This window comes from Mycobacterium sp., assembly GCF_965230835.1.
GTDB lineage: Bacteria > Actinomycetota > Actinomycetes > Mycobacteriales > Mycobacteriaceae > Mycobacterium.
In genome coordinates, this window is sequence record NZ_CBDDLW010000002.1 from 4,670,006 (window position 1) to 4,727,676 (window position 57,671).

A 57,671-nucleotide genomic window follows, 5' to 3' on the forward strand; every position below is an offset into this window, starting at 1 on the left:
AGTCGGCTTCGGACGTCAATGCACCCATACTGGTCGTCAGCCAGTTCACCCTCTACGCCGACACGGCCAAGGGCCGGCGGCCGTCGTGGAATGCCGCCTCGCCCGGTGCGGTCGCCGAGCCTCTGGTCGGTGCCTTCGCGGACGCATTGCGCGTGTTGGGCGCACGGGTGGAAACCGGCATATTCGGTGCACAGATGCGCGTCGAGCTGATAAACGACGGTCCTGTCACGCTCATGTTGGAACTGTAGGCGGCTGTCTCTGGCTGCTCCGGTAGGCGGGTTGGGCACTTCAGCGGAGCCTTGGTGCGAGTAGCTACCAGGCCGTCCCACGACCGCTTCCCTAGCGATCCCGCGGACTCGCACAAGCTGCTCGCATATCGTCGTCACGAGTACCGTCGAATGAGTTAGTAGATCAACCAACGCCAGCGAGACAAGTGTGCTCCGAGGGGATGGACCTACGTCGGGACCAGCCACACCAGGGATGCCACGCTAGGTCGGTGGCGAGCGGAAGGCACCGATGACAGAACCCGAATCTGGATCCGAACCTGGATCGTTGCGTTCCGAGGACGATCAATGGGACATCGTCAGCAGTGTGGGCTACACCGCTCTCCTGGTTGCGGGGTGGCGGGCGCTGCACGCCGCGAGCCCCCAGCCAGTAGTCCAAGACGAATATGCGAAGCATTTCATCACCGCTTCCGCGGACCCGTATCTCACGGGTCTGCTGGCTAAGCCGGCAACTTCGCAGAACGAAACCGCATTCCCGCGTCTCTACGCGGTGCAAACCCGCTTCTTCGACGACTTCTTTTGCTCCGCCGGCGCCGCTGGCATCCGCCAGGCAGTCATTGTCGCCGCAGGAGTGGACTCGCGTGCGTATCGTCTTGACTGGCCTTCCGGAACAACAGTTTTCGAGGTCGACCTGCCCAAAGTCCTGGAATTCAAAGCGCACGTACTCGACGAATGCGGTGCGCAGGCCAAGGCGCGAAGACGAGCAGTTGCGATCGATCTACGCGCGGACTGGCCGACTCCGTTGAAGGCAGCTGGCTTTGATCCACAACAACCTAGCGCCTGGTCAGTGGAGGGACTGTTACCTTATTTGACCGGCCAAGCGCAGAACACTCTTCTGACCCGGATCGGCGAGCTGAGTGCGCCGCGCAGTCAACTCGCGGTAGGTGCTCTGGGATCACGCCTGGACAGTGAGCAGCTTGCGGCACTCGAAGAGACCCACCCGGGTATCAACATGTCAGGTGATGTGGACTTCTCCGGCCTCACCTATGACGACACCAGGCACGACCCAGCAACGTGGCTGGCTACCCATGGGTGGTCGGTCGAGCCGACTCGAAACGTGCTCGAGCTGCAGGCGCGTTACGGAATGGACCCGCCTGACATTGATATACAGCTTGACCGCTTGATGGGCTCGCACTACATCAAGGCAACCCGTTAGTGGGACAAGCGCTAGGGCGTCAGCAGGATCTTCACATCGTCACCCGACCGCGACCCGGCAGCGGCATATCCTTTGGCCGCGTCGTCCAACGACAATGTCGTGGTGAAGATTCCGTCGACGTCGAGCCGACCGGATTGCAGTAACGGGATCAACTCCGGCCATGTGCGCTGGACCGGCGCCGTAGTCATTCGCAGCGTGATGCTGCGCAGCAGACACGTCACCGCGGGCAGCGGAAAGGGCTGCAGATCGTGCACGCCGACAACGGAGACAGTGCCGCCGGGCCGCACAGCATTTAGTGCATCAGTCATAGACGCGTCGGTGCCTACAGCATCAATCACCGAGTCGGCGCCGCGGCCGCCGGTCGCGGCGCGAACGGACTCGGCTGCTGGCGAATTGATCGGTGTGACGCCCCATCCCGCGGCTCGGCGCAGGCGTCCTTGAACACGATCGGCACCGAAGACTGTTGCCGCACCTTGGGCCTGCGCGCTGCGCACCGCGCACAAGCCGACCGCGCCCAGGCCGATCACCGCTACTGTGCTGCCGAACGAGATATCGGCGCGTCGGGCTGCTGCCCAGCCGGTGGCGAGGTTGTCGGTGAGAAGCAGTGCCTGCTCGGTGGTGATTGCTTCCGGAATTTTCAGCACCTGAAAATCGGCGGCCGGTACGGCGAGTAAGTCGGCTTGTGCGCCGTCGAGTCCCCCTGTGCCGAAAATTTGCGGACCGGAGTGACACATGACGGGATCTCGGGTGGCGCAGCCCGGGCATGATCCGCAGCCGGCCACCGACGACACCATGACCGGATCGCCAACTTTCACGGTTGCCACCTTCGGCCCGGCCTCAAGTACGGTGCCCACCGCTTCATGGCCGAGGGCGACCGGCCCGCCGAATGGATATTCACCGTCATAGAAATGCAAGTCAGATCCGCAGATGCCGGCGGCGGTGACGGCAACGATCACCCCGTCTGGCCCCGGAAGAACCGGATCGGGGCGCGTGTCGACTCGAATGCTTGCCGGTCCATCAATGACTACCGCGCGCATGTCGGAGTGCTCACTTTCTTTGTCGCAAAACGAATTGAGACCAGTCGGGCATACGCGTTGCAGCCCAGTATTCTTTGAGACGCCAGGGGCTGACGGTGTGAATCTCTCCGTCGGCGTTCTTGAAGTAGGAATGCTTGACGGCCGGGTGCGACCACACCATTGTCTCTATTTCGGCCTGCGTACGGCGATGCCATTCCGTTGCGGCGTCGTCTGTCGGCTCTAGACAATTCGCGTTCATCTCTGCCAGGTGTTGCAGACACAGGTTGATGTAACGCATCTGGACCTCGGACTGGAAAATCAGGCTGCCCCCGTGGGCAAGATGAGTTCCTGGCCCATAAAGAAGGAAGAGGTTGGGGAATCCCGGAACTGTGATACCGAGGTAGGCGTATGGGCGAGTCCCCCACATGCGACGCAAATCGAGTCCGTCGCGGCCGGTGATTTTCAGCGGCCATAGCACATCGGTGTGCCGGAAGCCGGTTGCATACACGATGACATCAGCACTGTGAGTCCTACCGTCAGTGGTTGCTATGCCATCGGATTTGATCCGCTGAATCGGGTTGCGTATCAAATCAACGTTCTCCCGCTGCAGCGTTTTGAGCCAGCTGCCGTTATCCTGCAACGTCCTCTTACCGGTGGCGGGGTAGTCGGGCATTATCTTCCTCAGTAAGTCGCCGTCCCCGACTTGACTGGTGATCCAATGCGTGAACATCGTTCTGGCGGCTGCGTTTAGATCGCTTACCGCATATCCGTTGTCGTCATACTTCGGATCGGCGCGCGCAGCGTCGAGTCCCTTGTCAGCGCCTGGCCAGAGTACGAGAAATCGGTACCATCTTCCATAAAATGGCAGGTGGCGAAGCGCCCAGCGCACACCGGGGCCAACTTCATCGTGGTACATCGCATTCGGGAACATCCACTGAGCGGAGCGCTGAAATATGGTGAGGTGTTCGACCCGGTCGGCAATCGCAGGCGCAATCTGAAAGCCGCTGGCGCCAGCCCCGACCAGCGCAACTCGCTTGCCGGTCACGTCAAGGGAGTGATCCCAAGCCGCGGAATGGAACGAGTGTCCCTCGAAGGTATCTGCGCCTTCGAAATCGGGAATATGCGGTCGATTCAACTGGCCGACCGCCGCAATGACGGCCCGCGCCGGTAGTGTGCTCGTTTGCCCGTCAGCCGCGCGCAGGTTGACGCTCCACATGCCGTCGTCGTCATTCCACGTGGCACCGAGCACCTCGGTGCGCCAACGCACGTACGGATCCAAACCGTGCTTATTCATCACCCGAGCGAAGTAGTCTTGCAGCTCTGAGCGCTCCGCGAAGAAGTGAGTCCAGTCGTTGTTCGGCTCGAAACTGTAGCAATAGAAATGGTTTGCGACGTCGACGCGGGCGCCGGGATAGCTGTTCTCCCACCAGGTTCCGCCGGGGCCAGCATTCTTCTCCACGATGGTGAAGGGAATGTTGGCTTGCTTGAGCCGGATTCCGGCCAAAATTCCGGATTCGCCGCATCCGATCACAACGACGGGAAGCTGGGCTGCGTCGTCATCCGGCAGAGCTGCGGGGCGGCGCGGGTCTAAACCACCAAGGTCCATCTCCTCGGCTACGAGGGACAGGTAGTCGTCCGGAACGTGTTCGCAGGCAGCCCAGTCCATCATTTCTCGGACGAGCTCGTTGCTCAGCGGCTTGGGCTCGGGGCAGCCACTGTCGCGGTACTGGGCAAGCACCGGAACCGCCGCTGCCCGGGCCCGTGCTTTGTCCGCCTCCGACATGAACCCCTGGACCTCGTTGAGAAAGATGCCAAGCGGCTTGAAGTCACGGATAAAACGGGGATCTCCGGTGATGTGCACGAGCGACAACAGCAACGTCGGAATGCTTACGTCTTCGAGCGCAGCCGCGATCTCTGGTGTGGACGTAGTGAACGGCCGGCCGGCGTAACGGCTGCGCATCGAGCCGATCCTTTTCTGCGTTAGGGATCATCGCGAACTGTTCGCAATTTCGCTACCAACGGTTTCGTAATTGGCAGACTCACGCTACCCCCCGGTGACGCTGCGGATCAAGAGCCGCCGCTTGACGGGATGGACCGTTGGCTATCGCGCGTGTCTTATCGACTCATGTCAACTCTTATATGCGCGGATCGGCTGGTCATCAATGAATACCATTCCCACAAACGGAGAGGATTAGTTCTGTGCGTGACAAGCTCGACGTCAACATCGAGGCGTTAGCCACGGACGCCGGCACGGCCGAAGCTATGGCCGTTATCAAGCCCGGCGTGGTTGTGCCGCCGCCGGATGCCGCGAGTTCAGAACTTGACACCGCGGCGGTGTCGGTGGCCGCGGCCATCAAGGAGCTGCTTGCACAAGTCAATGGCAACGACCAGGCCGCAGCGCAGAAACAGGCGACGATGTTTACCACATCACCATCGGTGATCAAGCAACAAGACCAGCAGGCCGCCGGCACCTACACCACAACCCCCGCCCCTGTTCGCGAGCCGAGACCAGCCGCCTGGCGTCGAACGGCCCCACCGCTCAGCCAGCTGCGGGCAGTTTCAAAAGCGGTAGCTGCTATGCCTAGAGCGTCTCGTGTGTCTTGTGCGAAACGTCGGCTACCAGACCACCATCCATGATGAATTCAGCACCAGTCGAATAGGAGGACTCGTCGCTGGCTAGAAAGAGCACGAACATCGATACCTCTCGAGGTTCGCCGGGGCGCCCGAGCGGGATATTCAGGAAATCCTCCGGAATTTCCGCAGTCATCGGTGTTCGGATGAACCCCGGGTGAATCGAGTTGACTCGGATGTTGTGTGGGGCCAACTCCAGCGCCGCAGACTTAGTCAGACCACGAACCGCCCATTTTGAAGCCACGTAGCCGTGTACGAACGCGGCTCCCCGCAAGCCCTCGATGGATGAGACGTTAATAATCGAACCGCCGGCCGAAGCGATCATCGGATCGACAACAGCCTGGATACCCAGGAGCGTTCCCGTGACGTTGATATCAAGAATCTGTTTCCATTCGCCCATGTCGAAAGTCTTGACGGGGCCAAAGTTCACAATTCCAGCGTTATTGACCAAGACATTCAGCTTGCCGAATTCCGCCACTGCCCGGGCGGCCGCGGCGGCCCACTGCTCAGGCTGCGTTACATCTAGGTGCACGTAAAGCGCAGCGTCGCCAAGTTCGTCGGCCAGCGCCTTGCCGTCATCATCACGGATATCCCCGATTACCACCTGGGCGCCCTCGGAGACAAGGAGCCTGGCATGAGACGCTCCCATACCCCGGGCACCGCCGCTGATCAGGCCAACTTTTCCTTCTGCGCGTCCCATGGCGAGTCAGGCTACCCGATCAAATCACGCGATTAGCACGTGTTCTACCGCCCGAGCACGGTCCACGGCATGCCAGGTTTGCCGCCTGCGGCGCTGGCGGTCGTCGCCGTGCCGCCAACCGCAGGTCTGCTGCGTCGAACCTCAGAAGCAAACCCACCTCGTATGTTGCGACTTGCCCCCATCACGGGATCCGCGCCCGTGCGCGCCGGCTCGTCTGGTCACCTACGTCAGGTGCCGGCCAGTGATCTGGCCAGTCGGCACCTGCACAGATAATGGGTCGTAGTCGTGATGCACAGGACCTGGCTAGCGATGTCACAAGCAACCGTATTAAAGTAGAACACGTTTCAATTCGGCGAGCGCCCCAGGAGCAGGCATGCACACTGCCATTTGCGACGAGCTTGGCATCGAGTTTCCGATTTTCGCCTTTACCCACTGTCGCGACGTGGTGGTCGCCGTCAGCAAAGCCGGTGGTTTCGGCGTGCTGGGCGCGGTGGGCTTCACCCCGGAGCAGCTAGAGATCGAACTGAACTGGATTGATGAGAACATCGGTGATCACCACTACGGAGTCGACATAGTCGTCCCCAACAAGTACGAGGGCATGGGCTCCAACCAGTCTGCCGATGAACTTGCCGGCACCTTGCGGTCGATGGTGCCGCAGCAACACCTGGATTTCGCTCGAAAAATCCTCGCCGATCACGGTGTCCCGGTCGAAGACAGCACCCAGGACAGCTTGCAACTGCTCGGCTGGACGGAGACGACTGCCACGCCTCAGGTCGAGGTGGCCTTGCAACACCCGAAGATGACACTTATTGCCAATGCGCTCGGCACCCCGCCGGCAGACATGATCACGCACATTCACGAAACCGGACGCAAAGTTGCCGCATTGTGCGGCTCGCCCTCACAGGCCCGGAAGCACGCCGATGCCGGCGTCGACATCATCATCGCCCAGGGCGGCGAAGGCGGCGGGCACTGCGGCGAAGTGGGCTCAATCGTGTTGTGGCCGCAAGTCATCAAGGAGGTTGCTCCCGTACCGGTGCTGGCGGCCGGCGGTATCGGCAGTGGCCAGCAGATCGCAGCAGCCTTGGCGCTCGGCGCTCAAGGGGCGTGGACTGGCTCGCAGTGGCTGATGGTCGAGGAAGCCGAGAACACACCGGTTCAACAAGCGGCTTACGCGAAGGCCACCAGCCGTGACACTGTCCGTAGTCGCTCCGTCACCGGCAAACCGGCCCGGATGCTGCGCAACGACTGGACTGAGGCGTGGGAGCAACCAGACAGCCCAGATCCACTCGGTATGCCGCTGCAGTACATGGTGTCTGGAATGGTAGTGAAGGCTACCCGCAAGTACCCGAATGAGACCGCCGACATCGCGTTCAATCCCGTCGGGCAGGTGGTTGGGCAATTCGCCAAAGTAGAGAAGACCGCCACAGTCATCCAGCGATGGGTGCAAGAGTATCTGGAAGCGACCAACACGCTGAATGAACTCAACGCAGCCGCCGTTTGACGACAGTCGGATAGGCAGCTAGCCGCTGCCGCCACGTGACGAACGGAACGCAACCGCCGCGAGATCGGGGATTCACCGAGGTTTTAGCGAACTATTGGTCGCGTATCGGCAGAACAGTTCGACCGATTAGCCCGGCGGGAAGAATCCGGCACCGGTAAACCAGCCGGGCTGCCATCCTCGGGCCCCCAAACACAGCATCGGCAGTCCGTCCGAAGACTGCGCCGCCGCCTGGGGCTTCGGACACGGCGCACCCGCCTCCTGGACTCCGTACAACGGGTAGGAGATCACCCAGTAACCGGTGTCGGCCGGCGGGAATTGGTTGGGGGGCGGAAAATGGCAGGCTTCGGCCTGGCCGTCCGGACCGCGCCCGAAGATGAAGCGCTCCCAGCTAGAGCACGGCGCGCCCAGCGAAGCCTCATAGTTCATCCCCGGCACATCGCCCTCGTAGCGCTGGTCAGCGCCCGCCGCTGGCGCAATGCCGATCCCCGCACCCGCTATCACAGCGGCGATAAACAGTTCACGAATCATCTTCATACCCCTCCGTCGCGCCAGCGAACTACAGCAAAGCATAGCGAGTACGTCCTCGCCCACAAGGCTGTACGCAAGATCGAATACGCTGAAAGCGCATTTGCCAATGTTCCCCTGTTCCAGGGTCCCGCCTTTCGACGCCCGCAGATGCAGGAACTTCGCCCAGCGTCATCAGCAGGTACTATCGGTCGGCCAACATCAGGCGCCGCACTACGCGCGCCTACCAGCCGTTGAGCACACGACCTTTGCTGCACTGTCGCGGCGAGAGCCGATAAGACAACCGTTTCAGCTAGTTCCGCCGTGTTGTTACGCCAGCAACGAAAGACGTAGAACAGCTTGCGCTCCCTCCAGCGCGCCTGAACATGTTGCAATTCAGCTATAGCGAGCCTGCTTTAACACTTCCCAAGTGTGATGTAGAGGTGGACCATGGCACTAGACAACGTCGTATCGAGGAGTGCCCTCATGCCGGCCGCCACACCAACCCCCAATTTGCCACCCGGATTCGATTTCACCGACCCGGATGTCTACGCCGAGCGGCTGCCGGCCGCAGAACTGGCCGAGATGCGTCGAACAGCACCGATTTGGTGGAACGAGCAGCCGATGGGAACAGGCGGATTTGACGACGGCGGCTTTTGGGTGGTCACCAAGCACAAGGACGTCAAAGACGTCTCGCTGCGCAACGATGTGTTTTCGAGCCTGCAGAAAAGCGCCCTCCCGCGCTACAAGGAAGGCACCGTCAACGAGCAGATCGACCGAGGCAAGTTCGTCTTACTCAACATGGATGCTCCGCAGCACACTCGACTGCGCAAAATCGTCGCCCGAGGCTTCACGCCCCGGGCCATCGAGCGGCTTCGCGATGACCTCAATACGCGGGCCCGGCACATCGTCGAGGCTGCAGCGGCAGCAGGATCGGGCGACTTCGTCGAACAGGTGTCCTGTGAACTTCCCCTGCAAGCAATTGCCGGTCTGCTAGGAATTCCGCAAGGGGACCGCAGGAAGTTGTTCGACTGGTCGAACCAGATGGTCGGCGACCAAGACCCCGAGTTCGCCGACAATGACGCCATCACCGCATCCGTCGAATTGATCACCTACGCCATGCAAATGGCCACCGAGAAGGCCAAGAATCCGGGCCGCGACATCGTGACCACTCTGATAGAAGCCGACCTCGATGGCCACAAACTATCTGCCGACGAGTTCGGTTTCTTCGTCATTTTGCTGGCAGTCGCAGGCAACGAGACCACCCGCAATTCCATCACCCAAGGCATGATGGCCTTCACCGACTTCCCTGATCAGTGGAACCTCTACAAAAGCCAGCGCCCAGCCACCGCGGTCGACGAGATCGTACGGTGGGCCACCCCGGTCACGTCGTTCCAGCGCACCGCCCTCGCGGACTACGAGTTGTCCGGTGTACAGATCAGGAAGGGCCAGCGCGTGGTGATGGTTTATCGCTCCGCCAATTTCGACGAGGACGTGTTCGACGACCCATTCGCCTTCAACATCCTCCGTAGCCCCAACCCACACGTGGGTTTTGGTGGTACGGGTGCACATTTCTGCATCGGAGCCAATCTGGCCCGGATGACGATCGACCTGATGTTCAATGCGATCGCCGACACCATGCCCGATCTGGAGTCGATCGGTAGACCAGAACGATTAAGGTCAGGCTGGCTCAACGGCATCAAGCACTGGCAGGTGGACTACCACAGCAACGGGGCAGCACAATGCCCCGTCACACATTAACGACGAGTCCTTCCAGGATGGGCAACCTGGCGCATGCGGGTTTCCATTCAGCGCCAGAAACAGCTGAAACCGTATGGACGTCGAATACAGTCGTTCCGTGAGCGACACAAGCTGGATCCTGGATGCTTCCGACGGCGAATTGACAATTCGCACCGGAGTCACCGGCAGAGCCGCGCGACTGGGTCATCGTTTGACCATCGCCATGACACGATGGCAAGCCCGCGTGGATTGGGCGGAGACCGAACCCGCGACCGCAGAGTTAGTGGTTGAGGTGGATTCGTTCGACGTTCTACGTGGCACCGGTGGTGTCAAAGTCCTGTCCGGGCCGGAAAAAGCCCTCGTACGATCGAATGCACTGCGGTCATTGAACGCCAGCCGCTTTCCGACTATCAGTTTTACTACCGATGCCATACACCAGACCAAAAACGGGTACCGCATGAGCGGGCCGTTACAAATTCAAGGAAAATCACGGAAGCACGTCGTCGATTTGCGCACTGAAGATCTCGGAGGCGCGTGGAGGATGTCTGCTGAATCCGTGGTTTGCCAGGCTGATTACGGTATCAAGCCCTACTCGCTGATGATGGGTGCACTACGGGTCTCTGCGGACGTCGTTGTGTCCTTCAACGCTGTTCGGACCAAAGACGGCTGACCTAGCCGGCACATACTCGCCGCTTGGCTCGGACGGGCTCGCTCACGCCTGGAAACGGCAGGGGACTACCCGTGCTACTCGGGCGGGCCCGAGTCCGGGGCACCGTAGGTGCCGGGTATGTGGTCAAGCACTCTTGTCATAAGCGGCGGCCGACCATTCGGATCGGAGTCCGAACCTGACGCATCCGGCGGTGCATCTGCCGCGATGGGACCGGTGATCTGCTCACCGGAAGCAAGTTTGACGGGAGGGTCCTGGGCCGACGCAGCTTCAGGAGCCACGCCGGGTTCCGACTGCCCTGATTGCGTGGACGGCGCAATCGCCGGTGCCACGGCCTCGGCCACGCGCGGCAGTGGTTTGCGCACTGTCCGGCCCGCCGTTTCAGGGTCTTCCGCCGGGGCCATGTGCAGACCCACCGCCAGTGACAGCGAACCTACGAAGGTAACCGTAGCGGCGGCCAGCGTGGTTGCGGCCCTCGTGTAGTACCGAGATCTGGCGGGCACGGCGACGGGAGCAACGATATCTTCCGCCAGCAGCTGCTCATCGGTGAATTCCGTGCTCTGAGCCGCGGCTAATGCCGCGCCTCGGGCCACCGTCACCTGCGCCATGGTCTGGGCGAAAACTGGCACCGGCAAGACCTTTTCGAGCTGCCAAGACAATCGATCCATATCGCAGTCAGAGCCGACGACAACGACGCCCTCCGGGCACCATGCGCCGCGGTCAAACATTCCGGCCAGCCAAGAAGTCAACCCGCGGAAACCTCCACGCACATGCTTGACAACTGTTTGCGTCTCGCCCTCATAGGTGTCGACCAGGACAACGGTCGCCCACTCATGCTCAAGGATGCATACTGCAGTCTGCTCATAGCCGATGATGGGCACAACCGCCCGGGCTAGCATCTGGACTGCGTCCACTTTTTGGACGGGCACGACATTGTCAAAGTCTGCGCCGGCCAACGCCTCCAACAGCAGCGCCGACTGAGCCGATGCTTCGTCGTTCCAGGTCACGCCGATAATACGAAGCCGGTGATCACTCGCGGTCGCCACCGCCTTCGCCCGCAGCACTTCCGCGGCCACCTGTTCTGCGGTGTCCAGCACACGCAGGCCACTGCTGTCGCGCAGTGCTAACTCGTGGTGTTCCAGGATGACGCCATCCGCGCCGTGCCCTTCAGCAAGGACCCACCCAACGGTGGTCGGCGTCACTGATACCCCAAGTACCGCGTCCAAAGTTTCGCACCTCAATCGTTCCAGGACCGCCGGTGCCCCACGCCACGCGGCCACGCACCAGGGCGCCTTGGTGCGATTGTTCGTGAGCGCGGGAACGGACCGAGATGGCAAGGTCTACATCGGCTTGCTCCGGAGCAGCCTACGCGGTCGACGCAAGTTTGGCTCCCCCGATATAGAATGCGCAGGTGAAAGGCCTTTTTTGGCGACCGCCACCGGTCCAAGCCGGGCGTGTCGGACTCACCACCGCGCGATGCGCCGAGCCAGCACGCCTAACGCGGCGACTAGTGAACCTTTAACAGTTGACTGCCGCATTGCGCGCACGAAATCAGATGCCCAGAACCGTTGACTGACTCGACGCGCTTTCCAAGCCCCTCCAAGCCCCTCCAAGCCCCTCCAAGGCCCTCCAACGGACACTTTCCCAGCGCCGAGCGCATCCTGAGGGCGCTGACCAGCCGTCGTGAAACCCGAACATCCGATTAGCGCAATTGCTGTGTCGACAGCCCGGTAACCGATACAGAAATGAAATGACTTCGCGTCTAGATCGACATTTGGCCGATTCGCGCGGTATCTTCTGCCGAAAGCACGCGACAACGTACGAACAAGGGGCATGGTATGACAGACGTAAGCAGGAAGATGCGGGCATTGGGGCGCCGACTTGCCGTCGGTGCAGCTGCCGCAGCAACCCTTCCGGGCCTGGTCGGTCTCGCCGGAGGATCGGCGCCTGCGGAAGCGTTTTCGCGGCCGGGCCTGCCGGTCGAATACCTGCAGGTTCCGTCGGCATCAATGGGCCGCGATATCAAGGTGCAGTTTCAGAGCGGCGGCAACGGTTCCCCTGGCGTGTACCTACTTGACGGCTTGCGCGCCCAAGAGGATTACAACGGCTGGGACATCAACACCCCGGCGTTCGAGTGGTACTACCAGTCGGGGCTGTCGGTGATCATGCCTGTCGGCGGGCAATCCAGCTTCTACAGCGACTGGTACAACCCGGCCTGCGGCAATGCCGGCTGCACGACCTACAAGTGGGAAACCTTCCTGACCAGCGAGCTGCCTCAGTGGTTGTCTGCCAACAGGAGCGTCAAGTCCACTGGTGGCGCAGCAGTAGGCCTCTCCATGGCCGGCTCCTCTGCGATGATCCTTGCCGCCTACCACCCGAACCAATTCATCTACGCCGGTTCGCTCTCAGCCTTGCTGGACCCCTCCAACGGAATGGGCCCGCCCCTGATCGGCCTGGCGATGGGTGATGCCGGCGGCTACAAGTCCGCAGACATGTGGGGTCCGAGGGAGGATCCGGCATGGCAGCGCAACGATCCAACCGTCCAGATTCCAAGGCTGGTCTCGAACAACACCCGGCTATGGGTTTACTGCGGTAACGGCACACCCTCGGAGCTGGGTGGAGCCAACATTCCCGCTGAGTTCCTGGAGAACTTCGTTCGCGGCAGCAACATCAAATTTCAAGATGCTTACAACGCGGCCGGCGGCCATAACGCGGTATTCCATTTCGACAACAACGGAACGCACAGCTGGGAGTACTGGGGTGCTCAGCTAAACGCCATGAAAGGCGACCTGCAGAGCACGTTGGGTGCCGGCTGACAACGAGCAAGTAATTCGAGGCTAGCTAGCCTCGCCGCTGCTGCTGGGCTTGGTACCGGCACCACAGAAAGTGGGCCGCCAAGCCCAGTGGTGATTCACGGGATCTTTTTCCTCGCCCAAGGCCGTACCGAACAATTCGGCGCCCGAACGAAATTGACTTTCATGCATAATGCACGTGATCGCTCGCCCGCATAACTTGTCCGAATTCTGCGGCTCGGGTTTTCCCTGTCACGACTATTTCGTGTCAGGGCTTACAGCCGTCCACCCCGCCGCGTTGAGCCCTGCCCGGTCGAAGACCATCTGCGCGCGTTTCGATCTCCGTCCCAGATCTCTATCTTGACCTTTGTGCACCATTCAGCTGCCAACCGTCGCATCCGCACACCGTCATGGGTTAGTGGTACTGGCTGGCGTTGTGTTGCTCTAGGTGTGCCATGTCGTAGTTAGCCACGCCGAGATCACGCAAGGCCGCGCGCACGGTTTCTATGATGTGTTGGTTGATCCGTTCGAGCTGCAAGAGATTGTCATTCGAGGCATCTGCGGCCGCACCGGCGGCATCCTGCCCTAGCGACCTTCTCGCTTGGCGACAGGTTTCGAGGTTGGCTTGTGCGCGGTCGAGGATCTGTTGCAGCTCGGCAATCGCGGCCTCGATACCGGCGTGGTCATAGACGACCCGGCCAGCTCCACACCCTTGATAGGTCTGCGCTCGCTGCTGTGATTGGTCGTGTTGACCAACGGCGCTGGTCTGCTGGTTGAGCAACGTGCGCCCTTGGGAACGAGTCTGTTTGGCTTGCTCAGCTAGCCGTTGTGAACGTGCATCAAGCTCGTCGGCCTCAGAATGCAGCTTTTGCGCTTGGGCTCGGGCCGCAGGAACACCGACTTTGGCTGTTTGTGCTGCATCTAGGGTGGCGTCTTAGGACTGGTGTAAAAACGCTGGGCGCATGTTCCTGGTGGTCATGTTACGCGGCGGTGGTGTCGGTCGTGGTTGTTGTGGTGGGGGGATGCAGTGGGCGGGGTGGCTCGAGCAGTTGGTGGCGTAGTTCTTGGAGGTGGCGGCTGGTCGCTGATGTTTGGGTGACTCCGCGCCAGCCGCGGCTGGCGCGGTCGAGGACGGCCCATACCAGCGACAGACAGCTGGTTTCGCCGGGTAGGCGGCCGATGACCTTGACCCGGCGACGGGATTCTCCGAAGGTGCGTTCGATGAGGTTGGAATGGCGGATGCGTGTCCAGTGTTGGCGGGGGAAGCGCAAATGCACGCTCAGCGAGGCGAAGTCGTTGGCCAGGCAAGCGACCGCGGCTGGGTAGAGCCCGCGGTATGTGGTGGTGAACTCCTCGGCGCGGCGGGTGGCTTCATCCACGGCCTGCTGGCCGGGTGGCTGGTCAATGTCATCGAAGATCGACCAGAACGCGGCTTTGATCTCGTCCTGGACCGCGACAGGTGTCTTGGCGATGACGTTACGGCAGCGATGGATCAGACACCGCTGACGCAGGCTTGCCGGAAACGTGGTCTCCCATGCGGCGATCAGGCCCGGCGCCCCGTCGGAGATGCCCAGTAGCGGCGGGCGTAGTCCCCGGTTCCTCAGGTCAGCCAAGAAGTCGGCCCACGCATCAGCCGACTCCGCTGCGGCTGGGGCCAGCCCAATAAACAGGGGCTTGCCGTCGGTGCAGATGCCCCAGGCGGCCAGCACCGGCTCGGCCGGGGCGTTGGGATGCATCCGAAAGTTCGAGGCATCCAAGAACAGGTAGTCCAACACCAGCTCATCAAGGCGTCGAGACGACCACGCAGCGAACTCGTCTTTGATGGCCGCACAAATCCGGCTCACCGTCGAGCGCGACAACGCCGCCTGCGAGCCCAGCACCTCGGCCAACGCGGCCTCGATGTCGCGATCCGACAAACCGCGCACCCATCCCGAAATCACCAACGCCTCCAGAGCGTGGGTGCGCGTCACCCCGGCACCGAATAGCCGCGAACAGAACCGCTCGTCGGTGTCGCGTAGTTTCGGGCGGCATAATTCGACCGAGCCCATCGTGGTCTCACCGTCGCCGGCGGTTGATACCCATTGCGGTACCCGCCCGGGCCGTCCTGAACCCGACGCTGGTGACGGGCTCGGCCCAACACTGCTTCTACCTCGGCCTCCACGGCGACCTGAAACACCAGACGCACCGATAACCGCCCGACCTCCTCCAAAATCTCGGTCAACGGCCGCTCGGTCGCGGCGAACAACTGATCCATCTCAACACGCACACGCTCAATCGGCGATACTCGCTTGGTCACGGGCGTAGCCCCTCCTTCATAGCTTTCGTCGGTTGCGACGGAACCTACGCCCGTGACCATTTACACCAGCGATGAGACGCGACCGCATCTAGTTCTTGCTGTGCCAGCTCTCGGTCGAGCTTCATCTGTTTCCTGTACTCGTCGGCGTTGGTCCGGTGCTGCTGCGCCAGGTCTTGTTCTTCTTCGGACCACCCGGGGTTTTGCCGCACAAATTTCTCGTAGTGCTGAGCGCGGCCCTCTTCTCTTAACGCTGATTGCTCATGTTGCAGCATCTGCCTCAGGTGCATTTTTGCGTTCTCGCGGTGGCGCTGTGCGGTGATCCCTTCAACACGCTCGTTGGCTTCCCGTTCATATTCGTGCGCAGACTCGCGTAGTTTTGCGGCGTCTGCGGCCGCTTGCGCCGATGCGCGAGAGTAGGACACGGATCGATAACCGAAGTCGTTGACCTGCTGGCCGGCTATGTCGGCTTGCGCCTGGCTGGTTTGGGCAAGATCGGTGTGGAAGCGGGCCATTGTGTCGCGCAGGTGGGCGTCGTCGGCGCCGAGACCGTCAAAAAACGACGGGTCGCCTGACATGGGTTGGCCTGTGGAGGGGTCTATGTCCCGGGCATGCGTTGCCCCCGGGCACGCATCCTCGCCGCGTGGGTGAGTCACTAGCTGGTCCGGTTTCTACCCGACTTCGATGTTGCGGGTTTGGCGGGTCAGTTTGTGATTGAGGCTACGTACGGCATCAAGACCTCAACGAGGACGGTGCGCGCTGCCGTTACCTGCCTACAACCGTAGGAACACACGCAGCGACCATGCCCCGCGGCTCAACATCGCAGTGCCCACCTCGGCAATAAACTCGATACGTTCTACCCTCGCACCAAAGATGCTGGGCTTTCCTGCGCTACGAATTTCCGGTAACTTCCGTGCGGTGAATTTGTAGGTTCGCGCAAGGGATGGCCACGATGCCGCAAGCCGCGCTAAAACATGCCACGATTGACTACCGAGTATCAGGACCTGAGGATTCGCCCCACCCTCCCGTCTTGTTTGTCCACGGCATTCTTGTCGACGAGCGCCTGTGGGACCAGGTCGCAGAAGGACTCAGCCGCAGAGGGTTTCGGTGCATCCAACCCACGTGGCCGCTAGGCTCGCACACCACACCGGTCAGCGACAACGCCGACCTCTCCCCCGCCGGTGTTGCCACCATGATCAGTGAATTTATGGTCGCCCTTGGCCTCTCCAACGTGACCCTAGTTGGCAATGACACCGGTGGCGGCCTGTGTCAGCTCGTCATCGCCACCAACCCGAAGCCTGTCGGCCGCTTGGTGCTCACCAATTGCGATGCATTCGAGACGTTCCCACCGTTCCCATTCACCGTCGTCTTTGCGATGCTGAGAGGCCCAAAAACCATCCAGGCAATGCTCACTGCGATGCGGCTGCCGCCGCTGCGGCACTCGCCGCTGGGCTACGGCCTCTTGGTGACCGCGCCGAACTCCGAACTCACGGCGTCGTGGCTCGATCCGTGCCGCAAGGACCCTCGTATCCGCGGCAACCTCGCAACGCTGCTCCGACACGTAGCGGCGACAGATCTGACCGAGGCGTCGACGCACTTTACTCAGTTCGCCAATCCCGTCACGTTAGTCTGGGGCATGCGCGACCGGTGCTTCACGCCCAAGCTCGCCCATCGACTTGCCGCGCTTTTCCCGAACTGCACAATGATCAAGGTGCCCGAAGCGAAGACATTTGTTTCGATCGACGACCCAGCAGCAGTAATTGATGCAATCGCAACAGTTGACACGCACACCAGCTAAGCGGCCCGTCATCACCAGCAGCCGCGGTCAAACTCGTCAAAACCATGTCGCGGCTGCTGTGTCGGTCCTCGGAGGCGGGTTGGCCATGCTGGTCTCCACAGTGGTCGCCGCCTCGGTGGCGTCTTAGGACTGGTGTAAAAACGCTGGGCGCATGTTCCTGGTGGTCATGTTACGCGGCGGTGGTGTCGGTCGTGGTTGTTGTGGTGGGGGGATGCAGTGGGCGGGGTGGCTCGAGCAGTTGGTGGCGTAGTTCTTGGAGGTGGCGGCTGGTCGCTGATGTTTGGGTGACTCCGCGCCAGCCGCGGCTGGCGCGGTCGAGGACGGCCCATACCAGCGACAGACAGCTGGTTTCGCCGGGTAGGCGGCCGATGACCTTGACCCGGCGACGGGATTCTCCGAAGGTGCGTTCGATGAGGTTGGAATGGCGGATGCGTGTCCAGTGTTGGCGGGGGAAGCGCAAATGCACGCTCAGCGAGGCGAAGTCGTTGGCCAGGCAAGCGACCGCGGCTGGGTAGAGCCCGCGGTATGTGGTGGTGAACTCCTCGGCGCGGCGGGTGGCTTCATCCACGGCCTGCTGGCCGGGTGGCTGGTCAATGTCATCGAAGATCGACCAGAACGCGGCTTTGATCTCGTCCTGGACCGCGACAGGTGTCTTGGCGATGACGTTACGGCAGCGATGGATCAGACACCGCTGACGCAGGCTTGCCGGAAACGTGGTCTCCCATGCGGCGATCAGGCCCGGCGCCCCGTCGGAGATGCCCAGTAGCGGCGGGCGTAGTCCCCGGTTCCTCAGGTCAGCCAAGAAGTCGGCCCACGCATCAGCCGACTCCGCTGCGGCTGGGGCCAGCCCAATAAACAGGGGCTTGCCGTCGGTGCAGATGCCCCAGGCGGCCAGCACCGGCTCGGCCGGGGCGTTGGGATGCATCCGAAAGTTCGAGGCATCCAAGAACAGGTAGTCCAACACCAGCTCATCAAGGCGTCGAGACGACCACGCAGCGAACTCGTCTTTGATGGCCGCACAAATCCGGCTCACCGTCGAGCGCGACAACGCCGCCTGCGAGCCCAGCACCTCGGCCAACGCGGCCTCGATGTCGCGATCCGACAAACCGCGCACCCATCCCGAAATCACCAACGCCTCCAGAGCGTGGGTGCGCGTCACCCCGGCACCGAATAGCCGCGAACAGAACCGCTCGTCGGTGTCGCGTAGTTTCGGGCGGCATAATTCGACCGAGCCCATCGTGGTCTTCACCGTCGCCGGCGGTTGATACCCATTGCGGTACCCGCCCGGGCCGTCCTGAACCCGACGCTGGTGACGGGCTCGGCCCAACACTGCTTCTACCTCGGCCTCCACGGCGACCTGAAACACCAGACGCACCGATAACCGCCCGACCTCCTCCAAAATCTCGGTCAACGGCCGCTCGGTCGCGGCGAACAACTGATCCATCTCAACACGCACACGCTCAATCGGCGATACTCGCTTGGTCACGGGCGTAGCCCCTCCTTCATAGCTTTCGTCGGTTGCGACGGAACCTACGCCCGTGACCATTTACACCAGCGATGAGACGCGACCGCCGCCTCCGCTCCGGTACACGCCGACCCCAACCCTCTGATCGCATTGGTCGACGCTGCTGCACAGCGGTTGGCGATCGCCGAGCCGGTTGCAGCGTTCAAATGGCATGCACACCTAGCAGTTGAAGCTCCAGACCGCGTCCGGCAACAACTCGCGACATTGGGCGACCAGGCAGCCGCCGACCACATCGACCGCGGCTACGTCACACAAGTCTTCTCCGACCAGATCAGGGCAACTGAGGCACTCGAGTACAGCCGATTCGCCGACTGGAAGTTCGACCCAGCCACCGCGCCGGCCGCCGCGCAGGACTTATCTGCGTCGCGGTCGGTGATCGATGTCTTGAACAATAAGATTCTGTCTCAGATAAAGCTCAGCTGGAGTTTGCTGCACTCACCGGCGTGCGCTCGCCAACTAGCAGCAGCCAACAGCGAGGCCATACGCAATCACCAGTTCGACAACCTGTATCAACGGGCCCTATCAACCGCAACTGCGTCGTACTGCCAAGCCGATCCGCCGACCTGATCTACCCGCGTAGGCCGTGTTTGCGCCAAACTCGATGCGACCGTCATCCAATCTCACAACTTTCTCTCATCAGTAACGCTATGAGTACGTCCGTCGAAATCCCGGACATGACAACTTTCGCCCAGCGCCTGATCAAGCCCGCGGCAGGCGCCGGTCTCGTTGCTGGGTCACTCGCGCTCTCGACTGGCGTCTCGCACGCCCACTCCCTCAACTGGGATGCCGTGGCGCAGTGCGAGTCCGGCGGAGACTGGACCGCCAACACCGGCAACGGGTTCTACGGTGGACTGCAGTTCAAGCAAAGCACCTGGGAAGAGCACGGTGGCAGCGGCTCTCCGGCGGATGCCACCAGGCACGAACAGATCGCCGTTGCCAACCGGGTCCTGGCTGCGCAGGGACCAGGTGCGTGGCCAAAATGCAGCAAATCGGCGGGTCTGCCAACAATACCGATACAGTTGCCCAAACCAGTACGCCAATTGCAGCACACCGTGAACCAGATCATCGGTCTGTTCATGCCGCACGGATAAATACTGAGGTTCCGGTGGCTGAGCCGGCGCGACCATGTTTGGATCGGACCATGGAAGGTTCGGCTACGGTTCACATGGCGGCGCCCGCGGACAAGATCTGGGACCTGATCGCAGACATCCGCAACACTGGCCGGTTCTCCCCGGAAACGTTCGAGGCCGAGTGGCTCGGTGATGCCACCGGTCCAGCACTCGGCGCTCGATTCCGCGGGCACGTCCGGCGCAACGAGATCGGTCCGGTCTACTGGTCGGTATGCGAGGTAACGGCATGCGAACCGGGCCGAGAGTTCGGGTTTGCTGTGATGCTCGGCGACAGGCCGGTGAACAACTGGCATTACCGCTTAGCGCCTTCGGGCAGCGGCACCGATGTGACGGAGTCGTTTCGACTCACCCCATCACCTTTACTCAGTGTCTATTGGTTGTTCGGTGGTTTCCTGCGCAAGCGCCGCAACATCCGCGACATGACCAAGACGTTGCATCGCATCAAAGATGTTGTCGAAGCAGGGTGAGGACGGTTCGCCCCAGCCACCTGAAACCGACATTCCCACCTGCAGAGCAAGGCGCCACCAGTAAACGCGCCACGCGACTGATCCGACGAATGTCTGCCGACTCCGTCAAAGTTACGTTCCTCCCAACGCCGCCGCCTAAACAGCAGTAGAGTCTCGTGCACATTACTCAGGCTCCCGACGGAGGTGGTTGGTGCAGAACCGGTTGGCCGCGCTGGCAACAGTTGCCCTGATCATCACTGTTGTTGTCTCGGGTTGCGCAGAAGCTCAGTCCACGCCCCGGGCAGGTGCACGTCTAACGATTGGCGACAACACCTGGACGGCAAGTCCGGCCGAATGCAGTCAGGAGCAGGCCTACCGCACGATCAATATCGCCAACCACGCCGGCTGGGTACAGGCAGTGGTGTTACTCAGCGGCGAACGGGTCATACCCAAGTGGGTGAAGATCCGCAACGTCGATGGGTTCACCGGCAGCTTCTGGGAAGGTGGGGTTGGCGACGCGCAGGTCAAACTAGCTAGCGACAAATACACAATCCGAGGCAGCGCGTACGGCATCAAAAACAACAACGATCCCAACAAAGTCGTGACAACGGGTTTCACGATCATCGCGCAGTGCTGAACACTGCGACTAGTCGATCGTTTCGTGCCGGGCTGACCATCATCGGCCACTCCCGGCCTAGGCTTGACGCAAGACCATCTGTTACCCCGCCGATGGACGGAGGGACCAGTGAAGCAGAGATTGCACTGGCTGGCGATGAACGGGTTTATCCGTAGCCTCGCAGCAGTCGGGGTCCGACGAGGCGACTTGCAATCCCGGTTGATCGCCGACCCGAGCGTGGCCGCAGACCCGGTTCCTTTTTACGACGAATTGCGGACCGTAGGCCCGCTAATCCGAGGCCGTGTCAGCTACCTGGCCGTCGACCACGCACTGGCCCACGATCTACTGCGCTCCGACGACTTCCGGGTCGTGATGTTGGGATCGACATTGCCGGCGCCGATGCGATGGCTGGAGCGCCGCACTCGCGACGACCTTCTGCACCCGCTGCGCGCACCGTCACTATTGGCTGTCGAGCCCCCGGAGCACACTCGGTATCGCAAGACAGTTTCGGCGGTGTTTACCCCGAGGGCAGTCGCCGCACTGCGGGACCAAGTTGAGCACACCGCAACCGCTCTCCTGGACCAGCTCGCTGAACAGCCGGGCGTCGTTGACATCGTCGGGCAGTATTGCTCGCAACTCCCGGTCGCAATCATTAGCGAGATCCTGGGTGTGCCGGACCGCGATCGCCGCCGCATCCTCGAATTCGGCGAGCTGGCTGCGCCGAGTCTGGACATTGGCCTGCCGTGGCGTCAGTACCAAAGCGTGCAGGAGGGGATCGCTGGATTCAACCGCTGGCTCACCGAACACTTGCGGCAATTGCGCCGCAACCCACGCGACAATCTGATGAGTCAGCTGATTCAGCAAGCCGAGAGCGGACCTGCTGAAACACGCCTCGACGAAACTGAGCTCCAGGCAATTGCCGGGTTGGTTTTGGCCGCCGGGTTTGAAACCACGGTAAACCTTTTAGGCAACGGGATTCGCATGTTGCTAGACGCACCCAGGCATCTCGTTAGGCTTCGTCAACGCCCGGAGCTGTGGCCGAATGCTGTCGAAGAAGTTCTCCGCCTGGATTCCCCCGTTCAACTCACCGCGCGAGTAGCACTACGTGATGTCGAGGTGGCGGACACACAGATCAACCGCGGCGAGGTTGTCGTGATCTATCTGGGCGCCGCAAACCGCGACCCATCTGTGTTCCCCGCGCCACACCACTTCGATATCGAACGCCCCAATGCCGGAAGGCATCTGGCGTTCTCCGGGGGCCGCCACTTCTGCCTGGGCGCTGCCCTTGCCCGCTCCGAGGGCGAAGTCGGACTGCGGACATTCTTCGAACGATTCCCCGAAGTACAAGCCGCGGGCAGCGGACGTAGGCGCGATACCCGGGTGTTGCGGGGCTGGTCAACACTGCCGGTAACGCTGGGACCGGCACGATCTATGGCGAACCGATGAGGCAACGGTGGGCTCTGGGGCCAGAGTGCGCCAACGGGATACGGGGGGACCTGTGACAGAGGAATCGACAACAGCAGTCCGGGATATCGTTCTAGGCCTTTGGCAGGCACTTTCCCGACGAGACTGGGATTCGATCAAGACATTCTTGTCGATGGACTGCATCTTCGTCGACATGCCGGTTGGCCCGACCGCGGCGGCGCGGGGTCCAGACAACATCGTCAAGCGGCTCAAGGTGGGGCTCGAGCCCTTAGCCGGCTACCAAAACCACGACGGTCTGCTGGTGTGCAACGGCGTCGATGCGATATACGAACACTCCGAGACATGGCGGTTCCGAACAGGCGAGCAAGGTGTCCTGAGATTCGTCACAGTCCACCAGGTCATCGATCAGAAGATCACCCTCTGGAAAGACTATTGGGACATGGCCAGCCTGGTCAGCATTGCGCCGGCTAATTGGCTGGAGGATCTGTCCACCGCCGACATGTCATGGATTTTCGACGCGACCGGGCTGGTCTGAAGTCGTCTCTGGGCTGGGGCTGGTTGAGCTGCCGGCGCTCAGCACCAGATCGGCGGTGGCTGCCACCCGCCAAATACATGCTCGAGGTAGCCCGCGACGGCCAAGGCGACGACGTCCTGCCATGGCCTGGCGACTATCTGAACTCCGATAGGCAATCCGTCCTCGGACGTTCCGCAACGCACCACCGCGGCGGGCCATCCGGTTAGGTTGTGCACCATCAAATGTGAGAAGTCGTTGATCTCAGCCAGACCATGATGGTGCGGCTTGGCCACGGTAGGCATCGCAGGGCAGACGATGACATCGTAATCAGCCATGAACGTCAACATTTCGATTCGATAGGCGTCGATGTCCACCAGGCGATTTCGGACGTCGGTGACAGACAGGTCGAGCTGACGTGCCTGGCGGAGGAACTCAGCCAGCTCCTCTGATGGTGGCACGGCTTGATTTATCGCGCCCATCTCCCGCAGATCTTCTGAAAATCCTCGGCCACGGTCGCCGCCCAGAAAAATCGACTGCCACAGCAGCTCCACCGTGCGACCAAGGCAGGCGGGAGCTGCGTGCTCCACCCCGGAGACCACCTCGCGCAGCGCGTCGGCCGCTTCGGCGACGACAGCGGTGACCTCGTCCGAGGGGGAACTAACACCATCGTGGGTGTAGGTGGCGACCCGGAGCGCGGAGAGATCCACCTCCCCCGGATCGTCTAGCGGAGCAGGCACCGCATACGGATCTTGTAGATCAGGTCCGGCCATGATCGAGAGCCCCAGAAAGAGATCCTGCACCGACCGTGCCATCGGCCCGTAGCAGATGAACGAACCGAAAATGCCTAACGCATCGCCGAAGACACTTCCCGTGCGCGGAATGCGACCGTGTGTCGGCTTGAGTCCGGCAATGCCCGCGTTGTGGCACGGTTGGCGAATACTGCCACCGCCATCGGAACCGACGCTGAGTGCTGCGCCTCCGGCAGCGACCAATGCCGCTGAACCACCGCTGCTGCCGCCGGGTGTCTTGGACAGGTCGTAGGGATTGTTGGAGCGGCCGTACAGGCTGTTGTTGGATTCGCCTCCCCTGGCCAGTTCAGGGACGTTTGTCAGACCGAGCACGATGGCTCCTTCAGTCCGAAGTCGCGATACCGCGGTGGCGTCGGCGTTGGCTGGTCCGCGCAGAGCGCGACTCCCGCCGGAGCAGGCCAGCCCGGCCACCCGCATGACGTCCTTGACTGCCACCGGCAGTCCATGGGCCGCGCCCAGCGGAACTCCACGCGCGGCGCACCGATCCGCGTGCGCCGCCTGTTTGAGGCACTGCTCTGGATCAGCGGCCTCGACCAGCGCGTTGAGCATAGGATTGACCGTCTCGATGCGCCTTAGGTGCGCGTGCATAACTTCGGCGCACGATGCTGAACCGCTCTTCATTATGCGAACCAGTTCGTGAGCCGGCAGATCGCACAAATCGGTCATGCTGAGAACCTACAACGGAGTTTGCCCGCACACTGCGTACCCGCATGCTCGTGGCCACACGTTCTCATTTCACAACGGCACCGCGCCGGCTAGGAGCTGCGGCAGTTCATCGACCTTAGCCAGCCGAGCCGTGAGCGCCACGGTCGGCCAATTGGTAGACGCGGGCGGCATTTTCGTGGGCAATTAGCTCGACAACACGAATAGCATCGGCCTCGCTCCACTCGCCGCTGTCGACAAAATTCCGAAGTACGCGGTGAATACCATTGCGCCACAAAGCCGCGCCCAGAAAGTGCAGTTCCGACGGCCCATAACCGTCCGACGAGTACAAGATCTTCCGGAATGGCGCCAGCTCTAGCAGCCGAGCGATGAACGCCGACGCCTGAGCCCCCAAATAATTGATGCTCAGCCCACCGTCAAGGTAGACATTATTGAAGGCCTGAGCAAGATAACCGGCTTCACGTTCATAGGGATAGCAGTGCAGCAACACAATGGGGGTATCTCGGGTCTGCCGCAGAAAGTCGAGCAGAAACAGCGGATTCGCTTTGTTCAGGTCACATTCCCGGTCACCGAAGCCGACATGAAACTGCAGCGGCTTACCCAACCGCAGAGCCTGGTGCAGCCCGAAACGCAGCAGAACCCGATCATCGAGCCGCACGCCGCCGCGATCACGCCACCGGCTGGCGGCTTCAGCCACCTCAGACGGTGACGGTTCGGTTAGATCGCCGCCGAACCCGCCCCGGTAAGCCAAAATGGACTTGGTTGCTATCGCAGTTGCCGCGCGCCGATGCAGGATCTCCGCGAAGGCCGACGCGTAGTCGCCGGACGCCTGTGCGGCTTGCTCGGCCACTTGTTCGAGACGAACAATCTCGTGGGCACTGCCGCCGGACAGTTCACCTAGCTCTGCCACGTCGGCGACGTCACCCCCGACACCGGTGTCGACCAGCCAATAGGCCACACCAGCGGACCGAAGAAACAGGCGGGCCAACTCAGCTTCGCTGAATTGACTGCGGCGTGCCCAATACTGATGCGGTTCAGCGTGGCTAGGCAGTCCCAGGACGGGGCTACAGCGAGCGCGGATGGCGAATCCGAGCTGCGAGTCGAACCCGGAGTCGAAGTCCGCGAGCGGTTCAACGTTGGCCTCATTGAGCGCATTCTCGAACCGGCGCCGATCATGCGCTGTCAACCAACAACCGTGTACGTGATGATCGATCAACGCGACATCGCCGATGCACTCGGCCAGAGCCGATCCCGACGAGCCGGAATTCGTGATCGGCGCGTTCACAGGCTCCATGCCATTCGGAACTTGTCGGCCAGCTGTTCCGGGCTGAGGTCGGAATAACGCTCCTGCACGAGGCGGCGAACGGCAACCACCGCATCTACTGCGGGGTCGCCGAGGATACCCCGAAGCTTTTCTGAATTATCAAGTGCGGTAATCACGTCAACCGGAGAATCGGGCATACGCAGGATGCCGGAACGGTCACGCTCATGGTCGGTCAGGCGGGCCGGGTCCACCGTCGTTTCCGGGGGCAGCACCGCGTTGCCCTTAATGCCGTCGAGCGCCAACCCCAGAATTGCTGCCGAAGCAAAATAGGGATTCGCCGAGGGGTCGACAACCTTCACTTCGACATTCCCACCATATGACGTGCCCGGACCTCCCCTGACGAATCGAACTGCTGCCTCTCGGTTTTCGACACCCCAACACGCATATACGCCGGCCCAGTTACCGGGCCGCATACGCAAACCGGACACGATCGATCCGCACAAGATGCCCTGTGCTTGAGGCAGCCCGCGAACGACCCCGGCGACCGCTTTTGCACCCGTCGGCGTCATCCCGGCCGTGCCGGTTCCTTCGGTAAACAGCGAGCCTTGCGACGTGGTCAAGGAAAAGTGCTGGTGTGCGCCCGAACCAACCTTGCCGGCGAAGGGCATCGGCGACAAGCTCACCCGCAGCCCATGGCGGCGAGCTGCGCGGCCAATGATGATCCGAGTCAGTACCAGCTGGTCGGCGGCTGCGACCGGCGGCTTCGGCACCAACGAGAGTTCGAACTGATTGGCACCGAACTCGGGATGGAACTGTTCGATCCCGACACCGGCGGCAGCGGCCGACGTGGTGACATCGCGAATGAAATCCTCGTACTCCAGTACGCCCGCAATGCCATACTGCGCCCACAGTGTGGACGGCAGTTGGCTTCCATCCGGATGCACCAGGAGAAATTCGATTTCGTGACCGACCATCGCGTCGATTCCAGCCTCCGCGAGGGCATTTTCGATCCGGCCGAGTGTTCCGCGGCTGCATGCGGGAACCGGTGTGCCGTTTTGTTCGAAGAACCCTGCAGGCGCCCATGCCAACCCGTTGCCCAGGGCTCGTAACGCTGACACGTCGATGCGCAGCCTCTGATCGCCGACCACACCGACCTCTTCGGTAAATGCGATGCCGTTCTGGTCGGTGGCGAAGCCGTGCCAGGTAGGGCTAGCACCGAGCCCGGGATGGACGAATGCATTGGTCCGGCACACCGGCACGGTCTTGGCGTGAGTGAGCCCGGCGGGGTTCACCACGGTTCCGATGACAGTGTCGACGCCCTCGGCCTCCAGTTGTGCGATCGCTGCGGCGGCGAGGGGTGTGGCTGTCATGGCAGTCATTGTGCAGCGCCGGCCGGCCGGGTCGGGGTCCGCCCCGCGGCTATCTGCGGCTGGGCAGGGTCAGCTTGCAAGCCTGGCCAATGTCAAGGGTGCGTAGCACTCGCCCCATACCCACCCACAACGCGCACGACAATGCTAGGTCGGCGAGCAACTCCTCGGAGAAGTGATCGCGGCACCGGCTCCAGAAGTCTTCGTCGTCGCGCAGCACGGTGTGCTCGGTTGCGAACCGATGCGCAAACTCGGCCGCCAGCCGCTCCTGATCGCTATACCCTGGCCAGGTGCGCCACTCCAACGCGTGGTCGTATAGCTCTTCGTCAACTCCGGCTGCGGGTCCATCGGCGTCACGAGTGTTGACGCAAACGGTGCATTCATTGTTGTGGGCTATCACCGCCCTGGCGAGTTCACGGGTGCGTATTGGCAACCGGTTGCTTGTGTATACGGCCTGGCTGAAGGCAGCGAGCGAACCCCCGATTTCGGGGGACTTCACAACCCAGCCAGCCACATCGTCGTCGGCAAATGTCCCGATTCGGCTCATGGCGAGATGTTACGCCCGAAGCCTGCCTCCGAGTGGTCAGCTCGGTGGCCGGGAGACACACTGTGCCGAGTAGAGCTCCTCGCCCAGTTTTTCCATCAGCTCCAGCTGGGTCTCCAAGTAGTCGATGTGGCTTTCCTCATCAGCCACGATCTTCTCGAGCAGGATGGCACTGGTGCTGTCCTGCTTCTCCCGGCACATAACGATTCCGGGCTTGAGACGCTTCAATACGTCGTGTTCGATCGCGAGGTCGGCCTCAAACTGCTCCCGCAGCGTTTGGCCGACCCGCAACGAGCCGATGCGCTGGTAGTTCGGCAACCCGTTCAGCAACAAAATTCGGTCGGTAATCGCCTCGGCGTGCCGCATTTCGTCAAAAGACTCGGCGCGAGTGTGCGCGGCGAGCTCGGTAAAACCCCAGTTCTCCTGCATTTTTGCGTGCAGAAAGTACTGGTTGATGGCCGTGAGTTCGCTGGTCAACTGCTCGTTGAGCAGGCGCAAGACATCTGGATCACCGTGCATGAACACTCCTACTGTGCGAAGGCTGTCAAATGTGCGTTAGGCGGGCTGGGCTGGAGCACCACCTGGGGCTGTAGCGGCACTTTGTCGTGCCGCGTTTCAACCTAGTGCACGCTAGTGCACCTCGCCGAGGCATGCGGACGGGCTGGTCGGACCGCGTGTCGCCCAGTTAGGTTAGACTTCACTAATCAAGTTAGGTTAGACTCCTCTAATATGCGGCCTGTTCATTTGCCGGTATGGCCAGTGATCCAGACACCGCCGTATGCCGTTCGTGAGCACCTTCCTGGAGCCTGCTGATGTACGTGTGCCTGTGCGCCGGAACCACCAATCAAACGGTGTGCGAAGCTGTCGCGCGCGGTGCTTCGACGCCTCGAGAAGTTGCAGCCGCGTGCGGCGCCGGCGGCGACTGCGGGCGTTGCCGACACACGCTGCGGGCGATCATTGCTGCGTCTAGTTCGGCCCTGCCGGGCTAGATCGCACCCCATTCAATCGGGCCGCTTTTTTGAATCGGGTTTTCCCTGGTTGAAGTCGGCCAGCGCGGCCGCGTTGGCCTGGGCGCCCATCAACTCGGCGAAGTGGGCGTTTTCCCGCTCGATTGCCGCCCTAGTCTCGGCACGGATAGGTTCGACGAGCGTGTGCTTGACCGCCATCAGACTAGAAAGCGGCCGGGAGGCCAGGACTTCGGCGTGACGACGGGCTTCAGACAGTAACTCATCCGGTTCGCAAACTCGCCAGACCAACCCCATCCGCAGTGCCTCATCTGCGTCGATCCATTCAGAGGACATCAACAACCATGCAGCGTTCTGTCGCCCCACCAGCTGCGGCAGCAGATACGACGACGCCGCCTCGGGCGCAACACCCAAACTGGTGAACGGGCACTTCAGGCGAGCCGTCGACGACATGAATGCCAGATCTGCATAACCCAGGATCGTCGTGCCAATTCCGAGCCCAAGGCCATTTACCGCGCAGATCAGCGGTTTAGGAAAGCTGCTGAGCGCGTCGATGAGTCCGGTGAAACTGTACTTCCCCGGCGTGAAATCCGGGTCGGTGATGCGTGCCTGCATTTCAGCGAGATCGGTACCCGCACTGAAACCTCGTCCGGCACCGGTCAACAAGGCAACCGACACGCGCGGATCTTCGGCGGCAGCAAACAGCGCTTCCGCGGTCGCATCATAGAGCTCTTCGTTAAAGGCATTGAGTGCTTCGGGCCGGTTCAGCGTGAGGGTGCGCACCCGGTTCTCGTCATCGATCTGCAGCGTCACGGCTGAAGCCTAACCCGCAAACGGAACGGGTCGAGACTCAGCGGTTGCTATAGACGCGAGTCGGTGCAATAAGCACCACAGCACGCCGCTCCCCAGTCATCACCCGGTCGTACTCCGACCAATTGTCGTGGGTACCACCGGCCGCTGTGAAAACCGTGCGCAGCAGCAGACTCAGCTGGCCGGAATCGACGAGCCAGGCTGGCGAGTCGTCTGGGCCGGCCAGCTCCGCGCGACCTTCAACGGTCGCCCACTGCCATCCGTTGCGGAAGGTGACGGCAAGTTGCGGCCTTGCTCGCAGATTGGCGAGTTTGACCTTGCCATAGGTGGTGAAACCCAGAACCTCTTGTCCCCCCGCAGGGTGCGGCAACAAACCAACATTCACTAGCGAAGCCTGAACGGTCCCGTCGGCACGCACGGTAGAGATAACCGCTAGACCGGATTCTGCCGCGGCCAAGGCCACGGCGTCGTGGAGATTTGTCATCCCGAGTCCTCACTCTGTGAACGGTGTCGTCAAGACGTAGCGGCTGGTCGGCACGGTATCGATGTTCTCGCTGGCGCCGAATGCCGTTGTGCTGGCTACCATTCGGTTTAGCCGATTTTGCAGGTCGTTGTCGTCGGCCGCCCCGAAGAATGCCTTCAGATCGCTAGTCGCCGCTAACGGGAACAGCTCTTCGACGATTCCCGCAATTCGGGGTGCATCCGCGGTGAGGGCTCTTACCACCCAGTTTTGGGTATAGCCGAAAGTTGCCTGGGTTTCGATGGCAACCGGTGTGTGATCGTGCTGCCAACGGTTCAGCCAAGTCGCCTGGTCCAGCCCGGCCGGCCGGCGTAGCAGCGCAATGTTGGCCAAACCTGGTGTTCGAATACCGACTTCATGATTGGGCGTGGTCAGTGGGACAGACTCGGTGACCAGGTAGGCAGCCAACTGTTCGGATTCCTGGGCGAGCAGGCCCAGCGCTGCCTCCATCTGGTCGCCATAACATTGCTGGGTCCACATGCTCACCACCGCAGCAACCGGCGGATCCAACGTCGTTAATGTCATCAGTGACGCACGCACGGCGCTGTCGCGAACATTGACCGATAACCCAAGAACGCCTAGCCCCAGCAGAGCGTCAGCGACCGGCCCCCGTTGGCGATCGCACCACTCGTCGGTTGGGTCGGCACGCATCAGCACGGCTATTACCTTCTCCATAGGCCCGAACTTACATTCGCTAGAGGAGGAAGCTTGGTTTGAGCGCATCCTGGGTGAGCCACACGATTTGGTGGCAGGTTTATCCGCTGGGCTTCGTCGGCGCTTTTCCGACAGTATCGGCACCGGATCCTGGTGAACATCGGCTGCGTCGACTTGTCGGCTGGCTCGATCACGCCATCGAACTGGGCGCATCCGGGATAGCGCTGGGACCGATCTTCGCCTCGCGCACCCACGGTTACGACACCACCGACCACTACCGCATTGATCCCCGGCTTGGCGACGATTCCGACTTCGACGACTTGATCACCGAGGCGCATCGCCGCGGCATGCGCGTCCTACTCGACGGTGTGTTCAACCACGTCGGCCTGGACTTCCCGCGCTACCGCGACGCGCAGCACGATGGCGCGTCGGCAGAGTGGTTCCGCGGGCAGCCGGGTTGTTTCGCTACGTTCGAAGGCCACTCCGAGCTCATTGCCCTCAATCACGACAACCAGGAGGTTATCGACTACACCGTCGAAGTCATGTCGTATTGGCTGCAACGCGGTGCGGATGGCTGGCGATTGGACGCGGCTTACGCTGTTCCACAAAGATTTTGGTCGACCACGTTGTCGCAGGTACGCGAGTTGCATACCGATGCTTGGTTCGTCGGCGAATTCATTCACGGCGATTATCCGGCTCACGTCGGTGCCGCCGGGTTCGACTCGGCCACGCAGTACGAACTGTGGAAGGCCATCTGGAGCAGCCTCAACGACGCCAACTTCTACGAACTGGACTGGGCGCTGCAGCGACACAACCGGTTTCTGACGAGCTTCGCGCCACTGACCTTCGTGGGCAACCACGATGTCACCCGCATAGCCAGCCGCCTCGACAACCCCGATCACCTGGCGCACGCCGTCGTGATCCTGCTGACCGTGGGCGGCGTTCCGAGTGTTTACGCAGGCGACGAATTCGGCTTCCGCGGTTTCAAGGAAGATCGATACGGCGGCGACGACGCGGTACGCCCGGAGTTTAGCTCTGCGCCGGTGTCCTCAGCCGGATCAGACACGTGGCTCCACACGTTGCACCGATACCTCATCGGGTTGCGCCGCCGGCACCCATGGCTACACACAGCCTCAACCGACCCCTTGCTTCTCGACAACCGGCACTACGTCTACCGCACGCACTACCGCGAGGATGCACTGTTGGTGGCACTCAACGTCGACGAGCGGCCTCTGCAACTGACCCTGCCGGAGCTGGGCACCCGACGGGCAAAGGTGATCGCCGGATCCACTGCACCACCGCAGGATGTCGTTGAGACCGTGGTCGTTGAAGCGCAGGGCTGGCGGATCTTGCAGCCTCTCTGATAACGGGCCGCGGCTCGGTCAGCACGAGCGCAACGGTCGCATGCCTGTTCCCGCTGGACGGCAGCCGCACACTGGTTAAATGGCACAATGGCGGTCAAACGGCAGGTGCCCAAACTACGCGAACTAGCGCCTCTGATCAGGTTCAGAAAGCCTCAATTCGACCGCACCAAAAGGCGTCTCGATGCTGCGCTGACCATCTATGATCTGCGCCGCATCGCCAAACGACGCACCCCCAAGGCCGCATTCGACTATACCGACGGCGCCGCCGAGGACGAGGTTTCCATCCAACGCGCTCGACAAGCCTTCCTCGACATCGAGTTTCACCCGACCGTCCTGCGCGACGTCACCAATGTGCGCACCGGATGGGACGTTCTGGGCCAGCAGGTTGCTATGCCGTTCGCGATCGCGCCAACCGGGTTGACTCGGCTTATGCACACCCAAGGCGAGATCGCCGGCGCCCGGGCGGCAGCCGCAGCCCGGATCCCGTTCTCGCTATCCACCCTGGCCACGTGTTCCATCGAAGACGTCGTCAACGCTGTTCCGGAGGGACGCAAATGGTTCCAGCTGTATATGTGGCGTGACCGAGATCTTTCGATGGCGTTGGTGCAGCGCGCGGCCGACGCGGGATTCGACACCATGCTGATCACCGTCGACGTTCCGGTGGCCGGCGCGAGGTTGCGCGATACTCGAAACGGGATGGCTATCCCACCCGCGCTAACAATGCGAACAGTGCTCGACGCACTACCGCATCCGCATTGGTGGTTCGACCTCTTTACCACCGAGCCGCTCTCCTTCGCATCGCTGAGTCGATGGTCAGGCACGGTCGGCGAGTACTTGAACAGCGCGTTCGATGCTAGCGTCACATTCGACGATCTGGCCTGGATCAAAGACCAATGGCCCGGCAAGCTCGTCGTCAAAGGCATCCAAACGCTCGACGACGCCCGTGCCGCTGTGGATTGCGGAGTTGACGGCATCGTGTTGTCCAATCACGGTGGCCGCCAACTCGATCGAGCTCCGGTGCCTTTCCACCTGCTTCCCGCGGTTGCACGCGAGCTCGGCAAAGACACCGAGATCCTGGTCGACACGGGCATCATGTCGGGTGCCGATATCGTTGCGGCCATCGCCCTGGGAGCGCGATGCACGCTAGTTGGACGTGCCTACCTTTACGGCCTGATGGCCGGCGGTGAAACGGGCGTGCAACGCGCGATCCAGATCCTTGAGGCCGGTGTGACCCGAACCATGCAGCTACTGGGTGCCAGCTGCCTAGAGGAGCTTTCTCCTCGGCATGTCATCCAACTGCGGCGACTGGCCCCGCTGGCGCCGCCCGAATAGCTCCGCCACCGCCATCAACGCGCCGCGGTGCGGCTGTCACTACGGTCGCAGAACGCACCGTCGAGAACAAACCGGCGCTGACCAGCAGTTGACCGCAACAAGTTGGACTTTGGGAAGACCCGCGCCGTGAAGTGGGCGCAGAGTTCATCCTGCTCGGCGTTTAATGTAGCCGTGAACCTGAAACGACGGCTAGTCCATCGCATGCAGCGACTGGTAGTCAATCCGATCGGCCGGCGATTGCCGGTGACCATGCTTGAAACTATCGGACGCAAGACAGGACAACCGCGGCGTACCGCGGTGGGCGGGAAACTGGTGAACAACCAGTTTTGGATGGTCTCCGAACACGGCGACCATTCAGACTACGTACGTAACATCAAGGCCGATCCGACTGTGCGGCTGCGAATTAGAGGCCGCTGGCGCACCGGGGTCGCGCATCTGCTCACCGAGGACGACCCGTGGCTGCGGCTGCGGAGCTTGCCCCGGCTCAACAGCGCAGGAGTGCGGACGATGGGAACCGAGTTACTCACCATTCGACTAGATCTGGACTAAAAACGCCGCAGATCCCGAGTAGCCGAGTTTATCGTCTTCTCGTGGCCTACGACGAAGACCTAGCTAACCGGATCCGAGAAATCCTTGGCCCCGCGCAAGGCCTCGAAGAAAAGCGAATGTTCGGCGGACTTGCGTTCCTGATCGCTGGACGTCTGGCCGTCGCGGCTAGCGGGTACGGCGACCTGATGGTGCGGGTGCCGCCGGAAGACACCGACAAGCTACTGGGGCGTGCCCACGTCGAGCCGATGGTCATGGCAGGACGTGAGGCCCGGGGTTGGTTACGCATTACTGCCGATGGATTCAAATCCAAACGCCAGCTTGAAAGTTGGGTCACTCGAGGCCTGCGATCGGCGCGCAGTCTGCCGCCGCGAAAGTAGCATCATACTGGCGCGTAACGCCGCAGATACACGGCGACTAACCCCCATGGCCTTGCGCGACCCCTACCGGCCACGCGCCATTAGTCAGCCACGGGCTGTGATCCCAGTTCGTGGTCGCGTCTCATCGCTGGTGTAAATGGTCACGGGCGTAGGTTCCGTCGCAACCGACGAAAGCTATGAAGGAGGGGCTACGCCCGTGACCAAGCGAGTATCGCCGATTGAGCGTGTGCGTGTTGAGATGGATCAGTTGTTCGCCGCGACCGAGCGGCCGTTGACCGAGATTTTGGAGGAGGTCGGGCGGTTATCGGTGCGTCTGGTGTTTCAGGTCGCCGTGGAGGCCGAGGTAGAAGCAGTGTTGGGCCGAGCCCGTCACCAGCGTCGGGTTCAGGACGGCCCGGGCGGGTACCGCAATGGGTATCAACCGCCGGCGACGGTGAAGACCACGATGGGCTCGGTCGAATTATGCCGCCCGAAACTACGCGACACCGACGAGCGGTTCTGTTCGCGGCTATTCGGTGCCGGGGTGACGCGCACCCACGCTCTGGAGGCGTTGGTGATTTCGGGATGGGTGCGCGGTTTGTCGGATCGCGACATCGAGGCCGCGTTGGCCGAGGTGCTGGGCTCGCAGGCGGCGTTGTCGCGCTCGACGGTGAGCCGGATTTGTGCGGCCATCAAAGACGAGTTCGCTGCGTGGTCGTCTCGACGCCTTGATGAGCTGGTGTTGGACTACCTGTTCTTGGATGCCTCGAACTTTCGGATGCATCCCAACGCCCCGGCCGAGCCGGTGCTGGCCGCCTGGGGCATCTGCACCGACGGCAAGCCCCTGTTTATTGGGCTGGCCCCAGCCGCAGCGGAGTCGGCTGATGCGTGGGCCGACTTCTTGGCTGACCTGAGGAACCGGGGACTACGCCCGCCGCTACTGGGCATCTCCGACGGGGCGCCGGGCCTGATCGCCGCATGGGAGACCACGTTTCCGGCAAGCCTGCGTCAGCGGTGTCTGATCCATCGCTGCCGTAACGTCATCGCCAAGACACCTGTCGCGGTCCAGGACGAGATCAAAGCCGCGTTCTGGTCGATCTTCGATGACATTGACCAGCCACCCGGCCAGCAGGCCGTGGATGAAGCCACCCGCCGCGCCGAGGAGTTCACCACCACATACCGCGGGCTCTACCCAGCCGCGGTCGCTTGCCTGGCCAACGACTTCGCCTCGCTGAGCGTGCATTTGCGCTTCCCCCGCCAACACTGGACACGCATCCGCCATTCCAACCTCATCGAACGCACCTTCGGAGAATCCCGTCGCCGGGTCAAGGTCATCGGCCGCCTACCCGGCGAAACCAGCTGTCTGTCGCTGGTATGGGCCGTCCTCGACCGCGCCAGCCGCGGCTGGCGCGGAGTCACCCAAACATCAGCGACCAGCCGCCACCTCCAAGAACTACGCCACCAACTGCTCGAGCCACCCCGCCCACTGCATCCCCCCACCACAACAACCACGACCGACACCACCGCCGCGTAACATGACCACCAGGAACATGCGCCCAGCGTTTTTACACCAGTCCTAAGACGCCACCCAGTTCGTCAGCAGCTTCATTAACCGGCATCCACGTGCGATTGATTACCTCGGGCGGGGGCTGGGCCTGCAAACGTTCGCGTTCAGCGCGCCGACGTTTGATCCGCAGCCCGGCGTCCGCGGGCATGGTTGCCAGTTCGTCGCACGTCAGGTAGTACACGTCAGGGACCGTCTCGATCAAACCGGCGGTGACCCGTCGAGACCCAATTTCGCGCAACGTCATCCGAAGCTCGTGCGTGTACCGGATGGTTGTGTCGTAGGCCAGCTCACGCGACTCTCGGGAGCTGGCAGCCAACCGCCAGGCCAGCGACACCCGTCGCGCCGGCTCAGTGGACACGATGTCAGCTAATTTTGAAGCCACCTTCAGCAGCAACGCAGGATCGTCATCGAACGTCGAATTTTCCAGTTCCGCCTCCCCTAACCCGCGGTACCCGATCCGGGCAACAGCCGTGTCCAAGGCGGCGGCGGCCTTCGGAGACGACGCACGGACGCCGGCGAGGTTGCCGTCGGCGGCGAGGGCACGCAAGGGTGGGTCAGCGCTGAGCACCGCCGCTAGCGAATCGGCCGCATCCTCGATGCGGCTGCTCTCCATGATGGCGCCCAACCCGGGGACGCGCGACCCCGCCCGAGTTTGCTCCAGCGCCGCCGCGGTAACACCGGTATCGATCACCCAGAGGGCTGTGAGGATCCAGCCCTGGTGGATCCGATCCCGCAATAGCCGGATCCGAACGTCCAGGCTGGCGTCGGGCAGCGCGGTCAACTGCCCCGCATCGAGGTGCTCAGCGATCACAGCGGCGTGGTAGGCCTCAGTGTCGCTCCTGATGTGGCGTAGCAACACCAGCGAACGCGTCGCGACGACGACTTTGGCAGCCGGCCCGAGCAGGCCGCCTGCCAGCTGCGGTCGACCGAACGGCAAGAGGTCCGGCACCTTTGACTGCTCGCCCAGTGCGCGCTGCGTAATGGCCTGAGCATCCCAGCCGGGCAGCTGGGCAGCAGCGACGATATTTGCCGACACGCCAACGTAGGGGCGATGGCCAAACACCGCGATGGCCCTGTTTCCCCATTCATCGGCAACCACCTCGCCGAGCGCCAGCACCTGGCCCGTCACCCGGCTCGCTGTGCGCAGGCCACTCAATTGGACATCCAATGTCATCGGGGTCAACGTTCCGGGCAACACCTCAGCGAGAGCCGACGCACTGAATACCGGGAATCGCGGGTCAATCCGGTCGTCGAACTCCCCCTCTAGCCCGTCCGGTGCTGCGCAACTCAAGGGTTCGCCGTCGGCTTGCCCGATCCGGGGCAACGCCTCCACCGGAAGCGCCAGTTGACTTGGCACACTGACGGCGCCTGCGGCGTCGAGGCGCCGCCCCACGAGCCCACGTCCGGTGTCGACGATCGCCTCGGTCGCCTGCCAGCCAAACTCAAACATCCAATCCTCTTGCGCACTAGCGATATCCATGTCAGGAATCAACTGCGCCCAGCTGGGTACCCGGTGCGCCCGCAGCCGCGGATCAACGGATCGCAGCAGACGCCACGCGGTAACCACATTGGTGGTGTCCGGGGTCGCCAGGTCCACCACGCCGTCGCGATCGGTATTCAACGCAAGAACAAGGAAACGGACCAGGTCATCGAGGTGCAGGACACGCATTGGCTCGGCTGAAACCTTGGCCCGCAGCAATGTGGCCACGGTTCGGCACACCATCCAGTCGAGCTGGCGGCCGACCGGGGGTGCGATCCGGATGACCAAACTCGGTGCCCAGCTCGTGGATACCAACGTCTCAGCCTGCTGGTAGAGCTCCGGTCGCCCGGCGGCCTGCGAGACAAACAACAACCGCGAACCGGCACGAGCGGCCGCATGAGCCACCCGCGCGACGCCATTGATACCGACGCCCCCTGGCGCCCGGGTATCGACCGGCGCGAGGTGGATGACTACGTCGGCCTCATTGGCCAAGTCTTGCAGCACACGACCACCTAGCGGCGCGCAAACAAAATCAACGTTGGGATCCAGACATTCGTGCGGGTGCCGCGCAATCCCGCTAACCGTGTGCCCGGCAGCGATCAATTGACGCGAAACCAACCTGCCGACCGCCCCGGCAGCATCGGTAACCAGCACCTGCACCCGGCCTCACCTCCACGAACATTCACCCATGACAATAGGCACATCGATGTGATTTGCGCGACTAATCACCCGTGAACGCGACTCCCGCGTGACCGGCCAGTTACTTCAGCGTCGCCGTTCCGTCGGAGCCGACGGCTATCTTTTCGCCGGCGATATCAGCCCCCACTGTCACGTGCGCCGCGACTGGATCGGCGATCACCGCGAGCGCACGCGACCCACCTGGGGCGCGGACCGCCAGGAAGGCTTTCTCTGGTTGTCCTTCCCGGTCAAAGGCGGTGGTCCAGGACTCGACGGTGCCAGTACCTTGCCACTCGAGCAACGCCTCGCGCGTCGGCTCTCGATCCACCACGGCTTGCAGGTCTTCGCAGCGGAAAATCGACGGCGGTTCGGTGCCGTAGACACCGAAGCTGTGCTTGGTCAGGTAGCCGCCGTTGGCGGTGATCAAGCCGCGCCGGCCAGGGTTTGCCACCAGCAATTCCGCCATCGTCGCAATTGAGTGCATGACGTAGTTGTTCCAGGGCCCGCCGGCGAACGTCAGTCCGCCCGTAACAGTCAGCGGACGCCGAGGGTCGTCGAGGTCCAGACCGAGCTCGGCGGCCGCAATCTGAACAGCAGACGGAAAGCATGAATACAAATCCACGAAATCGACCTCGTCGATTCCTACGCCGGCCAGTTCCAGCACCCGGAATCCAGCGATCCGAATAGCCGCAGACTGATAGAGCTCGGCACGCTCAGCGACCGCGGAGGTGTCGTGAGCGCACGTACCTGCCTGCGGGTAGACCCAGCGTTCTTCGGGAATCTTGAGATCCTTGGCTCGCGCGACGGAGGTCAATACCAAAGCGGCGCCTTGGTCAACCATGTTGTTGGAATTCATCAGCTTGGTGTAAGGCGAACTAATCAGGCGGTTCTGCGGACTGGGCCGGCAGATCTCATCTGCGGTCACCGGATTGCGAATCCAGGCGTGCGAATTTTCGATGGCCACGGCGTTGAAGCGTGCCCACAGCTCTCCGACCCGCCTGGAGTGGTCGGCTATCGATTCACCGTTGGCGATTCTCAACGCTTGCTCGAACATCGGGTACACATGCACCGGCAGATTCAGGCCGATCTTCAGCTCCGTCGCTCCGGCCATCGGCACGTCGTCGTCGGTCACCCGCGGCATAGGGACCGTCTCGTCCTGAACCGTCCACTTGAGTTTGCTGCCCTTAGCCTTCAGCCCCGTTCGGGTGCGCCAGGTTTCGGCACCGGAAAGCAACACCACGCCGACGCGTCCCTCTTGGATGTCCAGACATGCCTGGTTTACCAGCATCTGCGGCATGTTCCCGCCAACGCCGCTGTAATGACTGTCGAAACGGCGGGCTCTGAGACGCTCGCCAAGCAACTGGCCGGGATTACGATAGTGCGCGGACAACATGTGAACCACGCGGATCGAGTCCACCGCCTCAAGCACGTGGCTATCGGCGGCTTGCCGGGCCGCGGCGACCATAAGGTCGACGGGTTCGACGGGCTGTGTTTGCGGGTTGATCTCGTCGTGGTGGTTTACCTGGCCGTAGCCGACGAGTACCGGCGTCCTGGGATCGACGGGCATAGATCGAACCTAGCGCCCACCCGAAGTCTGTGCGGATTATGCGGCGTGCAGCTGGCGCGCCGGAGAACAGGCGCACAGTTTCGAGCCGACTGCTCATGCTGCAGAAGATCTCCGCGTCGAGCAGTGTGGCTATCTTGGGTTGCGTGCTGACCAAGTTGGCCATCGAGAACTACCGGTCGATTCGACGGCTGGTGACACCGCTGTCGCAACTAAACGTGGTAACCGGGTCCAACGGGACTGGAAAATCCAGCTTGTACCGGGCGTTGCGCCTGCTAGGCGACGCCTCCCGCAACGGCGCGGTGGCTGCTTTGGCCCGCGAGGGCGGGTTGTCCTCGACGTTGTGGGCGGGGGCGAGAACAAAGACCAAAACCGTCATGCTGCGACTGGGATTTGCCGCTGACGATTTCGGCTATGCGGTGGACTTCGGGATTCCTCAACCCACCTCCTCGGCATTTGGGCTGGACCCCGAGATCAAGCGGGAAGCGCTATGGGCCGGCCCGCAGCTACGGCCGGCCGCCCTGCTCGTCGAGCGCGGCGGCCCTCACGCGCGGGTCCGCAACGTCGACGGGCAGTGGGATATACACAGTCATACGCTGCAACCGTTCGACAGCATGCTCAGCGAGCTCGCCGATCCCCGGCGGGCGCCAGAACTGTTGATGCTCCGGGATCGGGTACGGTCGTGGCGGTTTTATGACCATCTGCGCACTGACGTCGACGCACCCGCACGTCACGTCCAGATCGGGACCCGGACGGTGGTCCTTGCCTCCGATGGCGTGGATCTTGCCGCCGCGCTGCAAACCATCCGCGAGATCGGTTCTGCAGACGATCTTGACGAATCTGTCGAGCAAGCCTTCCCGGGAAGCCGCGTCGAGGTCGTCCGCACCACCGCCGGGCATTTTGAGATTGCGTTCCATCAGCATGGGCTGCGCCGTCCGCTCACGGGTGCAGAACTTTCGGACGGCACGCTCCGCTATCTGTTCTGGGTGGCGGCATTGCTGACGCCTCGGCCACCTGGACTGTTGGTCTTAAACGAACCGGAGACCAGTCTGCATCCCGACTTACTGCCAGCGCTGGCGCATCTCGTCGCCAAAGCGGCGAATACCACGCAGGTCATCGCAGTCACTCATTCGGGGCCATTCCTGACTGCTTTGGAAGCCGGCTCAGAACAGGCCGGGGTCAATCTGCAGATGATCGAATTGGTGAAAACAACGGGTGCCACAGCCATTGCGGGCCAACGCCTCTTGGATGAACCGCCGTGGACGTGGCCGGCTCGCTAAATCGCCACATTCGCAGCCTTTGCCCGCGTTTGTACGGCGGCTGCTCGCGCCCGAATTGGAGCGCGCCGCCGAAGCCGAAGAACCCGTCGATCATGGTGGCAGTGCTGGCAATCCATCCTGTTTAGGGCGCCAACCGGTCGCATAACGCGTCCATCGTGCCGGACGCATTCTTCGCAATCTCCTGAGCGTCGGAACTAACCTTGTTGAAGCTCGCGTAGAAAGTGCCCAGCGCATGTAGCGCTTTGGCTGCGGCAGTGACAGCGTTGGTGAGAATTTGCGTGGTACCAGGTGCTACCTGGAGAGAATCCCCAGCCTGGTTGTAAAGGGCTCCCGCCCTTTGGACGGCGGCTGCCCATTCCGGGTTGGAGCGAACAGCCGGATCGACTATTGTCATCCCCTTCGGAATCACGCCCTGCACTGTCGACGCCAAAGAGATAAGCCGCGAAGCCTCTGCCCGTTTTTGGCAAGTCCGATGGTCCGCCTTTTCGACAGGTAGCCGCGCCGGCGAGATAGGCGTGCGCGGTGCTGCGGTCACCGTCACGTGTGCGAGAGCCGTAGGTGCTGACGCGCTCGTTGTGTCGAGGGCCTTGGCCGTGACCACTGCGGCGGTGATAGTTGCCGCTACCGCACCGACGACGCCAGCTGCGACCAGTACGGGCCAGCGCCGCCGTTCAGCCGGAGGTCGAGGCGGCGGCGGGAGATCCACGTGGTTTTGGGTCATCGGCACAGCCGGTCGAGGGCGCGCCGCTCTGCCTGGTAGACCTCGACAGCGCTGCCGGTGACCGGGTCAAATGTCTTGTATGCCTCGCTGAGCGTGCGCAGCGAGCTGACCGTGGTGTCGGCGACCTGAGCCAGCATCAGGCTGGTGCCAGGTGCAATTTGCGCTGCGAAGTTGTCGGCGGCCTGGCCGTACAACTGGCTGGCCCGCATCACGCCGGCCTTCCAAGCCGGGTTGCCTTGCACAGCGGGATCCAGAACCGTCATCCCCTTGGGTATAACGCTCTGCGCCACCACCGCGGCGTTATACAGAGTGTCGGTCGTGCCCCAGGCGTGGCATGTCTGTTTGTCGGCTTCAACTGTGGACAGTGGCGCCGGCGGCGTCGATGGTGCGGCGGTGACCGTGACGATTTGCGGCGCTGCCGACGCCGCGACGGTAACGGCTGGTTCTGGGGTGACGGCCAACGTGACCGCGGTGGTAATGATGCCGGCAACCGCCGCACTCGCACCGAGCGACGCGGTGATCGCAGGCCAACGTCGCTGGTTCTGCCGCGGCTCCGGCAGAGGATACGACGGCCACGTCGGGGCGGCCGGTGGCGGCGGCACCATCGACATCGTGAAACTCCTGATCAGATGTGGGACGCGCCGGTGCTGATCGTGTTAGGTCAAGACCGGCGGGGATTGGAAGAACTCTGCACCGCCGCCCGCTTGGTCACCCACATGGTGTCGGTCGCGTCTACCTTAACCCGCACAGCGCTTGTTCCCACCATGCCGGGGTGGCATCAAAATTCGACGTCCTGGGCCGCGAAGCGGGCAAGGATCGGCGGAGCGGCGCCAAACAGCCAGGGCGCTCCTTTGTCCTGCGATGTTTGGCCATGTCCCGTCCAATGACGTCACAGGAACTATGGCCGGCAGCTACTACGACGACTCATTCGCTGCGTTCTCTGCCGGGGCTGGACCAGTCCGGAAGATCGATTTCAGTGTGCGGTAGGACTCGAGCCCTTCGGGCCCCAGTTCGCGCCCGATCCCGCTGGCTTTGATGCCACCGAACGGCGCACGCATGTCAAGCTGGTAGTCGTTGATCCCAATCGAGCCGGTGCGTACCGCCCGCGCAATGTTGGTGGCCCGGTCACTATCGGCGGACCAAACGGTACCGGCGAGACCGAACTCGCTGTCGTTGGCAATGGCGATCGCCTCAGCGTCGGTCTGGTATTCGCTGATCGTCAGCACCGGACCAAAGATTTCCTCGCGGGCCAAACGATCTGCGTTGTCGACATCGGCGAACACCGTCGGCGACACAAACCAGCCCCGCGGCTGATCCTCGGGAACGGAGCCTCCCGCGATCAACTTCGCACCGCTCCCCTTCCCCACACTGATGTAGTTCAGCACCCGGTCACGCTGCCGAGAGCTGACCACGGGGCCGACCTCCGTGCCTGGGTCCAGCGGATCACCAACTGCCAAGCTGTCGGCTAGCGCCGCGACCGCGTCGACGATCTCGTGGTAACGGGATCTCGGGGCCAGGATGCGGGAGCTCAAGTAGCAGGTCTGCCCATTGTTGATGAAAGACGCGCTGCGCAGCCCGCGCATGGTCGCTTCGAGGTCAGCGTCATCGAGGATGATCGCAGCCGACTTGCCGCCAAGTTCCAGGGTGACCGGGCGCAGCAGCCGGCCGCATACTTCGGCCACCCCGCGCCCGGTCGCCGTCGAACCGGTGAAAGCAACCTTGTCGACGCCGGGGTGTGCTACTAGATAGGCTCCGACTGCCGGGCCGCCGGATACCACGTTGAACACTCCGGAAGGTAGACCAGCGTCGACCGCAGCTTCGGCAAAGACCAGCGCGTCGAGCGCGGTTTCGGGCGCCGACTTGAGCACCACGGTGCAACCCGCAGCCAAGGCCGGTGCGATTTTCATGGCGGCCAGTGCTTGCGGATAATTCCACGGAATCACCGCGCCAACTACTCCGACAGCTTCCTTCCGGACGATCGTGTGCCCGGTCAGACCGGGCCGAACCTCTTCGACGGGCGCGTCGGTGATCAGTTGGGCGTAGTACCGCAGCAGAGCTGACGGAAACGCGCCGTTGGCACCCCGAGACAGCGAGATCGGCATACCGTTCTCCCGGGTAACCAGTTCGCTGGTGGTTTGCGCCCGCGATTTCAGTTTCTCGGCCATATCGATGAGAATCCCGGAGCGATATCCCGGTGAGCTGTCCCGCCACCCTGGCAAAGCGCGACGCGCCGCAGCTACCGCCACGTCGATGTCTGATTCGGCGACACAAGCCCCAGCGCCGAGCGGTTCCCCGGTGGCTGCCTCCAGCACTGGTTCGGCGTTATCCGCGGTCAAGAAGCGACCGTCGGCAAAAAACCGTGCGGACGAAGATGCCAAAGTTGACGACGGCGAAGATGTCACGGATATGCCTTTCGTATCAACCGTTATCCCCTGACCGCGATGCTAGGCGCTGCGGTCGGGTCCGAAAAGCACTCCGTCGTCGAAGGACCGCTCGATCTCCTGGGTGTTCATCCCGAGCAGCTCTCGCCAGATCTCACGGGTGTCCTGACCAGCCTGCGGCGCGGGGCGCTGTGGCGCCGGTGGAATATGGCGAAATGGCGCGGGTCCGGTCTCTGCCGGAAGCATGCGGTCGATGAGAGGATGCGCCATGTCGCGATACAGCTTTCTCTCAATGAGCTGCGGGTCTTCGAGGATGTCGGGTGGACGATTCATCGGACCGGCCGGAACCCCCGCCAGCTGCAGCGTCTCGGCCGCCTGCACTGGGTCACGAGTGCTGGTCCAGCTCGACAGAAGCCCTACGAGCTCCGCCCGGTTGGCCGCACGCGACTCGCCGGTGGCAAACCGCGGATCGTCGGCAAGATCGGGCTGGTCTAAAACAGCGGTCGCACAACGCCAGTCGTCATCCGAACGAATCGAGACAACGCACCATTCGTCGTCGCCGGCGCACGGGTAGACGCCGTGCACGCTGGTGTCGGCACAAACCTCAGCGCCACTGGCCACGGTAGCCTCGGTGACGAACAAGGTGTCCAGCTGGTTGACGACGACCTCGGCCTGGGAGATATGAACGTGGGCACCGCGACCGGTTCGGTACCGACGGATCAGAGCAGCTAACGCCAAGACGGCGCCGATGCGCCCGACCACATGATCGGGGAAGACTGTCGTCGCGTCGTAGAACGCGTGGCGCGAGTTGTTCAAGCGAGGTTCCTCGGACGTCCATACCCGAGTGACGCCGGTAGCCGCGCGCACCAAAGGTCCGTAGCCCAAGCGGGCGCTCCACGGCCCGCTGTTGCCGAAAGCACTACTCCCAGCGAGCACCAGGCGCGGGTTGAGCGCGTGTAACGTGTCGTAGGAAAAGCCTAGTGCAGCAAGGGTTCCTGGCCTAAAGTTGGCGAATACGGCGTCCGCTTCGGCGACCAGGCGAGCGAAGATCTCCTTGCCTTCCGGGTTGCGTAAATCCAGGCCTAATCCAAGGTGATTGCGATGGGTCCACGCAAATGACTCACTCATTGCATCGCCGACACGGGCCTGCCGCAGCCCGTCGGGGTATTTGGCACTTTCGACCTTGATTACCTCGGCCCCCATATCGCCGAACAGCCGGCTCAGCTCGCCGCCAGCAACGATGATGCCCAGGTCGAGGATGCGCAGACCTTCGAACGGCTGACACAGACAGCTGCCGACCCCGTTGGCCAGAGCCGGCGCCGGCGCCGGATCGGTGAGCCAGCGTGGCTCGTCCTGCCCGACAGCGGGCGCCGGTGTGCGGTAGCCAGAGCGCTTGCCGTCGACAACGAAATATCCGGTGGGCACCCTGGCGCGCACCCCTGGGGCGAGCTCGGCGTCGCTGATCGCACTGACCTTCTGAAAATGCTCCGAGGCCAGGATTCGCGGCGGTGTCAGCACGGCGGCGATCGGCACCCCGTGCTCTTGCCCTGCGACCACCAATTCCTGCATAGTCCGGTCGGCGAACAACGCCGACACCAACACACTGATCTCGGGCCACGCGGCGAAACGCTCACCGATGACGTCGTAGCTAGGGTCCTGAAATGCTTCTGGCTCCCCTAGCCAGCGGCGCAGGCCCCGCCACTGCCGCGGCGACATCACGCAGAGCCGTACGTAGCCGTCCTTGCACGGATAGATCGGGTACGCGTCCTGGTTTTTTGGCCTCCCCCGCCATCGCTCACTGCTGCGGATACCGGCAGCGACCTGCCCGTGCGCCCCAAACGCCGGATCCAACGCCATGACAACGGCGTCAAACCGGGAGAAATCGATGTAATCTCCTATGCCACAGCGTAATCGGTGGTAGTAGGCGACGAGCACCGCCCAGGTCGCCTGCACCGCAGCAGTTGCCGAAGCGATACCATCGGGAGGTAGCACCGGCGTGCCGATGGTGGGGCCGGACCTCGACAACGAACCAGACATCGCGTACAGCACAGGATCGGTCGCGCGCCACCACGACCGCGGTCCTGTTGCCCCGAAGTCGGTGATCGACAACGCCACCAGGTGCTGATAGCGATCGGCCAACTGAGCGCAGGATGTCCCGTAGGCGGCGGCCTGCCCAGGGCAGTCTCTGTCGACAATGATGTCTGCGCTGGCTGCGAGATCGATCAGCCGGCGACGATCGCCCTCGTCACGCGGGTTGAGCACCACGCTGCGTTTGTTCGCGTTGTGCACGGCAAACGGGATGCTGGTACCGGAAATCGTGGGCAACTGCTCGCGTCCGAGGCTGCCACCCGGGGGTTCCACCTTGAGAACGTCGGCACCTAGATCAGCTAGCAGGCGCGTCACCGTGTCCGTGTCCCCGCCAGTGACGCCACCAGACATGTCCAGTACCCGCACCGCATCAAGTAGCCGGTCGTCGTCGGACATTAATACACCGTACTAAACCACTGGCTGGAAATGCGCGTCACGCCGTGCTAAAAGGCTTGGAGTGCCGTCTTTTTCAGCTGCCATCTGAACAGCCATGGGTTGTTCCGGACCAGCCGACAAGTAACAGTTGCCGAGCCTATTGCCTCGCAAGACTTCGAGTGCTGAGCTGAGCAAAGCGCAAATACTCAGCCCTGCCATCACCGGAGAAGGGACGACAATGGCGGACACGACATCAATCGGCGTTAAGGTTCGGGGCAAGGTCATCGTCATCACCGGGGGTGCGCGCGGCATAGGTTTGGCCACAGCGACCGCGCTGCACAGTTTAGGCGCCAAGGTCGCCATAGGCGACGTTGACGAGGTGACGGTGAAGGAGTCCGGTACCGATCTCGGCCTCGATGTCTACGGCAAACTCGACGTTACCGAGCCGGATTCGTTTTCGGACTTCCTCGACACCGTCGAACGCCGACTTGGCGCGATCGACGTGCTGATCAACAATGCCGGCGTCATGCCCGTCGGCCGGATTGTGGACGAGCCGGACGCCGTCACCCGGCGAATTCTGGACATCAACGTCTATGGCGTGATTCTGGGCAGCAAGCTGGCGGTGCGGCGAATGGTTCCACGCGGACAAGGACATGTCATCAACGTCGCCTCACTTGCCGGGGAGATCTATGCGGCCGGTCTGGCGACCTACTGTGCCAGCAAGCACGCGGTGGTCGGGTTCACTGACTCAGCCAGACTTGAGTACCGCCGAACTGGCGTGAAGTTCTCGATGGTGTTGCCGACATTCGTGAACACCGAACTCTCCGCGGGGACCAGCGGGGTCAAAGGCTTAAAGAACGCCGAGCCCGCCGACATTGCTGGTGCGATCGTGAAGCTGATCGCCCGCCCGAAGCCGCAGGTGCGGGTAACCAAGGCGGCAGGCGCGATGGTGGTGTTGCAGAAGTTCATGCCGCGCCAAGTTTCTGAACGTCTCAACCGAATGCTCGGCGCCGAGCATGTGTTCACCGACGGCGTCGACGTCGAAAAACGCAGAGCGTACGAGGCGCGGGCTCGCGGTGAACAGTACTAGCCCCGCTGGGCGGTGTTGGTCGAAAGCGCGGAGAATCAGACAGATGAGTTCATCCCCCAGCTCCCCCACGGCTGCGACTTCGATCCTTCCCACGACGCTGTCCGACGACGAACTCACCCTCATCGACGCGTACTGGCGAGCGGCCAACTACCTTTCTGCCGGGCAGATCTACTTGCTGGATAACCCGTTACTGACCGAGCCCCTGAAGGCTGAGCACGTCAAACCCCGACTGTTAGGGCATTGGGGCACCACCCCGGGGCTAAACATCATCTACGCCCACCTCAACCGCATCATCCGCAACCGCGACACCAACGTTCTCTATGTCACCGGCCCCGGCCACGGCGGTCCTGGATTGGTTGCCAACGCCTATCTCGAGGGCACCTACAGTGAGGTGTACACCGGTATCGAAGAGAATGCCGAGGGGTTGCGGAAGCTATTCCGGCAGTTTTCATTTCCCGGCGGAATCCCCAGCCATGTCGCCGCCCAGACTCCCGGCTCTATTCACGAAGGCGGCGAACTCGGTTACGCGTTGGTACACGCTTACGGCGCCGCGTTCGACAACCCTGATCTGGTAGTGGCCTGCGTGATCGGCGACGGCGAAGCCGAGACTGGGCCGCTCGCCGGTAGCTGGCACTCGAACAAGTTTCTCAACCCGGTCACCGACGGCGCGGTATTGCCGATTTTGCACCTCAACGGGTACAAGATCGCTAATCCGACGGTGCTGGCCCGTATCCCACATGCCGAGCTCGAATCGCTGCTGAGCGGCTACGGGTACCGACCTATTACGGTCGCCGGCGACGACCCGGTCATCGTCCACCAGCAGCTCGCTGCCGCGCTCGACGACGCGTTCGAGGACATAGCCGCAATTCAGGACGCGGCGCGCGGGGGTGGCGTGACAGCGCGGCCGGCGTGGCCGATGATCGTATTGCGCACCCCCAAGGGCTGGACTGGACCCAAGATAGTTGACGGCCAGCACGTGGAAGGCACCTGGCGGGCTCACCAGGTTCCCCTTGCCGGTACACGCGACAACGCCACACACCGCGCCCAACTTGAGGAGTGGCTGCGCAGCTACCGCCCGCACGAATTGTTCGACGACCGCGGCGGGCTTCGCTCCGAGCTACGTGCTCTTGCACCACGCGGCGATCGCCGGATGAGCGCCAATCCACACGCGAACGGCGGGCGGATTCTGCACGACTTGGATCTGCCGGACTTCCGTGACTATGGGATAGCGGTCTCAAAACCGGCCACGACAATCCATGAGGCCACCCGGGTGTTGGGAACCTTCCTCCGCGATGTGATTGCCCGCAACCCCGATCGGTTCCGCCTCATGGGCCCCGATGAGACCGCGTCCAACCGCCTGTCCGCTGTTTTGGAGTCGACCGACAAGGTCTGGCTTTCGGAAACGGTGCCCGACGATGAGCACCTCGCCGCAGACGGCCGGGTGATGGAGGTGTTGTCCGAGCATCTGTGTCAGGGCTGGCTGGAAGGCTACCTGCTGACCGGAAGGCACGGCTTGTTCAACTGCTACGAAGCCTTCGTGCACATCGTCGACTCGATGTTCAACCAGCACGCCAAATGGCTATCCACAAGCCGCGAACTGCCGTGGCGGCAACCGATTGCGTCGCTGAACTACTTGCTGAGCTCTCATGTTTGGCGGCAGGACCACAATGGCGCCTCGCACCAAGATCCAGGGTTTATCGACTTGGTCGCGAACAAGCGCGCCGAGGTTGTGCGGGTGTATCTGCCACCAGATGGCAATACTTTGTTGTCGGTGACGGATCACTGCCTGCGCAGCCGCGACTACGTCAATGTCATCGTTGCCGGTAAGCAGCCGGCGCTGTCCTACCTCGGCGTGGCTGATGCGATCGCGCACTGCACCCGCGGTCTTGGGATCTGGCAGTGGGCTAGCTCGGCTGTATCCGAGCCCGACGTGGTGCTCACCTGCGCCGGCGACATCCCAACACTGGAAACCCTGGCTGCGGCCGACATCCTCCGGCGGGAACTGCCTGACCTTCAGGTGCGGGTCATCAATGTGGTCGACCTCATGCGCCTGCAACCGAACTCGGAGCACCCGCACGGCTTGCCAGACAGCGAGTTCGACGCGTTGTTCACTCGTGATAAGCCGATCATCTTCGCCTACCACGGCTACCCGTGGCTGATCCACCGGCTTACCTATCGCCGCACCAATCACGCCGAAATGCATGTGCGCGGATTCAAGGAGCGCGGCACCACCACTACACCATTCGACATGGTGATGCTCAACGATTTGGACCGCTTCCACTTGGTGATGGACGTGATAGACCGGGTAGAGGGACTCTCCGACAGAGCCGGGCTGCTTCGTCAGCGAATGGTCGACGCCCGGCTCGCCGCCCGCCGGTACACGCGCGAGCATGGCGAAGACGATCCGCAGATCGCCGGCTGGACTTGGGAGTCGAGCGAGCGGAACGAACGCAGTACGTGACGGGAGCAAGACGACCCAACCAACCCACAAGTCGAGCGAGCGGAGAGATGCGGTGAGCCACAGCAACGATGCAACTATGTCGGTGTTGTCTGTCAACGTGGCCCGGCTCCGAGCAAACCCTGATCGCCGCGCGCAGCCGAAATTGAGCGGCATCGACAAAACGGGGGCACCCGGTGCGGTCATGGTGCGTGCGCCAGGGCCGATGAAGGATGGCCTAGGCAGCGGACTGGTCGGCGACGCAATCGGCAACCAAAAGGTCCACGGCGGCGACGATCAGGCCGTCTACGCATATGCGCGAGAAGACCTCGACGAATGGGAAGTTCAACTCGAGCGAACACTCACCGACGGAATGTTCGGTGAGAATCTGACGACCTCGGGAATGGATGTCACTGGCGCGCGCATCGGTGAGCGCTGGCATATCGGCAGCGACGGCTTGGTGCTAGAAGTCTCCGCACCGCGCATACCGTGCCGGACATTCGCAGCATTTTTGAATGTCAACCAGTGGGTAAAGACCTTCACGCAGGCTGGCAAACCGGGCGCTTACCTGCGGGTGACCTCGCCCGGAACGGTGCGCGCCGGCGACCCGATCACGATCGACTATCGCCCCAACCACAATGTGACTATCGAGCTGGCGTTTCGCGCTCGAATGACTGAGCCCGAGCTGCTTAGCCAACTCTTGCAGGCCGACGCTCTCTCAGCCGAGCTCAAGACCTACGCCCGCCGTAGGCTCGCATCGAACGATGCGTGAGCCGCGCCTGGGGGCGGCCCACTAGGCGCCAGGTACCTCGGGCATACCGGTGGCGGTCAGTGCCGACCGACCGGCTCGGTTTTCGACGGACTAGTCCGCGACGACAGGTAGACTCAGCGACGATGTCTGCCGCGGCCACCTGCACCCAGGAAGCAGGCTGTCCTGATTCGCTGATGTCGCAGCTCTCGGCGTTGCACCGGTTTCGAATCCAGGTTGACATCGCCGTTGTTGTCGTCGTGCTGGTGCTAACCAACCTGATCGCACACTTCACTACGCCGTGGGCGAGCATCGCCACTGTCCCCGCTGCCGCAGTCGGATTGGTGATTCTGGTCCGATTCAGTGGTCTGGGCTGGGCAGATCTCGGTCTGGGCCAGGAACACTGGAAATCCGGGCTAGGTTATGCGTTGGCTGCCGTGGCCGTTGTGATATCGGTAATTGGGGTCGGTGTGCTGCTGCCGATGACTCGGCCGCTGTTCATGAACAATCACTACGCCACGGTGTCCGGTGCCCTGATCGCCTCGATGGTCATCATTCCGTTGCAGACGGTTATCCCCGAGGAGCTGGCCTTCCGCGGCGTGCTGCACGGCGCGCTGAATCGGGCGTGGGGATTTCGCGGTGCGGCCATGGCAGGGTCATTGCTGTTCGGGCTTTGGCACATCGCGACTTCGTTGGGCCTGACCAGCAATAACGTCGGATTCACGCGGCTGTTCGGCGGAGGGATTGTCGGAATGCTGGCCGGGGTGACGCTAGCCGTGTTGGCTACCGGGGCGGCCGGGTTCGTGTTCAGCTGGCTGCGACGGCGCAGCGGCAGCTTGATTGCACCGATCGCGCTGCATTGGTCGCTGAACGGGTTGGGCGCGTTGGCGGCTGCGGTGGTTTGGCACCTGTCGACCTGAGCATCACACGAGCAGAACTGCGGCGCCGGCGATACGACCGGCACTGAGGTCAGCTAGAGCACTGTCGGCTTGTCCGAGAAGGTATTCCGGCGTAGTGACCTCAATATGATGCTGAGCCGCGAAGTCGAGAAAGGCACGCGCATCCGCTCGGGTGTTCGACGTGACCGAGCGGACTTGACGCTCTTGGAACAAGTGCTGCTGGTAGTTAAGGCGCGGAATATCGGTCAGATGAATCCCGGCAACCGCCAACGTACCTCCGCGGTCGAGGGCCGCCAGCGCGGGCAACACCAAATCTCCGACCGGGGCGAACAGGATCGCGGCATCGAGAGGAACCGGCGGCGGGTCCGCGGCGCCCTGTGCCGATGCAGCACCAAGTTCCAGCGCCAGCTCGCGCGCCCTGGCGCCTCGAGTCATCACGTGCAGCTCAGCTCCCTGCGCCAGCGCGACTTGCGCGGTGATGTGGGCGCTGCCACCGAACCCGTAGAGACCCAGGCGGCCGCGGGGCGGCAACTCGGCGCGCGACAAGCTTCGGTACCCGATGATGCCCGCGCACAGCAACGGCGCAAGCTCGCTGTCGCTGTATCCGCTCGGCAGGCGATGCGCGAAAGCTGCCGGTACCGTGGCAAATTCAGCATATCCGCCATCTGCGTCCCAACCGGTGTAGCGAGACTCCGGACACAGGTTCTCACTGCCGCGACGGCAATACCGGCACACACCGCAGGTGTGGCGAAGCCAGGCAATGCCAACCCGATCGCCAATACTGAACTCTTCGCCGGGGGGCATGGACACGTCGGCGCCTACCTCGACGACCTCTCCCACCACCTCGTGCCCAGGCGTGACGTGGTTACGGCGGACGGCGAGGTCTCCCTCGGTGACGTGCAGGTCGGTGCGACACACTCCGCACGCATGCACCGCGACCAACAGCTCAGCCGGCCCCGGCCGCGGCACCGCGGTGACAACCCGCTCCAGCGGGGCGGTGTGCATCGGGCCCGGCTGACGCACCCGCCACGCGCTCATCGTGGTCGCTTCTGAGACCATCACTCCATCATGCCGCCAGCGGCGACCGGCCGCCCTATTTGTCGTCGATTTGCAAGAGCCGCAACGGGTTCAGAAGAGCTAAGTCTTGCGCACCTTGCCCAGCACCCAGAGCAACACGATCGCCCCAGCCAATGCGATGAAGAACGTGAACCAGTACCCGCCACTATTGACGTCGACATCCAGGAGGTTAAGAGTCAAACCGGCGCCAAATGCGCCGACAACCCCGATGACAATGTTCATCAAGATGCCCGAGCCACCACCCTTAACAACCTTGCTTGCGACCCAGCCCGCGATACCGCCAATAATGATGTAACCAATCCAACCAACACCAGTCTTGCCGTCGAGGTTCAGAGCGAGAAAATCTGTAGCCGCCATGACGTCCATATGGACCTCCCTGTGGTTGCTGGAAAAGTCCAGCGCAGATGCTGGGCCATGGTTTCGGTATACACGATCTGCATAACAAATTGAGCGCCGATCGATACCCGTCGGGCTACTGCAGTCGCACTATCCCAGCAAATACAGGGTTGCCGTCAGGCCTGTCGAGTCTGTTGCGGCGCCTGTGGCGGGGCCGGAGCGATCCCCGCTGCTGGCGCGGGAGCTGCCGGAGCGGGCGCCGCCGGGGGCGGCGGGGGCGGCGGTAAACCCGGGGGCGGCGGGGGCGGCGGCAAACCCGGAGCCGGCGGCGGAGCCGGCGCGGGCGGTGGGGCGGCTAAAGGTCGGATCGATTCGGCCAACGCCTTCGCCGCCGCCTTATCGACCTGGTCGTTGGCCGTCCCGAGCCATACCACGAACCATCGCTGCGGAGGAGCTGTGTCGGTGCTCGTCGCTGGCGAGCCAATGACGCCCGTCCAGATTTGGCCGTTCGGCTTGCTCGGATCGCTGAACTTGACCTCATAGTATGAGGCGCTACCCGACAATCCGTTGGCGTTGAGCGGAGTGGTTTCCTGGTTGATCCGTGTGCCCGGATACGGCATGAAGAACTCACCCATGTCCGAGCCCAGCCGGACCGCGGCCTTGGGGTTGCTGGCTTCCGCACTGGCGTACAGCTTTTGGTCTAACCGGCCGAGCACGACACGGGTGTCGTTAGCGACTGGCGGCGGCTGTCCCGGGAAAGGCGGCGGCCCAGTCATCTTGCTGAGCAGCGCGGAACCGTAGTCCAGGTGCGACGCGTCCGACTCCACCCAACCGGGGGGAACGACGAAGCTGAATCCACCAACGGCATTGTCAACTCGGCCCGGCTCAGGCGCGTTGGGGTCTGCTGGCGGTGGTGGCGGCGCGTTGGGATCTGCCGGCGGTGGTGGCGGCGCGTTGGGATCTGCCGGCGGTGGTGGCGGCGCGTTGGGATCTGCCGGCGGTGGTGGCGGCGCGTTGGGATCCGCCGGCGGTGGTGGCGGCGCGTTCGTGGCTGGCGGGGGCACAGGCGCCGGATCAGCGTTGGCAATCGCCGGCAACGCAACGGTGACAACGCTTGCGCTGGCCAGGATGGCGATCGCCAGCGTCGTCCGCAATCGTTTGCGGCCTGTTGAGTTCTGGTCCACCTGATGCATGGCGACAACCTACCGTGTTACGGCCGTGACGCAAGGACGGCGTGCTGACGATATACCGAGGTTTTACGTTAGCCCGCCCTGCTACCGCGCCTATCAGAGACCGTTGCTCGGCAATACGCACACGGCCGACCTACGTTTTGCCGGGTAGCTGTGGTGCTTGGTGAAGCGCCACCTCATGGGCCTTGACGCTGAACCACACCCGCGCACCCGGTACCAACCGCAGCTCGGCGGCGGCATCAACAGTGATGCTTGCGGCCAGGCCAGGTGCGCCATCGAGCTGATCTTGGCCACGTACTAGAACTGTCGGTCCGCGGGTATCCAACTCCGCCACAGTCACCTCGACGGTATTACGCGGGCTTCCGTGCGGCCGCGCGGAATGTACCGCCACCGCCGTGGGCGGGAATACCGCGATTGCTGCCTGCCCTTCGGCAAGCGTGCCGGCACATTGCTGGGCTGGGTTGGGGTACCAGTTTTCACCGGACTCGGTGCGCAGCGACCGATCGGGACCAAGTGTCCCGTTGACGAGGTTGACCCCGGCAATGCGAGCTCCGAAGTGACTGCGAGGTGCGGTGAGCACCGTGGGCACCGGGCCGATCTCAGCGATCTTTCCCGACTCGAGCACCAGTACGCGATCAGCAAGTGTCAGCACATCCAGTAGGTCGTGGGTTACCAGAATCGCCGCACAGTCGCTCCGGGCGACAACGCCTCGCAACACCGCGCGAATGGCCGCGGCCGCGGCCACATCAAGACCCGCCAGCGGCTCATCAAGGAGCAATACATCGGGTTCAGCCGCAAGGGCGCGCGCAATCGCCACCCGCTGCGCCTGCCCACCCGATAGCTGACCGGGTTTGCGGTTGGCAACCTGCTCGGCGCCCACCTGACGCAGCCAACGCCGCGCCGATTCGCTCTCCTGCCCGCGCCCGAAACAGAACGGCCGACGACGACGGCGCGGACCGAAGATCACATTGGCGAGGACGCTCATATGCGGAAACAGCAAAGGGTCTTGGAGCAGCAGCCCGACCCTGCGGTCGTGCGCGGCAACATGCACTCCCCCCGCGGTGTCAGTCAGTACGCGATCTCCCCAACGCACGACACCGACATCGGGCTGGACCAGCCCGGCGATGACATGAAGCGCGGTCGACTTGCCCGCGCCGTTCGGTCCGAGTACCGCGATAACCTCGCCCCTAGACACCGAGAATTCCACGTCCAGCAGACGATCAGCGACGACCGCGCGAACATACAACTCGCTCATCGCCGGCTACCCGCACCGGTGCTGTTCAGTGTGCGTGCGCCCAGCCCCAACACCACCAACGCCGCCACTACCACGAGCAAGATCGACAATGCCACCGCCGCGTCCGCGTCGGTCACCCTCTGCAGGTAGATCTCCAGCGGCAGTGTGCGGGTAACCCCCTGCCGGGAGCCGGCAAAGGTCAGTGTCGCGCCAAACTCACCGAGCGAGCGGGCGAACGCCAACACCGCGCCGGAAGAGATGCCCGGTAGCAGTAGCGGCACAGTGACTCGCCACCACACCGTTCCCGGCCGCGCACCAAGAGTTGCCGCAACCATTTCGTAGCCTGCTCCCGCGGTGCGGGCAGCACCCTCGATGGATATCACCAGAAACGGCAGCGAGACGAAGGTTTGCGCCAATACCACAGCGGTAGTGCTAAAGGCGATGCTGATACCAGCGGCTTGCAGATAGCGCCCAAGCAATCCGAATCGGCCGAATGCGTAGAGCAACGCAATGCCACCCACCACGGGCGGCAACACCAGCGGCAGCAGGATCAGCGGCCTGAGCAGACCTACCAGCCGCGCTTTGCTGCGAGCCAGCACCAAGGCCATCGGAACGCCCAACAGCACGCACAGCGCCGTGCTCACCGCGGCGGTCTTCAGGCTCAGCGATAGTGCCGCCTTCGAGGAGGGGCTCGTGATCAACGACCAGAAATGCGGCCAATCGACCTTAAGCGCAACCGCCACCAGGGGCAGCACCACCAAAATCATGCCCATCGCGGCGGGGATATAAACCCAGCGCGGCAGATCCGTCGGCCGGTACACGGCCGTCAGGGTCTGCCGAATCCCGACTGGTCCAGGATCTTCTGCCCCGTTTCAGCCGTCACCATGGCCACAAACTTCCGCGCTAGCGCAACGTGGGTGGCGCTCTTCAGGATCGCTATGGGATAAACATTCACCGCATCAGACGCCTCGGGAAAGGTAATGGTCGCCACGTCGTTGTTGGCGCTGAGCGCGTCAGTGACATAGACGAGGCCGCCGTCTGCTTGCCCAGTGCTGATCTTGTTAAGGACGTCGGTCACGCTGAGCTCCTCACTGACGGGTTTGAGCTGGACTCCGGTGGCTTCTTCGATGCGCTGAGTTGCCGCGCCGCACGGCACTGACTGTTGACAGACCACCACGCTGAGCCCAGGTTGGGTGAGGTCGGCGAACGATGCAATTTTCTTCGGATTTCCCGGCGCGGTGACGATCACCAGCGTGTTTGAGGCAAAACTTGTCGAATTTCCGGCGAGCAAATCCGCCTTGGCGACGATATCCATCTGCGCAGTGTCCGCGGAGGCGAAGACGTCGGCGGTCGCGCCTTGGGTCAGCTGCGTAGCCAACTCCGAAGAACCCTCGAAATCGAAGGTCGTGTCCGGGATCCGGTGTAAATAGGGAGCACGCGCGTAGGTTCCGCTTCACGACCTGCAAGTCTGCGAAGAAGGAGTCACGCCCGTGCCTGTCCGCGTATCAGCGACCGACCGTATCCGCACCAAAATCGACGCCCTGTTCGCCGAGGATCGGGAACTGCCTGAAATCCTTGAAGAAATCGCCCGCCTCGGCGCCCAGCTACTGATGCAGGCGGCCCTGGAGGCTGAGGTCACCGAGTTCCTCGGTCGTGAACGCTACCAACGTACCGCCGCCTGTGCCGACGCTAACGGCGGTTCGCGCAACGGATATCGGCCGGTGACCATCAAGACCACCACAGGTGCGGTCACCTTGGAGCGGCCGAAACTGCGTGGCACCATGCAAGCGTTCGCCTCTCGGCTGTTCGGTAAGCATGTGACGAAAACCAACGCCCTGGAAACGCTGGTGATCGCCTCGTTCATCCGCGGCCTGTCCGTCCGGGATGTCAAGGCCACCCTCGCTGAAGCGCTCGGCGATCAGGCGGCGATCTCCAAGTCCGCGGTTTCGGAAGTCTGTAAGGCGATCCGGGCCGAATACCAGGCGTGGGCTCGTCGCCCACTCGGTGAGATCGCTCTGGACTACCTGTTTTTGGACGCCAGTTTCTTTCGGATGCATCCCGGGTCGCCGGCCGAGCCTGTGCTCGCCGCCTGGGGCGTCACCACCGAGGGCAAACCCGTGTTCGTCGGATTGTCACCCGGGACCGGAGAGTCCACCGACGCGTGGTCCGACTTCCTGACCGACCTGCGCGAACGCGGTCTTGCCACTCCGCTGCTGATCGTCTCTGACGGCGCCAAGGGACTGATCGCAGCCATCGAACAAATCTACCCAAAAGCGTTGCGCCAGAGATGTCTTATTCATCGCCTTCGCAACGTGCTTGCGAAGATCCCCACCGGGATGCAAGTCGAGGTCCGTGACGGATACTGGGCGATTTTTGATACCACCGGCCTGGGTATCGAGCCGGGACCGCAGCTGGTTGAGATCGTCGACAAGCGGATCGAGGCGTTCGCCGCTAAATACTCCGACCTCTACCCGGCGGCTATGCGGATCCTGCTCACCGACAAAGCAGGGCTGACCGCCTATCTGCGGTTTCCGGTTGAACACCATGGCCGCGTTCGGCACTCAAATTTCATTGAGCGCTCCTTTGGAGAA

General features: G+C 62.5%; 51 protein-coding genes and 5 pseudogenes (2 of these 56 running past the window's edge). 27 read left to right on the forward strand and 29 right to left on the reverse strand.

Annotated elements, in window-relative coordinates; genetic code table 11:
* Both dtd and ACO07W_RS21325 read left to right on the forward strand, forming a co-directional pair.
* Positions 1-248, forward strand: the 3' portion of a protein-coding gene (dtd, locus tag ACO07W_RS21320) for a D-aminoacyl-tRNA deacylase (RefSeq protein WP_421846152.1). 184 nt of this gene lie to the left of the window's left edge; the window shows 248 of its 432 coding nt (coding positions 185-432); its start codon lies off the left edge, out of view; its stop codon occupies positions 246-248.
* A 268-nt stretch (positions 249-516) separates the two neighbouring features.
* Positions 517-1,308: pseudogene (locus ACO07W_RS21325) on the forward strand (class I SAM-dependent methyltransferase); the annotation flags it as partial.
* A 3-nt stretch (positions 1,309-1,311) separates the two neighbouring features.
* Here ACO07W_RS21325 and ACO07W_RS21330 read toward each other — a convergent pair.
* Positions 1,312-2,477: pseudogene (locus ACO07W_RS21330) on the reverse strand (alcohol dehydrogenase family protein); the annotation flags it as partial.
* Positions 2,478-2,487: 10 nt separating this feature from the next.
* The gene (locus tag ACO07W_RS21335; protein WP_421845557.1) at positions 2,488-4,416 is read right to left on the reverse strand and encodes a flavin-containing monooxygenase; all 1,929 of its coding nucleotides are present in this window, start codon (positions 4,414-4,416) and stop codon (positions 2,488-2,490) included.
* A 239-nt stretch (positions 4,417-4,655) separates the two neighbouring features.
* Between ACO07W_RS21335 and ACO07W_RS21340 the strand changes: the two genes are divergently transcribed.
* The gene (locus tag ACO07W_RS21340) at positions 4,656-5,093 is read left to right on the forward strand and encodes a hypothetical protein (protein ID WP_421845558.1); all 438 of its coding nucleotides are present in this window, start codon (positions 4,656-4,658) and stop codon (positions 5,091-5,093) included.
* Here ACO07W_RS21340 and ACO07W_RS21345 read toward each other — a convergent pair.
* Complete coding sequence (locus tag ACO07W_RS21345; RefSeq protein WP_421845560.1) at positions 5,038-5,787, reverse strand: glucose 1-dehydrogenase; 750 nt, start codon at positions 5,785-5,787, stop codon at positions 5,038-5,040. The genes ACO07W_RS21340 and ACO07W_RS21345 overlap by 56 nt on opposite strands.
* A 373-nt stretch (positions 5,788-6,160) precedes the next feature.
* Between ACO07W_RS21345 and ACO07W_RS21350 the strand changes: the two genes are divergently transcribed.
* Positions 6,161-7,288, forward strand: coding sequence for a nitronate monooxygenase (locus tag ACO07W_RS21350; protein ID WP_421845562.1), 1,128 nt, complete (start codon positions 6,161-6,163; stop codon positions 7,286-7,288).
* A gap of 126 nt (positions 7,289-7,414) precedes the next feature.
* Here ACO07W_RS21350 and ACO07W_RS21355 read toward each other — a convergent pair whose 3' ends face one another.
* Positions 7,415-7,816 (reverse strand): hypothetical protein, encoded by a 402-nt coding sequence (locus ACO07W_RS21355; RefSeq protein ID WP_421846154.1) that lies wholly within the window; start codon positions 7,814-7,816, stop codon positions 7,415-7,417.
* A gap of 462 nt (positions 7,817-8,278) precedes the next feature.
* Between ACO07W_RS21355 and ACO07W_RS21360 the strand changes: the two genes are divergently transcribed.
* A complete protein-coding gene (locus ACO07W_RS21360; RefSeq protein WP_421845563.1) occupies positions 8,279-9,553 on the forward strand; it encodes a cytochrome P450 in 1,275 nt (424 codons plus the stop codon).
* Positions 9,554-9,626: 73 nt separating this feature from the next.
* Positions 9,627-10,202, forward strand: a complete 576-nt coding sequence (locus tag ACO07W_RS21365; RefSeq protein WP_421845565.1) for a YceI family protein — start codon at positions 9,627-9,629, stop codon at positions 10,200-10,202.
* 74 nt (positions 10,203-10,276) lie between these two features.
* Here ACO07W_RS21365 and ACO07W_RS21370 read toward each other — a convergent pair whose 3' ends face one another.
* Positions 10,277-11,425, reverse strand: coding sequence for a DUF7159 family protein (locus ACO07W_RS21370; RefSeq protein WP_421845566.1), 1,149 nt, complete (start codon positions 11,423-11,425; stop codon positions 10,277-10,279).
* 612 nt (positions 11,426-12,037) lie between these two features.
* Between ACO07W_RS21370 and ag85B the strand changes: the two genes are divergently transcribed.
* Entirely contained in the window at positions 12,038-13,015 is a 978-nt protein-coding gene (ag85B, locus tag ACO07W_RS21375) for a diacylglycerol acyltransferase/mycolyltransferase Ag85B (RefSeq protein WP_421845567.1), read from the forward strand.
* 391 nt (positions 13,016-13,406) lie between these two features.
* Here ag85B and ACO07W_RS21380 read toward each other — a convergent pair whose 3' ends face one another.
* The 3 genes and pseudogenes from ACO07W_RS21380 to ACO07W_RS21390 form a co-directional block, all read right to left on the reverse strand.
* Positions 13,407-13,772, reverse strand: a complete 366-nt coding sequence (locus ACO07W_RS21380; protein ID WP_421845568.1) for a hypothetical protein — start codon at positions 13,770-13,772, stop codon at positions 13,407-13,409.
* A 199-nt stretch (positions 13,773-13,971) separates the two neighbouring features.
* Positions 13,972-15,245 (reverse strand): annotated as a pseudogene (locus ACO07W_RS21385) (IS256 family transposase).
* A gap of 86 nt (positions 15,246-15,331) precedes the next feature.
* Positions 15,332-15,862, reverse strand: coding sequence for a hypothetical protein (locus ACO07W_RS21390; RefSeq protein ID WP_421845569.1), 531 nt, complete (start codon positions 15,860-15,862; stop codon positions 15,332-15,334).
* Positions 15,863-16,236: 374 nt separating this feature from the next.
* Between ACO07W_RS21390 and ACO07W_RS21395 the strand changes: the two genes are divergently transcribed.
* A complete protein-coding gene (locus tag ACO07W_RS21395; RefSeq protein ID WP_421846155.1) occupies positions 16,237-17,082 on the forward strand; it encodes an alpha/beta fold hydrolase in 846 nt (281 codons plus the stop codon).
* A gap of 169 nt (positions 17,083-17,251) precedes the next feature.
* Here the strand turns inward: ACO07W_RS21395 and ACO07W_RS21400 are convergent, their stop codons facing one another.
* Positions 17,252-18,526: an IS256 family transposase gene (locus ACO07W_RS21400; protein ID WP_421840071.1), complete on the reverse strand. Its 1,275-nt coding sequence runs from the start codon at positions 18,524-18,526 to the stop codon at positions 17,252-17,254.
* A gap of 132 nt (positions 18,527-18,658) precedes the next feature.
* Between ACO07W_RS21400 and ACO07W_RS21405 the strand changes: the two are divergent.
* The 6 genes and pseudogenes from ACO07W_RS21405 to ACO07W_RS21430 all read left to right on the forward strand — a co-directional run.
* Positions 18,659-19,174: pseudogene (locus ACO07W_RS21405) on the forward strand (chorismate mutase); the annotation flags it as partial.
* Positions 19,174-19,698, forward strand: coding sequence for a transglycosylase family protein (locus ACO07W_RS21410; RefSeq protein WP_421846156.1), 525 nt, complete (start codon positions 19,174-19,176; stop codon positions 19,696-19,698). The pseudogene ACO07W_RS21405 and the gene ACO07W_RS21410, both read left to right, overlap by 1 nt.
* Positions 19,699-19,748: 50 nt before the next feature.
* The gene (locus ACO07W_RS21415) at positions 19,749-20,204 is read left to right on the forward strand and encodes an SRPBCC family protein (RefSeq protein WP_421846157.1); all 456 of its coding nucleotides are present in this window, start codon (positions 19,749-19,751) and stop codon (positions 20,202-20,204) included.
* A gap of 190 nt (positions 20,205-20,394) precedes the next feature.
* Entirely contained in the window at positions 20,395-20,820 is a 426-nt protein-coding gene (locus ACO07W_RS21420; protein WP_421845570.1) for a lipoprotein LpqH, read from the forward strand.
* 108 nt (positions 20,821-20,928) lie between these two features.
* A complete protein-coding gene (locus ACO07W_RS21425) occupies positions 20,929-22,245 on the forward strand; it encodes a cytochrome P450 (RefSeq protein WP_421845571.1) in 1,317 nt (438 codons plus the stop codon).
* 52 nt (positions 22,246-22,297) lie between these two features.
* A complete protein-coding gene (locus ACO07W_RS21430; protein ID WP_421845572.1) occupies positions 22,298-22,759 on the forward strand; it encodes a nuclear transport factor 2 family protein in 462 nt (153 codons plus the stop codon).
* Between the two features lie 38 nt (positions 22,760-22,797).
* Here ACO07W_RS21430 and ACO07W_RS21435 read toward each other — a convergent pair whose 3' ends face one another.
* The 5 genes from ACO07W_RS21435 to bfr form a co-directional block, all read right to left on the reverse strand.
* A complete protein-coding gene (locus ACO07W_RS21435) occupies positions 22,798-24,213 on the reverse strand; it encodes an amidase (RefSeq protein WP_421845573.1) in 1,416 nt (471 codons plus the stop codon).
* Positions 24,214-24,328: 115 nt separating this feature from the next.
* Positions 24,329-25,483 (reverse strand): amidohydrolase family protein, encoded by a 1,155-nt coding sequence (locus tag ACO07W_RS21440; RefSeq protein WP_421846158.1) that lies wholly within the window; start codon positions 25,481-25,483, stop codon positions 24,329-24,331.
* Between the two features lie 8 nt (positions 25,484-25,491).
* The gene (locus tag ACO07W_RS21445; RefSeq protein WP_421845574.1) at positions 25,492-26,844 is read right to left on the reverse strand and encodes a glutamine synthetase; all 1,353 of its coding nucleotides are present in this window, start codon (positions 26,842-26,844) and stop codon (positions 25,492-25,494) included.
* 49 nt (positions 26,845-26,893) lie between these two features.
* The gene (locus ACO07W_RS21450; protein ID WP_421845575.1) at positions 26,894-27,388 is read right to left on the reverse strand and encodes a carboxymuconolactone decarboxylase family protein; all 495 of its coding nucleotides are present in this window, start codon (positions 27,386-27,388) and stop codon (positions 26,894-26,896) included.
* A gap of 36 nt (positions 27,389-27,424) precedes the next feature.
* Complete coding sequence (gene bfr, locus ACO07W_RS21455) at positions 27,425-27,904, reverse strand: bacterioferritin (protein ID WP_421845576.1); 480 nt, start codon at positions 27,902-27,904, stop codon at positions 27,425-27,427.
* Positions 27,905-28,197: 293 nt separating this feature from the next.
* Between bfr and ACO07W_RS21460 the strand changes: the two genes are divergently transcribed.
* Positions 28,198-28,374: a (2Fe-2S)-binding protein gene (locus ACO07W_RS21460; RefSeq protein ID WP_421845577.1), complete on the forward strand. Its 177-nt coding sequence runs from the start codon at positions 28,198-28,200 to the stop codon at positions 28,372-28,374.
* Positions 28,375-28,386: 12 nt separating this feature from the next.
* Here the strand turns inward: ACO07W_RS21460 and ACO07W_RS21465 are convergent, their stop codons facing one another.
* The 3 genes from ACO07W_RS21465 to ACO07W_RS21475 are packed head-to-tail and all read right to left on the reverse strand — an operon-like array spanning position 28,387 to position 30,355.
* Positions 28,387-29,163: an enoyl-CoA hydratase/isomerase family protein gene (locus ACO07W_RS21465; protein ID WP_421845578.1), complete on the reverse strand. Its 777-nt coding sequence runs from the start codon at positions 29,161-29,163 to the stop codon at positions 28,387-28,389.
* A gap of 37 nt (positions 29,164-29,200) precedes the next feature.
* On the reverse strand, positions 29,201-29,644 hold the full coding sequence (locus ACO07W_RS21470; protein ID WP_421845579.1) for a TIGR03618 family F420-dependent PPOX class oxidoreductase: 444 nt from the start codon (positions 29,642-29,644) through the stop codon (positions 29,201-29,203).
* Positions 29,645-29,653: 9 nt separating this feature from the next.
* Positions 29,654-30,355, reverse strand: a complete 702-nt coding sequence (locus ACO07W_RS21475) for a hypothetical protein (protein ID WP_421845580.1) — start codon at positions 30,353-30,355, stop codon at positions 29,654-29,656.
* 38 nt (positions 30,356-30,393) lie between these two features.
* Between ACO07W_RS21475 and ACO07W_RS21480 the strand changes: the two genes are divergently transcribed.
* The 5 genes from ACO07W_RS21480 to ACO07W_RS21500 all read left to right on the forward strand — a co-directional run bounded on the left by ACO07W_RS21480 (position 30,394) and on the right by ACO07W_RS21500 (position 35,469).
* Positions 30,394-31,698, forward strand: coding sequence for an alpha-amylase family protein (locus ACO07W_RS21480; protein WP_421845581.1), 1,305 nt, complete (start codon positions 30,394-30,396; stop codon positions 31,696-31,698).
* Between the two features lie 87 nt (positions 31,699-31,785).
* Positions 31,786-33,030 carry an alpha-hydroxy acid oxidase gene (locus tag ACO07W_RS21485; protein ID WP_421845583.1) on the forward strand — a complete coding sequence of 415 codons (1,245 nt, stop codon included), beginning with the start codon at positions 31,786-31,788 and terminating at the stop codon, positions 33,028-33,030.
* A 126-nt stretch (positions 33,031-33,156) separates the two neighbouring features.
* Positions 33,157-33,579 carry a nitroreductase/quinone reductase family protein gene (locus tag ACO07W_RS21490; RefSeq protein ID WP_421846159.1) on the forward strand — a complete coding sequence of 141 codons (423 nt, stop codon included), beginning with the start codon at positions 33,157-33,159 and terminating at the stop codon, positions 33,577-33,579.
* A gap of 41 nt (positions 33,580-33,620) precedes the next feature.
* Complete coding sequence (locus tag ACO07W_RS21495; protein ID WP_421845584.1) at positions 33,621-33,956, forward strand: TfoX/Sxy family protein; 336 nt, start codon at positions 33,621-33,623, stop codon at positions 33,954-33,956.
* Between the two features lie 238 nt (positions 33,957-34,194).
* Entirely contained in the window at positions 34,195-35,469 is a 1,275-nt protein-coding gene (locus ACO07W_RS21500) for an IS256 family transposase (protein ID WP_421840071.1), read from the forward strand.
* Positions 35,470-35,500: 31 nt separating this feature from the next.
* Here the strand turns inward: ACO07W_RS21500 and ACO07W_RS21505 are convergent, their stop codons facing one another.
* Together ACO07W_RS21505 and ACO07W_RS21510 are read right to left on the reverse strand one after the other, a co-directional pair.
* Positions 35,501-37,642: a hypothetical protein gene (locus tag ACO07W_RS21505; RefSeq protein WP_421845585.1), complete on the reverse strand. Its 2,142-nt coding sequence runs from the start codon at positions 37,640-37,642 to the stop codon at positions 35,501-35,503.
* Between the two features lie 100 nt (positions 37,643-37,742).
* A complete protein-coding gene (locus ACO07W_RS21510) occupies positions 37,743-39,227 on the reverse strand; it encodes an acetyl-CoA acetyltransferase (RefSeq protein ID WP_421845586.1) in 1,485 nt (494 codons plus the stop codon).
* A gap of 143 nt (positions 39,228-39,370) precedes the next feature.
* Here ACO07W_RS21510 and ACO07W_RS21515 point away from each other — a divergent pair, with 143 nt between their 5' ends.
* On the forward strand, positions 39,371-40,504 hold the full coding sequence (locus tag ACO07W_RS21515; protein ID WP_421845587.1) for an AAA family ATPase: 1,134 nt from the start codon (positions 39,371-39,373) through the stop codon (positions 40,502-40,504).
* Between the two features lie 121 nt (positions 40,505-40,625).
* Here ACO07W_RS21515 and ACO07W_RS21520 read toward each other — a convergent pair whose 3' ends face one another.
* A complete protein-coding gene (locus tag ACO07W_RS21520; RefSeq protein WP_421845588.1) occupies positions 40,626-41,225 on the reverse strand; it encodes a hypothetical protein in 600 nt (199 codons plus the stop codon).
* A complete protein-coding gene (locus ACO07W_RS21525; protein ID WP_421845589.1) occupies positions 41,222-41,518 on the reverse strand; it encodes a hypothetical protein in 297 nt (98 codons plus the stop codon). Before ACO07W_RS21525 ends, ACO07W_RS21520 begins: the two co-directional genes overlap by 4 nt.
* Before the next feature lie 25 nt (positions 41,519-41,543).
* Here ACO07W_RS21525 and ACO07W_RS21530 point away from each other — a divergent pair, with 25 nt between their 5' ends.
* Positions 41,544-41,876 carry a hypothetical protein gene (locus tag ACO07W_RS21530; protein WP_421845590.1) on the forward strand — a complete coding sequence of 111 codons (333 nt, stop codon included), beginning with the start codon at positions 41,544-41,546 and terminating at the stop codon, positions 41,874-41,876.
* 263 nt (positions 41,877-42,139) lie between these two features.
* On the opposite strand, the gene ACO07W_RS21535 is transcribed toward ACO07W_RS21530, so the two are convergent.
* Positions 42,140-43,561 carry an aldehyde dehydrogenase gene (locus tag ACO07W_RS21535; protein ID WP_421845591.1) on the reverse strand — a complete coding sequence of 474 codons (1,422 nt, stop codon included), beginning with the start codon at positions 43,559-43,561 and terminating at the stop codon, positions 42,140-42,142.
* Positions 43,562-43,669: 108 nt separating this feature from the next.
* Complete coding sequence (locus ACO07W_RS21540) at positions 43,670-46,090, reverse strand: CaiB/BaiF CoA transferase family protein (protein WP_421845592.1); 2,421 nt, start codon at positions 46,088-46,090, stop codon at positions 43,670-43,672.
* A 217-nt stretch (positions 46,091-46,307) separates the two neighbouring features.
* Here ACO07W_RS21540 and ACO07W_RS21545 point away from each other — a divergent pair, with 217 nt between their 5' ends.
* From ACO07W_RS21545 to ACO07W_RS21560, 4 genes are all read left to right on the forward strand, one after another.
* The gene (locus tag ACO07W_RS21545; RefSeq protein WP_421845593.1) at positions 46,308-47,159 is read left to right on the forward strand and encodes an SDR family oxidoreductase; all 852 of its coding nucleotides are present in this window, start codon (positions 46,308-46,310) and stop codon (positions 47,157-47,159) included.
* Positions 47,160-47,202: 43 nt separating this feature from the next.
* Positions 47,203-49,620, forward strand: a complete 2,418-nt coding sequence (locus ACO07W_RS21550; RefSeq protein WP_421845594.1) for a phosphoketolase family protein — start codon at positions 47,203-47,205, stop codon at positions 49,618-49,620.
* A 76-nt stretch (positions 49,621-49,696) separates the two neighbouring features.
* A complete protein-coding gene (locus tag ACO07W_RS21555; protein ID WP_421845595.1) occupies positions 49,697-50,368 on the forward strand; it encodes an MOSC domain-containing protein in 672 nt (223 codons plus the stop codon).
* Positions 50,369-50,541: 173 nt separating this feature from the next.
* Positions 50,542-51,264 (forward strand): CPBP family intramembrane glutamic endopeptidase, encoded by a 723-nt coding sequence (locus tag ACO07W_RS21560; RefSeq protein WP_421846160.1) that lies wholly within the window; start codon positions 50,542-50,544, stop codon positions 51,262-51,264.
* A gap of 3 nt (positions 51,265-51,267) precedes the next feature.
* On the opposite strand, the gene ACO07W_RS21565 is transcribed toward ACO07W_RS21560, so the two are convergent.
* From ACO07W_RS21565 to modA, 6 genes and pseudogenes are all read right to left on the reverse strand, one after another.
* Positions 51,268-52,302, reverse strand: a complete 1,035-nt coding sequence (locus ACO07W_RS21565; protein WP_421845596.1) for a zinc-binding alcohol dehydrogenase family protein — start codon at positions 52,300-52,302, stop codon at positions 51,268-51,270.
* A 78-nt stretch (positions 52,303-52,380) separates the two neighbouring features.
* Positions 52,381-52,686 (reverse strand): GlsB/YeaQ/YmgE family stress response membrane protein, encoded by a 306-nt coding sequence (locus ACO07W_RS21570; protein ID WP_421845598.1) that lies wholly within the window; start codon positions 52,684-52,686, stop codon positions 52,381-52,383.
* A gap of 146 nt (positions 52,687-52,832) precedes the next feature.
* Positions 52,833-53,849, reverse strand: a complete 1,017-nt coding sequence (locus tag ACO07W_RS21575; protein ID WP_421845599.1) for an alanine and proline-rich secreted protein Apa — start codon at positions 53,847-53,849, stop codon at positions 52,833-52,835.
* A gap of 130 nt (positions 53,850-53,979) precedes the next feature.
* Positions 53,980-55,101, reverse strand: a complete 1,122-nt coding sequence (locus tag ACO07W_RS21580; protein ID WP_421845600.1) for a sulfate/molybdate ABC transporter ATP-binding protein — start codon at positions 55,099-55,101, stop codon at positions 53,980-53,982.
* Positions 55,098-55,901, reverse strand: a complete 804-nt coding sequence (locus tag ACO07W_RS21585) for an ABC transporter permease (protein ID WP_421845601.1) — start codon at positions 55,899-55,901, stop codon at positions 55,098-55,100. Before ACO07W_RS21585 ends, ACO07W_RS21580 begins: the two co-directional genes overlap by 4 nt.
* A gap of 5 nt (positions 55,902-55,906) precedes the next feature.
* Positions 55,907-56,482 (reverse strand): annotated as a pseudogene (modA, locus tag ACO07W_RS21590) (molybdate ABC transporter substrate-binding protein); the annotation flags it as partial.
* Between the two features lie 88 nt (positions 56,483-56,570).
* On the opposite strand from modA, the gene ACO07W_RS21595 reads away from it, so the two are divergent.
* Positions 56,571-57,671 carry the 5' portion of an IS256 family transposase gene (locus tag ACO07W_RS21595; RefSeq protein WP_421840121.1) on the forward strand. It continues 237 nt past the right edge of the window, so 1,101 of the gene's 1,338 nt are visible here — the first part of the coding sequence; the start codon lies at positions 56,571-56,573; the stop codon falls past the right edge of the window.

Excerpts from the sequence above, each read along its gene's own strand:
- ACO07W_RS21335 (WP_421845557.1), bottom strand. The coding sequence starts at position 4,416 with ATGCGCAGCCGTTACGCCGGCCGGCCGTTCACTACGTCCACACCAGAG.
- ACO07W_RS21345 (WP_421845560.1), bottom strand. The coding sequence starts at position 5,787 with ATGGGACGCGCAGAAGGAAAAGTTGGCCTGATCAGCGGCGGTGCCCGG.
- ACO07W_RS21350 (WP_421845562.1), top strand. The coding sequence starts at position 6,161 with ATGCACACTGCCATTTGCGACGAGCTTGGCATCGAGTTTCCGATTTTC.
- ACO07W_RS21355 (WP_421846154.1), bottom strand. The coding sequence starts at position 7,816 with ATGATTCGTGAACTGTTTATCGCCGCTGTGATAGCGGGTGCGGGGATC.
- ACO07W_RS21360 (WP_421845563.1), top strand. The coding sequence starts at position 8,279 with ATGCCGGCCGCCACACCAACCCCCAATTTGCCACCCGGATTCGATTTC.
- ACO07W_RS21365 (WP_421845565.1), top strand. The coding sequence starts at position 9,627 with ATGGACGTCGAATACAGTCGTTCCGTGAGCGACACAAGCTGGATCCTG.
- ag85B (WP_421845567.1), top strand. The coding sequence starts at position 12,038 with ATGACAGACGTAAGCAGGAAGATGCGGGCATTGGGGCGCCGACTTGCC.
- ACO07W_RS21390 (WP_421845569.1), bottom strand. The coding sequence starts at position 15,862 with ATGTCAGGCGACCCGTCGTTTTTTGACGGTCTCGGCGCCGACGACGCC.
- ACO07W_RS21395 (WP_421846155.1), top strand. The coding sequence starts at position 16,237 with ATGCCGCAAGCCGCGCTAAAACATGCCACGATTGACTACCGAGTATCA.
- ACO07W_RS21400 (WP_421840071.1), bottom strand. The coding sequence starts at position 18,526 with ATGGATCAGTTGTTCGCCGCGACCGAGCGGCCGTTGACCGAGATTTTG.
- ACO07W_RS21415 (WP_421846157.1), top strand. The coding sequence starts at position 19,749 with ATGGAAGGTTCGGCTACGGTTCACATGGCGGCGCCCGCGGACAAGATC.
- ACO07W_RS21435 (WP_421845573.1), bottom strand. The coding sequence starts at position 24,213 with ATGACCGATTTGTGCGATCTGCCGGCTCACGAACTGGTTCGCATAATG.
- ACO07W_RS21445 (WP_421845574.1), bottom strand. The coding sequence starts at position 26,844 with ATGACAGCCACACCCCTCGCCGCCGCAGCGATCGCACAACTGGAGGCC.
- ACO07W_RS21450 (WP_421845575.1), bottom strand. The coding sequence starts at position 27,388 with ATGAGCCGAATCGGGACATTTGCCGACGACGATGTGGCTGGCTGGGTT.
- bfr (WP_421845576.1), bottom strand. The coding sequence starts at position 27,904 with ATGCACGGTGATCCAGATGTCTTGCGCCTGCTCAACGAGCAGTTGACC.
- ACO07W_RS21460 (WP_421845577.1), top strand. The coding sequence starts at position 28,198 with ATGTACGTGTGCCTGTGCGCCGGAACCACCAATCAAACGGTGTGCGAA.
- ACO07W_RS21470 (WP_421845579.1), bottom strand. The coding sequence starts at position 29,644 with ATGACAAATCTCCACGACGCCGTGGCCTTGGCCGCGGCAGAATCCGGT.
- ACO07W_RS21475 (WP_421845580.1), bottom strand. The coding sequence starts at position 30,355 with ATGGAGAAGGTAATAGCCGTGCTGATGCGTGCCGACCCAACCGACGAG.
- ACO07W_RS21485 (WP_421845583.1), top strand. The coding sequence starts at position 31,786 with ATGGCGGTCAAACGGCAGGTGCCCAAACTACGCGAACTAGCGCCTCTG.
- ACO07W_RS21500 (WP_421840071.1), top strand. The coding sequence starts at position 34,195 with ATGGATCAGTTGTTCGCCGCGACCGAGCGGCCGTTGACCGAGATTTTG.
- ACO07W_RS21510 (WP_421845586.1), bottom strand. The coding sequence starts at position 39,227 with ATGCCCGTCGATCCCAGGACGCCGGTACTCGTCGGCTACGGCCAGGTA.
- ACO07W_RS21520 (WP_421845588.1), bottom strand. The coding sequence starts at position 41,225 with ATGACCCAAAACCACGTGGATCTCCCGCCGCCGCCTCGACCTCCGGCT.
- ACO07W_RS21540 (WP_421845592.1), bottom strand. The coding sequence starts at position 46,090 with ATGTCCGACGACGACCGGCTACTTGATGCGGTGCGGGTACTGGACATG.
- ACO07W_RS21545 (WP_421845593.1), top strand. The coding sequence starts at position 46,308 with ATGGCGGACACGACATCAATCGGCGTTAAGGTTCGGGGCAAGGTCATC.
- ACO07W_RS21550 (WP_421845594.1), top strand. The coding sequence starts at position 47,203 with ATGAGTTCATCCCCCAGCTCCCCCACGGCTGCGACTTCGATCCTTCCC.
- ACO07W_RS21555 (WP_421845595.1), top strand. The coding sequence starts at position 49,697 with ATGTCGGTGTTGTCTGTCAACGTGGCCCGGCTCCGAGCAAACCCTGAT.
- ACO07W_RS21560 (WP_421846160.1), top strand. The coding sequence starts at position 50,542 with ATGTCGCAGCTCTCGGCGTTGCACCGGTTTCGAATCCAGGTTGACATC.
- ACO07W_RS21565 (WP_421845596.1), bottom strand. The coding sequence starts at position 52,302 with ATGGTCTCAGAAGCGACCACGATGAGCGCGTGGCGGGTGCGTCAGCCG.
- ACO07W_RS21570 (WP_421845598.1), bottom strand. The coding sequence starts at position 52,686 with ATGGACGTCATGGCGGCTACAGATTTTCTCGCTCTGAACCTCGACGGC.
- ACO07W_RS21575 (WP_421845599.1), bottom strand. The coding sequence starts at position 53,849 with ATGCATCAGGTGGACCAGAACTCAACAGGCCGCAAACGATTGCGGACG.
- ACO07W_RS21580 (WP_421845600.1), bottom strand. The coding sequence starts at position 55,101 with ATGAGCGAGTTGTATGTTCGCGCGGTCGTCGCTGATCGTCTGCTGGAC.